The organism is Actinophytocola algeriensis, assembly GCF_014203735.1.
Taxonomy (GTDB): domain Bacteria; phylum Actinomycetota; class Actinomycetes; order Mycobacteriales; family Pseudonocardiaceae; genus Actinophytocola; species Actinophytocola algeriensis.
In genome coordinates, this window is sequence record NZ_JACHJQ010000004.1 from 113,596 (window position 1) to 168,240 (window position 54,645).

Consider the following 54,645-nt stretch of genomic DNA (forward strand, 5'->3'; position numbering starts at 1 on the left):
GGGGTGGCCCCCCGGGAACGGGTGGGGGATGCCTGCGTAACAGTCCTGGGGGCGCACGGTTCGATTTCGCCGCCTGACCGGGCGGGGCTCAGACTCCGACCGCGCCGTCGATGCGTTCTCGCAACAGGTCGGCGTGGCCGTTGTGGCGGGCGTACTCCTCGATCATGTGGATCAGCATCCACCGCAGCGACACCGTGCCGCGCCAGCTGTCCTCGCCCGTGACCGACAGGTCCGGTGCGGCGGCCGTCATCGCCTCCGCGAACGCCACCTCCTCCCGCCACGCCGCCCAGGCCTCCGCCGCCACCGCCGGGTCGGCGGTCGCGCCGTCGAAGTCGCCGTCCGGGGTCGTCGTCGACGAGTAGCGGGGTGGTGCGTCCTCGTTCGCCAGCACCTGGCGGAACCAGCGGCGTTCGATGTCGGCCAGGTGGCGGACCAGTCCCAGCAGCGACAGCGTCGACGGCGGCACCGACCGTTCCGCCAGCTCGGCGGCGAGGCCGGCGCACTTCGCCTCGAGCGTCGCGCGTTGTGCGGCCAGCACCCCGGCCAGCACGGTGCGCTCGTCGCCGGTCGTAGGATTCCGGAACCGACGGTCGTCCTCACCGCCGAACAGTTCGGCTCTTCTCGGCATGACCGGCACGCTAACGGTTGGAGCCGCCCCGTGTTCGTCGTCATGACCCTGCTGGTGCGGGACGAGGCCGACATCGTGGCCGCCGTCGTCGAGCACCACCTCGCCGCCGGTGTCGGCATGATCGTCGCGACCGACAACGGGTCCGTCGACGGCACCGCGGAAATCCTTGCCGCGTACCAGGAAGCGGGAGTGCTCGAGCTGCACCACGAACCCGCCCTCGACTACCGGCAGGCCGACTGGGTGACCCGCATGGCCCGCCGCGCGGCCGCCGTGCACGGTGCGGACTGGGTGGTCAACGCGGACGCCGACGAGTTCCTGTGGTCCCCGGAGCCACTGCCCGCCGTGTTCGCGTCGGTGCGCGGCGGTGGTGTGGTGGTGCCGAGGGACAACCTGGTCGCGGTGCCGGGGGTGACCGGTTCGTGGGTGGACCGGCTGGTGCTGCGGGACGAGCTGTCGCTGTCGCCGCGCGGGACCCGCATCGGCCCGAAGTTCTGCCACGTCGGCGACCCGGACGTGTCCGTGGCGTACGGCAACCACACGGCGGAGGGGCCGCGCATCGGCCCGCCTGCCGACGGGCACCCGCTGCGGATGCTGCACGTGCCGGACCGCGGCGCGGAGCAGTACCGCCGCAAGATCCGCAACGGAGGCTCGGCGTACGCGGCGAACACCGTGGTGAGCACCGACGTGGGCTGGCACTGGCGCGAGGACTACGACCGGCTGCGCGGCGGCACGTTCGACGACACGTACGCGAGCAGGCAGTCGGCCGTGGCCGAGCGGGCGGCGCGCGGTGAGCTGGTGCCGGACACCCGGCTGCGTGACCGGTTGCGTGCGCTCGTGCCCGCCGCCGTCCTTCCGGAGCAACTCGCGAAGGTGGTCGGCTGAGCCGGAAGGCGGTTGTCCGGGCCCGGTGGCGTACCTACGATTCGCCTGGTCTCACCGACAGGGGACGCCATGACCGACGCACTGATCGCAAGCATGCGAAGAGCCGTCGAAGCCGCGCCCGACGATGTGGTGCTGCGGCTCCACCTCGCGGAACTACTGGTGGGCGCGGGGAAGGGCGACGATGCCGTCACCCACCTCGGGGTCGTACTGGCCGCGGACCCGGGCAACGGCAAGGCGCACAGCCTGATGACCAGGGCCGTCGGCGGCGCCCCGGACCACCAGGACTTCGACTGGCAGGCAGCGGAAAACGACCTGCGCGCGTAAAACGTGCGGGCCCCAGTACGTTGCGCAGGCATCCCCCACCCGTTCCCGGGGGGCCACCCCGAGGCCAGTCTACCGCCGGGCACCGACATTCCCGGCGTTGTTGATCTTGCCTGTGGACAACTCAGCTGTTGTCGCGCCACCAGATGGCTGACGTGGGGGTGCGGCGGGTGGCGGCGGTGGACTGGGCCGCGGACATCGACTCCGCCAGGCGGGTCACCTGTGCTGTCAGTGTGGCCAGGTCGGCTGCCGGCCAGTCGGCCACCGCGGGCGTGAAGCGGGCCACCAGGTTGTCGCGGTAGGCGCGTAGTGCCTGTTCGCCGGCGGGGGAGAGGGTGATGGCGTAGCTGCGGCCGTCATCGGTGTCCGGGGCGATCGTGATCAGGGCCTTGTCCTGCAGTGCGCGGACGTGCCGGGTGATCGACGGGAACGCCACCTCCAGCACCGCCGCCGCATGGGATGGTTTCAGTGCGCCCTTTTCCGCGCCAGCCAGCGTCAGGATGCCCACGTCCACCTCGTCCAGTGGTTGGTCCGCCACCCCGCGGTGGACGTGCTTGGCGCACTCCCGCAGTGCGGCCATCAACTGCAGTACCACTGCACTGTTTACTTCCACCAAGTAAGTATATGTCGAAACGGTGCTGAACCGTTCGTCGGCTGGGAAACGAGAGGAGCACGATTGTGATCATTGCCCTGCCCACCGCCGACCGGGTCGGCGCGCACGAGTTCTACCCGAAGGCCTTCGGGTTCGAGGCGTTCGGGCCGGTCGCCGACGACGGGGTGCCCGAGCCGCTCCAGTTCCGGCTCGCGGACGACCTCGTTCTGATGCTCATCCCCACCGGCGGGTTCGGGTGGACCGTCAACCGGCCCGTCGCGGAGCGGGGGACCAGCGAGGTCGCTCTGTCGATCACCGTCGACGACGTCGACGTGGCCTTCGGGAGAGCGGTTTCCGCAGGGGCCGAGGTCGTCGCGGAGCCCGAGCAGAAGCCGTGGGCCTACACCGCGGCCGTCGCCGATCCGGACGGGCACGTCTGGTTGCTCACCAGCTAGTCGGCGATCCGGTCCAGCCACTCCGTCAGCAGCGCTCGCTCGTGCACCGTCAGTGCCCGCGTCTCGGGCAGCGCCGCGCGGAGGGCCACCGCCGCGCTCGCGACACCCGGGGCCGCTACCGGCGTGTCGGTGGTGATCGCCGCGAGTACCGCCTCGCGGGTCAGCGTGGACGCGGTCAGGTCGCGGCTGTCCGGTGGTTCGGCGATCAGCGTCAGCGTCGTGCCCACACCAGCCGCGTGCACCACGTGTGCTGCTCGTTCCTCGGTGACCCGCAGGCGGCCGGCCTCCGCCACCCGGCGGATCAGCTTCGCGAGCATCTCGGCCGCCGCCGTGGCCGCGGGAGTCGAGCGGCCGGGTCGCGGTTCGCCGTAGATCAGGGAGTACAGGGCCGGGTTGGCCAGGCCGAAGCCGATGTGCACGTCCCAGCCCGCGCGCAGGTCCGCCACCGGGTCGTCGCTGGGGGTCTGCCCGGCCTTCTGCTCCAGGTACGCCCGGAAACCGTGTGCCGCCACCGCGTCGAGCAGGCCCTGCTTGTCGCCGAAGATGCGGTAGATCGTCGGGGCCTGGACGCCCGCCGCCGCGCTCACCGCGCGCGTCGACACCGCCTCCCGGCCACCCTCGGTGAGCAGCGCCGTCGCGGCCTCGACGATGCGTTCCCGGGTGTCCATGTATTCGACGATAACAGGATTTTGTTAGCGGTCAGTCGCTCCACACCTCGCGGACCGCGGCCACCACGGACGCGGCCTGGCGCAGGCCGGCGCGGGCCGCGTCGGCCCGTTTGGCCGGGTCGAGCAGGTTGCGGCCGAACGCCCGCACCGCATCGGGATCCGGGCTCACCAGCGTCACCGCGGCATCGCCCCGCAACCGGGCCACGTGTGCCGCCGCGCCCGGCATCGGGCCGAAACCACGCGTCACCGGGGCCAGCAGCACCACCTTGTCGTACCCGGCGGCCAGGTCCGCGTTCGTGCCCGACCGGGTGCCGCCGTCCATGTACCGCCTGCCGTCGATCGTCACCGGCGGCCACACACCGGGCACGGCACAGCTCGCCGCGACCGCGTGCACCAGCGGCACGCCCGACTCGCGGTCGAACACGCGGAACTCGCCGGTCTCCGCGTCCACCGCGGTGATCCGGAGAGCGGTTTCCGACGGCCACTCCTTCACCGGCAGCCGCGAGTCGATCACCGCGACACGGGCGGACGCGTCACCGTCCACCCGCAGCGCCAGGCGGCCGAGCCGCTGCCGGACCTTGCGTGGCGCGTGCGATCCCACGAGCATCGCCAGGCCGTACCGCAGCATCGTGCCCGTGCCGAACGCCCCGGCCAGCTCGCCGTCCGGCGGCACCAGCTGCGCCTCGTACCGCACCGCCGGGTCGAGACCGTTCGCCACCTGCGCGCCCACCACCGAGCCCGCGGACGTGCCGACCACGAGATCCGCGTCGGAGAGCGCGATCCCGGCCTCCGCCAGCCCGGCGAGAATCCCCCATTCCCATGCGATTCCCGTGATCCCGCCGCCACCCAGAACAAGCGCCCGTCGCGTCATCCGCCCATCATGCCGCTCCGGCTAGCCTTTGCACCGTGACGACCGAGTTGAGCCTGCTCTCGCGAGTCGCGTACCGGGGGAAGGAGATCACCGGTCCCCGGCTGCGCGGACTGCTGGCGTTGCTCGCGACCGACCTGCGCACCGGCGCGGGCACGGCCCGCCTGGTCGACGGCCTCTGGCCGGCGGAACAACCCGAGAACCCCGCCAAAGCCCTGCAGATCCTGGTGTCCCGCCTCCGCGCCCAGCTCGGCGACGGGGTCATCGAGCGCTCTCCCACCGGTTACCGGCTCGCGCTGGCGGAGCACCAGGTCGACGCGGCCGCCGTCCTCGTGCACGCCGCCGCGGCCGCGAAGCACGCCCGCACGGGGGAGCACGGCCACGCACTCGGGGAAGCGGATGCCGGCCTCGCGTTCTGGGACGCGCCCCCGGAGAACGGCGGCGGGGAACCGCTCTCCGAGCTGCGGGCCGAGCGCGCCGTCACCTACCGCACGCTCGTCAGGTCGCGCGCGCTCTCCCTGGCCCGCGTCGGCAAGCACGCCGAGGCCGTCGGGCCGCTCACCGAACTCGTCGCCGAGTACCCGAAGGACGAGGAACTGCTCGCCGAGCTGATCCGCGCCGAGGCGGCCACCGCGGGGCCCGCCGCCGCGATGGCCCGCTACGACACCTACCGCCGCGCGCTGCGCGACGAGCTGGGCGCCGACCCGGGGAGCGCTCTCCGAGCACTGCACCAGGAGCTGCTGCGCGAGGAACAGCCCACCGTCCGGCACGGGGTCGCGCACGAACCCAACCCGCTGCTGGGCCGCGACCACGACGTCGACGAGGTGACCGCGCTCCTCACCACGGCCCGGGTCGTGTCGGTCGTCGGGCCCGGCGGGCTGGGCAAGACCCGCCTCGCGCACGTCGTCAGCCTACGCGCGCCGCAGCGGACCGTGCAGTTCGTCGGGCTCGCCGGTGTCGCACCCGACGGGGACGTCGCCGGGGAGATCGCGTCGTCAGTGAGTGCCGCGGACAGCTCAGTGGCGGGCATCGCCGAGGCGCTGGGACCGGGTGCGCTGCTCGTCCTCGACAACTGCGAACACGTCCTCCTGCCCACCGCCGACCTGGTCGCCGCACTCGTCGCCACCAGCCGCGACGTGACGGTCCTGACCACCAGTCGCGCGCCGCTCGGCCTGTCGTCGGAGAGCGTTTACCCACTGCCCGAGCTGGACGAGGCCGCGATGACCGAGCTGTTCCGCCAGCGCGCGCGGGCCGCCCGGCCCGGTGTCGACCTGCCGGAGAGCGCGGTCACCGAGCTGTGCCGCCGCCTGGACGGGCTGCCACTCGCGGTCGAGCTGGCCGCCGCGCGGGTGCGGGTGCTGGCGGTCCCGGAGATCGGCAGGCGGCTCGCCGACCGGTTCGCGCTGTTGCGGGGCGGTCGCAGGGACGCGCCGGAGCGGCACCACACGCTGCACGCGGTCGTCGACTGGAGCTGGCACCTCCTCGACGCGGACGGAAAGCGCGCTCTCCGGACGTTGTCGGTCTTCCCGGGCGGCTTCACCGCCGAGGCCGCCGACCGCGTGCTCGGCACTGACGCGTTCGACGTGCTCGAGCACCTCGTCGACCAGTCGCTGCTCAAAGCCGACACCGCCGGAACCACGGCCGGGCCGCGGTTCCGCATGCTGGAGACCGTCCGCGAGTTCGCCGCCGGGAAGCTGGCGGGCGACACCGAGCAGGTGCTCGACGCTTTCCTCGCGTGGGCAAGGGAGTTCGGTCTCAGTCACCACGACGCCGTGTTCGGGCCCGAGCCCTCGGCCGTCAGCGAGGCGATCGCCGCCGAACAGGACAACCTGCTCTTCGCGCGGCAGCAGGCCAGCGCGCGCGGGGACGCCGCGACGGTCGCCGCGGTCACCGCCCCGCTCGTGACACTGTGGACGGTCGGCGGCAACTACGGCCGCTCGACGACACCCGCGGCCGGCATCGCCCACCTGTTCACCCGCTGGACCCCGGACCCGGACGTCGTCGAGGCCGCCCGCACCACCGTCGTCGTCTGCCTGATCAGCGCACTCGGCGTCCTCGGCTCCGCCCCGCCACGCCTGCTGCACGTGCTTCGCAACCTCCCGCCCGCGCCGCCGGACACCGCGGTCCGTGCCGCCGCGAAGGTGTTGGCGCACAAGGACGTCTTCGCGCCGGACCGGTCGGCGCTCCGGAGGATGACGGACGGCGGCGAGCCGCTGACCGCCGCCATGGCCGGTCTCGTCCTCAGCTATCTCGCCGAACGCGACGGCGAGATCGAGGACGCGCTCGTCGCGGCCCGTCGGTTCCTCGACGGCTTCGGCTCCTCGGCGACGCCGTGGCTGTGGCTGATGGCGCACGAACGGGCCGGCGAGCTGACCCTGCGGCTCGAACAGGGCAGCGAGGCCCGCGACCACTTCGCGGCCGCGGTGCGGCTGCTCGACGTGATCGGTGCGCGCCGCGACGTCATCGGCGTCTACTGGGGCATGATGTACGCCTGCTACCAGCTGGGCGAGCTCGACGACGCCGAGTACTGGCTGGGCCGCGCGACCGCCGACGACGCGGGCACGCCCGCCGAGGCCGAGGACTACACCGCCTACCGCACCAGCGCGTCGATGTTCGAACTCGCCGCCCGCGCCGAACTCGCGCTCGCCAGGGAGGACGTCGACACCGGGCTGGCGTTCTGGCGCCGTGCCGTGGCGGTCGGCGGGGAGCCGGGCACCGAGATGCAGCCGTGGGTGCTGGAGACGCAGGCGGGCGCGGTCAGCGCGCACGCGCGGTTCGGCCGGGTCGAGCCGGTGGCCGACCTCGTGACGACCCTGGCGGTGAGCCTCGAACGGCTGCTGGCCAACCCGCTCGACCGGCCGCCGGTCTACTACGCCGAACTGTCGCTCGCCGGAGCGCTGCTGCTCGCGCTCGGCATGGCCGACCTCGCCACCGGCGCCGTCGCCACCGGCGTGCGGCTCGTCGCGCTGGCGCAGCGTTTCCGCTACCTGCAAGGACTTCAGCCCGCGATGTCGGCCGCGAAGGTGGGTGCGGCCGCCGAACACGCCGACAGGCCGGCGTACGCCGACGCGGTGTCGGAGTACGCCGGCCTGGACCGGTCGGAACTGCGGGGCGCCGCGCTCGCGGCGCTGGCGGCACGGCCTACCGGCTCGGGTCGCGGTTGAACAGCTTCTTCGACCACAGGTAGCCGACGATCGCGAGCGCGACGCACCACGCGACGGCCAGCCAGCCGTTGTGCCCGATCGGCCCGCCGACCAGCAACCCGCGCAGCGTCTCGATGATCGGCGTGTACGGCTGGTACTCGGCGAACCAGCGGATGCCGCCCGGCAGCGACTCCAGCGGGACGAAGGCCGTGGACAGGAAGGGGCAGGAAGAACGACAGCGGCATGGCCGCGTTGCTCGCGCCCTCCGGGGCCTTCGACGCCAGTCCGAAACCGACCGCCAGCCACGTGATCGCGAACGTCGCCAGCAGCATCAGCCCGAGCACCGCCAGCCACTCGACCGGGCCCGCGGTGGGCCGGAAACCCATCGCCAGCCCCACCCCGACGGTCAGCACGGAGCTGACCATGGTGAGGATCACGCTGCCCGCGACCTGTCCGGTGAGGACGGACGTGCGAGTGATCGGCATCGTCCGGAAGCGGGCGACGATGCCCTCCGCCATGTCACCGCAGATCTGCACGGCGGTCGTCTGGGAGCCGGAGCCCAGTGTCATCAACAGGATGCCTGGCACGAGGAAGTCGATGTAGTCGGCGCCTTCCGTCGTGCTCGCGACGCCGATGGAGATCGCGTTCCCGAACAGGTACGCGAACATCAGCAGCATGATCACCGGCACGAGCGCGACGCCGAAGGTCAGTGACGGGTAGCGGATGGCGTGCCGCAGGTTGCGGCGCAGCATGGTGGCGGAGTCGGTCAGCGTGGTCATGACAGGGTCGCTTCCTGGTCGATGGTGGTGTGGCCGGTGAGGGCGAAGAAGACGTCGTCGAGATCGGGGGTGTGGACGGTGAGCGCGTCGACCTCGATGGCCGCGTCGTCGAGGCGGTCGAGGAGGTCCTTGAGCGCGCGGCGGCTGCCGTCGCCCGGCACGGTCAGCGTCAGGGAGTCCTGGTCGGCGGTGGCGTTCGCGAGGATGCGGGCCGCGGTGTCCAGCTCGCGGACGTTGGTGAACCGCAGCCGCACGTGCCCGCCCGGGATGCGCCGCTTCAGCTCCGCGGCCGTGCCCTCGGCGACGATGCGGCCGTGGTCCAGCACCGCGATCCGGTCGGCGAGCTGGTCTGCCTCCTCGAGGTACTGGGTCGTGAGGAAGACGGTCACCCCGCCGGCCACCAGGTCCTTGATGACCTCCCACATGCCGCGGCGGGAACGCGGGTCGAGGCCGGTCGTCGGCTCGTCGAGGAAGATCACCCTCGGCTCACCGACCAGGGTCATCGCCAGGTCGAGTCGCCGCAGCATGCCGCCCGAGTAGGTCGACGCGAGCTTGCCGCCCGCGGCCACCAGGTCGAACCGCTCCAGGAGCGTCGAGGCGCGGCGGGTGATCTCCTGCTTCGGCAGCCGGTACAGCTCACCCATGAGCCGCAGGTTCTCCTCGCCCGTGAGCAGCTTGTCGACCGCGGAGAACTGACCGGTGACGCCGATCGCGGCCCGCACCCCGTCCGGGTCCGCCGCGACGTCGTGCCCGGCGACCGTGACCTGACCGCTGTCAGCCGTGATCAGGGTAGACAGGATCTGCACCGCGGTGGTCTTGCCCGCGCCGTTCGGGCCGAGCAGCGAGAAGATCGTGCCCGCCGGCACGTGCAGGTCGACACCGTCGAGGACGACGTGGTCCCCGAACTTCTTGCGGAGCCCTGTGACCCCGATGGCCGTGTTCATCGCGTTCCCCTTTGCCGTTGTGCCGGTGACAGGGAGAAGCGTGCGGCCGGGGCGGATCAGCGGGGTTTCACGGCGGTTTCAGCGGCCTGCAGCCGGTTTCACGGCCTAGCCTGTTGGCATGGATCTTGGGCTGACCGACCGCGTGTACCTGGTGACCGGCGGGAGCAAGGGGCTTGGCTACGCGACCGCGTCCGCGCTGGTCGCGGAGGGTGCGCGGGTGGTGATCACGGGCCGTTCCGAGGAGACCGTGTCGTCGGCGGCGGCGGAGCTGAACGCTGTCGGTGTCCCGTGCGACAACGCCGACCCCGGCACACCGGCCCGCGTGCTCGCGGCGGCGCGGGAGGCGTACGGGCGGGTCGACGGGCTGCTGGTGAGCGTCGGCGGGCCGCCCCCCGGCTCGGTCACGGCGGCGACCGACGACCAGTGGCTGGCCGCGTTCGAGTCGGTGTTCCTCGGCGCGGTCCGCCTGGCACGGGAGGTGGCCGCTGCCCTGGGGGAGGGCGGGTCGATCGCGTTCGTGCTGTCGTCGTCGGTGCGGGCGCCGATCGCGACGCTCGGCATCTCCAACGGCCTGCGCCCGGGCCTCGCGATGGTGGCGAAGTCGATGGCGAACGAGCTGGGGCCGGTGGGTGTGCGGGTGAACGGCCTGCTGCCCGGGCGGATCGCGACGGACCGGATGACGTCCCTCGACGAGCGGTCCACACCGGAGCAACGGGCGGCGACGATGGCGACGATCCCACTCGGCCGGGCGGGTGACCCGGCGGAGTTCGGTCGGGTGGCCGCGTTCGTCCTGTCCCCGGCCGCGTCCTACCTGACCGGCGCGATGATCCCCGTCGACGGCGGCATGCTGCCGGGGCTATAGGGCCCTCGGCACGACCAGACCCGACTCGTACGCCGCCACCACGGCCTGTGTGCGGTCGCGGAGGCCGAGTTTGCTGAGCATGCGGGACACGTGCGTCTTCACCGTCTCCTCCGTGACCACCAGGCGTGCCGCGATCTCGGTGTTCGACAGGCCCTCCGCGACCAGGCGCAGCACTTCGGTCTCCCGCGGGGTGAGGCTCGCCAGCTCCGGTGGGCGGGCCCTCGGCTTCTGCCGGGCGAACTCGCCGATCAGCCGTCGCGTCACGGTCGGGGCGAGCAGGGCCTCGCCGGACGCGATCACCCGGACCGCGTCGAAGAGCCGTTCCGCCGTGACGTCCTTCAGCAGGAAACCGCTCGCGCCCGCTCGCAGCGCCTCGTAGACGTACTCGTCCAGGTCGAACGTCGTCAGGATCAGCACCCGGGGCCCGTCCGCGAGCCTGCGGGTCGCCTCGATGCCGTCCATGACCGGCATGCGGACGTCCATCAGCACGACGTCCGGAGAGCGCTCTCCGCACAGGCGCACGGCAGCGGCTCCGTCGGCGGCGGTGCCCACCACGGTGAAGTCCGGCTGCGTGTCCAGCAGGGCCGCATACCCGGTCCGCACGACCTCGTGGTCGTCCGCCACGACCACGCTGATCACGATGTCCCCTCGCAGGCTCCGGGACATCGTTGTCCCCGCGTCTCGTGGTTCGCTCCGCAAGCTCCGCAAGCTCCGCTCATGCCTCCTCCACGGGAAGGGTCGCCTCGACGAGGAACCCGCCGACCGCCGTGGTCCCGGTGCGCAGCGTGCCACCGACCGCCGCCGCCCGCTCACGCATGCCGGCCAGCCCGTGCCCGGCGGAGTCGCCGGGGCCGGGGCCGTTGTCCCGGATCCGCACGCGCAACTCCTTGCCGTAGCGCAGTTCCACGTCCACCGCCGCGCCCGGGGCGTGCCGCCGGGCGTTGGTGAGCGCTTCCTGCACGATCCGGTACGCGGCCAGCTCCACACCCGGGTCCAGCGGCACCGGCGCGCCGGACACGATGAGCCGCGCCCCCGCCGACTGACGGGCGTCGTCCAGCAGTTCGACCAGCTGCGCGAGCCCCGGCTGCGGCTGCAGGTCCGCGGTGGCGTCGGTGTCCTCGCGGAGCACGCCGAGGAGCCTGCGCATCTCCGTCAGACCCGCGCGTGCGCGGTCGCCGATGTCGGAGAACCGTTGCGCGCCAAGGGGAGACAGCTCCGGGGTGGTGAGCCGCGCGGTCTCCGCCTGCACGGCGATCATGGAGATGTGGTGGGCCACCACGTCGTGCAGCTCCCGCGCGATCCGCGCCCGCTCACCGCGGGCCGTGTGCTCGACGAGCGTGGTCGCGACCGCCTCCCGCGCCGCCCGGTGCACGCGCGCCTCCTTGTCGGCACGCCACGCGACCCCGGCGCACACCGCGGCCGGCGCGGCCGCCGCCACCAGCACCGCCACCGGCGCCGGCCACCCGACCGCGACCACCACGAACGGCACCGTGAGCGCGAGCGTCCACACCGCACCCGCCCGCACCAGCACGACGACCAGCACCACCGCCGCGGCCCCGGTCAGCACGTCCAGCACGGTCAGCGACAGCAGGTCCGCGGCCGCCAGGATCACCACGGCCGGCCGCGCGGGCAGCAGCGCGACGAGCGTGCCCGCCAGCGCGAGCAGGAGCAGCACGAGCGCGTACTCGACGCTCACCCCCGCACCCACCGTCCGCAGCAGCACCTCGGCGACCGAAGCCACCGCGGCGAGCGCGCACCACACCACCGGCATGCCGATCATTGTCGCCGTCCGGCGCCCGCGGGGCGTCACTCTCACGAGGGACGCGGGAATGGCTCGTCACCGTGACGACTCGGGAGACCGCTCTCCCTAGCCTCGTCAAGCATGGAAGCCACCATCGAGGTCACCGGACTGCGCAAGCGCTTCGGGGGGACCACCGCGCTCGACGGGATGACGTTCACCGTCGCGGCCGGGCAGGTCACCGGGTTCGTCGGGCCCAACGGGGCCGGGAAGTCCACCACCATGCGGGTCGTGCTCGGGCTCGACGCCGCCGACGCCGGGCACGCGCTCGTCGGCGGCCGCCCCTACCGCGAGCTGCGCCGCCCGCTGCACCACGTCGGCTCGCTGCTCGACGCGGGTGCGCTGCAACCGTCCCGCTCGGCACGCAACCACCTGCTGTGGCTCGCCCACTCACAGGGCCTGCCCGCGAAGAGGGTCGACGAGGTCATCGCCGTCACCGGTCTCGGCCCCGCCGCGAAGCGCAAGGCGGGCGGTTACTCGCTCGGCATGCGGCAGCGCCTCGGGATCGCCGCCGCGCTGCTCGGTGACCCGCCGGTGCTCATGCTCGACGAACCGTTCAACGGCATGGACCCGGAAGGCATCGTGTGGATGCGCACCTTCCTGCGCGACAAGGCCCGCGAGGGCCGCGCTGTGCTCGTGTCCAGCCACCTCATGAGCGAGCTGCAGGACACCGCGGACCACCTCGTCGTCGTGGGCCGCGGCAAGGTCATCGCCGACACCAGCGTCGCCGAGCTGATCGCCGCCGCGTCCGGTGACCGGGTCACGCTCCGCACGCCGGACCGCACACAGGCCATGACCGTGCTCGGCCGCGCGGGTGGCACGGTCGCCGCGACCGGCGCCGACACCGTCACGGTCGGCGGGCTCACCTCGGGCGCGGTCGTCGCGCTGCTCACCGACAACGCCGTCCCGTTCACGGAGATCGCGGCCCACCGCGCCTCGCTCGAAGAGGCGTACATGGAGCTGACGCGGGACGCCGTCGAGTTCCAGGCAGGCCAGTCATGAGGCACCTCATCCACGCGGAGTGGACCAAGTTCCGTACCGTGCGCGGCTGGGTGATCGGCATGCTCGTGGCGATCCCGCTGACCGTCCTCGTGGGACTCCTCGGCCCCGCTGGCAGCCAGATGAGCTGCGCGGGCCCGGACGGGCAGCCGTGTGAGAACAACGTGCCGCCGACCGGGCCGGGTGGGGAAGCGGTCCACGACAGCTTCTACTTCCTGCACCGCACCCTCACCGGCGACGGCACCATCACCGCCCGCGTCGCCACGCTGACCGACGCCGAACCGTGGTCCAAGGCGGGTGTGATCGTCAAGCGGGACACCGAAGTCGGCTCCACCTACGCGGCGGTCCTGCTCACCGGTGGGCACGGCGTGCGCATGCAGCACGACTTCACCGAGGACGTGGCCGGTCCGGTGTCCACTTCGGACCACCAGTGGCTCCGGCTGACCCGCGACGGGAACACGCTCACCGGCACCACCTCGCCGGACGGCGAGCACTGGGCCACGATCGGCAGCGTGCAGCTCGGCGGGCTCGGGGACGCCGTGCAGGCCGGCATGTTCGTGTCCTCGCCGGAACACGTCGAGATCACCCGCGGCTTCGGGTCGGTGGACGCGTCCGGCGGCCCGACCATGGCCACCGCAACGTTCGACGACGTGTCGGTCGACGGTGGGTGGGCAGGCGACTGGCGCGGCACCGAGGTCGGCGGTGAGTCCGGAATGGACACCGGCCACCAGGAGTCCGGCGGCGAGTTCACGATCACCGGCCACGGCGACATCGCACCGATCGTGCCCGACCAGGGCAGCCGGGGCCGGACCGTGGAGAACGCGCTGATCGGCGTGTTCGCCGGGCTGATCGCGGTGCTGGTGGTCGCGACGCTGTTCGTGACGTCCGAGCACCGCCGCGGCCTGCTCCGCACGAGCCTCGCCGCGAGCCCGCGCCGGGGACAGCTGTTCGCCGCCAAGGCCGTCGTGATCGGCGGGGTGTCGTTCGTGACCGGGGTGGCGTCGGCCGCGCTCGCGATCCCGCTCGTCGAGCAGGTGGAGGTGGCGAAGGGGATGTTCCTGTTCCCGGCGTCGACGTGGACCGAGGTGCGCGTGGTCCTGGGCACGGGTCTGCTGTTCGCGGTCGGGGCCGTGCTCGCGCTCGCGGTCGGGATGTTGTTGCGGCGCAGCGCGGGGACGGTGACGACCGTGGTCGTCGGGGTCGTGCTGCCGTACCTGCTGGCGGTCGCGTCGGTGCTGCCATCGGGCCCCGCGGAGTGGCTGACGGCGGTCACCCCGGCGGCGGGGTTCGCGGTCCAGCAGACGGTGCCCGAGTACCCGCAGGTCAACGCGAGCTACACGCCGGCGGACGGGTACTTCCCGCTGTCGCCCGGCGGTGGGTTCGCGGTGCTGTGCGCGTACGCGGTGGCCGCGGTCGTGCTGGCGGTGGTCGCGCTGCGCAGGAGGGACGCGTGACCACGCTGCACGCGGAGTGGACGAAGGTCAGGACCGTGCCGGGCACGGTGTGGCTGCTGGTAGGGGTCGTCGCGTTGACGGTGGCGCCGGGTGCGCTGGCGGCGGGCGCGATGCCCTCGGGCGGCGACCCCGCGAAGTCCGCGCTCACCGGGATCGTGGTTGGGCAGGCGATCGTGGTCATCCTGGGGGTGGCCACGGTCAGCGGCGAGTACGGCACGGGCATGATCCGCACGACGTTCACCGCATTGCCCCACCGGCTGGAAGTGCTGGCGGCCAAGGCTTTGGTGGTCACCGGGCTCGTGCTCGCGGCGGGTGCGGTCGCCGTGGCGGGATCGGTGGCGGCCGGGGAGGCGCTGCTGCCGGGCGGGTTGCCGTTCACCGGTCCGGTGGTGCGGGCGGCGGCCGGTTCGGTGCTGTACCTGGGATTGATCGCGGTGCTCAGCGTCGGTGTGGCGGTGCTGGTGCGCGACGCGGCGGCGGCCGTCGGGCTGGTGCTCGGCCTGCTGTACCTGACCCCGATCGTCGCCACGCTCGTCGCGGACCCCACCTGGCACGACCGGCTGCGCACACTGAGCCCGATGACCGCGGGGCTCGCGATCCAGTCCACTGTGGACGTAGCGGCGGAGCCCGTCGCGCCGTGGTCCGGTCTCGGCGTGCTGGCGTTGTGGGCGGCGGCGGCCCTGGTGACAGGTGCGGCCGCGCTGCGCCTGCGCGACGCCTAGTTCAGCCGCGGTTCCCGTTTCAGCACGCAGAACTCGTTGCCTTCCGGATCGGCCAGCACGACGAACGCCTCCTCACCGGTCTGCCCGACATCGGCGTGGCGCGCCCCCAGTTCCAGGAGGCGCGCCACCTCCGTGTCCACGTCGCCATCGGCGGGCCGGAGGTCGGGGTGGTAGCGGTTCTTGCCGCGTTTGGTCCCACCGCTGTTCTGCAGCCACAACGTCGGCACGTCCGGCGGCGCGGCCGCGGGCGGGTACAGCTTGGCCGCTCCGTCGTCGCCGCGGCGCACGTCGAAGCCGAGCGCCTGCGACCAGAACGCCACCATCCGGTCCACGTCCTGGACGTCGAGCGTCCACTGTGCGAATCGTACGGTCATGGGAGAGCGGTTACCCGGTCTCGCGCCGCCGTATACCGGCGAAGCCTGCCGTAGGGCACGTGCACAGCTCCCCGGCAGCTAGCGTGGGGCGCGCAACGTCAGCAGAGTGATCTCGCTCGGCGCGAAGACCCGCATCGGCGGCCCCCAGAAACCGGCACCACGCGATGTGTACAGCTGTGTCGTCCCGTGCTGGGACAGGCCATGCACCGACGGCTGGTCCACCCGCACCAGGTAGTGGAACGGCCAGATCTGCCCGCCGTGCGTGTGGCCCGACACCTGCAGGTCCACGTGCCCCGCCGACTGCGCCACCTGCCGCGGCTGGTGCGCCACCAGCAACACCGGCGCGTCCTGGGGTGCACCGGCCAGCGCCGCGTCCAGTTGCGCGCCGTGGCCTGCCAGCCCGGACGACTTCGCGGTCACGTCGTCGATGCCCGCCAGCACCAGCCGGTCACCGCCGCGTTCGACGACCACGTGGCGGTTGTGCAGTGCCTCCCACCCGAGCGACGCCATGTGGTCGAGCCACTCCTGTGCCTCGCCGAAGTACTCGTGGTTGCCGGTCACGTACACGCGGACGTACCGCGCGGTGATCGTGCCCAGCGGGGCGGCCTGCGACAGCCGCTGCGAGACCGTGCCGTCGGCGATGTCGCCCGCGTGGCAGACGATGTCCGGCGCCAGCGCGTTCACGGCCGCCGCCGTGCCTGCCGACCAGCGGGTCCGGTTGATGGGGCCGTAGTGCGTGTCGGCCAGCACCACGACCGTCGTGCCGTCCAGGCCCTGGCCGAGGCGGGGAATCGTCACCTCGGTGCGCCGCACCCGCGGCACCCGCATCGCCTCGCGCACGCCCCACGCCACCAGCACCACGCTCACCGCGACGACCACCACGGCCACGACCCGGGACGGGACCTGCGCGAGCCGCGCCACCAGCCCCAGCACCGACCACGCGAACAGCACCCACACGACCCCGAGCAGCGTGTCGCCCGTGCGTGCCGCCCAGTCCCGGCCCCGCCCGTGCCCGAGGAACATGAGGAACGGGAACGCGACCGCGGCCACCGCGAACACGACCGTGCCTGCGGCAACGACCGGGGCGGGCCACGGCAGGACCAGCGTCGCCCACGGCACGCCGAACAACAGCAGCAACGCGACGACCACCACGGTCGCGAAGATCCCGCGTCGCGCGGCCCTCGGCCGCTGCCGGGTCTGAGTCATACCGCGAAACTACTCCGTACGGTGGATACGATGTGGCCCCGCGGGAACACGCGGGGGAGTGCGGATGGCCGTCGAGCTGAACGTGATCAGTGAGGTCACGGCCAGTGCCGACGGCCACGAGGTGAACCTCGGCCCGGCCCGCCAGCGCTGCGTGCTCGCCGTGCTCGCGGTCGAGGCGAACCGGCTCGTGCCCGCCGACCAGCTCGCGGACCGGGTGTGGGGCGAGCAGGTCCCGTACCGCGCCGCGGGCACCCTGCGCAGCTACCTGTCGCGACTGCGGACCGCGCTCGCCACTGCCGGCGGGTTCGGCATCCAGCGCCGCACCGGCGGCTACGTGCTGTCGGTCGACGAGTCCGCGGTGGACCTGCACCGGTTCCGCCTGCTCCTGTCCCGCGCACGGGACACCACCGACGACGACCACGCCGCCGCGCTGTTCGAGAACGCGTTCGCGCTGTGGCGGGGCGAGCCGTTCGCCGGCCTGGACTCGCCGTGGCTCGACGACGTGCGGAACGGGCTCGCCGCGGAGCACCTCGCCGCCCGCCTCGACTTCCACGACGTGCAGCTGCGCCGTGGCAGGCACACCGAGCTGGCGCCGGACCTGCTCGCGCTCGCCGCCGACCACCCGTGGCACGAACGCCTTGCCGCACAGGCGATGTTGGCGCTCTACCGCAGCGGGCGGCAAGCCAACGCGCCGTCCTTCTACGAGGAGCTCCGCGTGCGGCTCGGTGCGGAGCTCGGCGTCGACCCGAGCACGCCGCTGCGTGAGCTGCACCAGCGGATCCTGACCTCCGACCCGGCGATCGCGCCCACCGGGGCCGCCACCGCGTCCGTGCCGCGCCAGCTGCCCGCCGTGCCGCGCGCGTTCACCGGCCGTGCCGCCGAACTGTCCGAACTGGACAGCACGGACGCGCGGGCGAGGGTGTCGCTGCTGGCCGGGTCGGCGGGGTCGGCAAGACGTGGCTCGCACTGCGGTGGGCGCACGACGACGCGCACCGCTTCCCCGACGGCCAGCTGTACGTGAACCTGCGTGGCTTCGACCCGCGCGACGAGCCCATGACACCGGAGATCGCGCTCCGCGGGTTCCTCGCCGGGCTGGGCGTGCCGTCGGCCTCGGTGCCCGCGTCGCTCGACGAGCTGAGCGCGTTGTTCCGCAGCCTGGTCGCCGACCTGCGGGTGCTGGTGGTGCTGGACAACGCGCGGGACTCGGCGCAGGTGCTGCCGCTCCTGCCGGGCGGTGCCGGGTGCTCGGTGGTGGTGACGAGCCGCCACCGCCTGACCGGCGTCATGTCCTCGGCCGGTGCCCTGCCCGTCGCACTGGACGTGCTGTCCACCATGGACGCGCGGGACGTGCTGGCGGCGCACGTCGGCGGGCACCGGGTGGCGGCGGAACCGGGTGCCACCGGGGAACTGCTGGGGTTCTGTGCCGGGAGTCGTCCTGGCGGTCGGCGATGGCGGTTCTGGAGGAGCTGGACCCGGCCGCGGCCAAGGGCCTGCGCGCCAAGCTGGCGGCACACGCGTGATCGGCCCCGAGGACTTCGAAGCCCGGCCCGCGCCGGACGACATGCGGTTCTGGCAGCTGCGCCACCCGCGGGAGAGCGCTCTTACGGCGCGCCCGTCCCGGTGGACGTGCTGCTCCAGCACCGCGACCTGACCGACGCCGACCTCGCACACGTCACCGCCGTGGCGGCGGACGTCGACCGGTGGAGGACGTGTCCGGCTACGAGCGGATCGAGTGATCCCGCGCGCCGGAAATCGCACTACGATCAACGCCGGGACTGGAGGGCAGCGCCGCCGACGTCACCGGGAGTTCGAGCATGAAGAAGATCATCAACGATCCGTCCACTGTCGTCGCCGAGTCGCTCAAGGGGCTTGAGCTGGCCCACGGTGACCTGCTCACCGTCATCCACGATCCCGCGGTCATCGTGCGGGCCGACGCGCCCGTGCGGGGCAAGGTCGCGATCATCTCCGGTGGTGGGTCCGGGCACGAGCCCATGCACGGCGGCCTCGTCGGTCCCGGCATGCTCGACGCCGCCTGCCCAGGTGCCGTGTTCACCTCGCCGACGCCCGACCAGGTCACCACCGCGATCGAGAAGACCGACGGCGGCGCGGGCGCGCTGCTCGTCGTCAAGAACTACACCGGCGACGTCCTCAACTTCGAGACCGCCGCCGAACTGGCCGAGACCGAGGTCCGCACCATCGTCATCGACGACGACGTCGCCGTGAAGGACTCCACGTACACCGCGGGCCGTCGCGGGGTCGGCGGGACCGTGCCGCTGGAGAAGATCACCGGTGCCGCCGCGGCCAGAGGGGACGATCTCGACGCCGTGCACGCCATCGCCGAGCGGGTCGTGGCCAACGTGCGCTCCATGGGCATGGCACTGGCCGCGCCCACCGTCCCGCACGTCGGCGAGCCCAGCTTCGACCTCGCCGACGACGAGATGGAGGTCGGCATCGGCATCCACGGCGAGCCCGGCCGCGCCCGCGTGCCCGCCGAGAACGCCGACGGGATCGTCGCCCGCCTGCTCGAGCCGATCCTCGAGGACCTGCCGTTCGCCGAGGGTGACCGCGTCCTGCTGTTCACCAACTCGATGGGTGCGACGCCGCTGCTGGAGCTGTACCTGGCGCACGGCATCGCCGAGCGGCTGCTCGCCGATCGGGGCATCGTGGTGGCACGACGGCTCGTCGGGCCGTACGTCACGAGCCTGGAGATGCAGGGCATGAGCCTCACACTGCTGAAGCTGGACGACGAGTTGCTGGAGCTGTGGGACGCGCCGGTGCGCACGGCCGCGCTGCGGTGGGGGAACTGACATGGGCTGCACCGCGAACGACCTGGTCACGGCCCTGAAAGCGGCCGCGGCGACGATCGAGGAGCACCGCGTCGAGCTGATCCAGCTCGACCGCGTCATCGGCGACGGCGACCACGGCGAGAACATGGACCGCGGCTTCAAGGCGGTGCTCACCGCCCTCGACGCGAACACCCCGGACACCCCGGCCGCGGTGCTGAAACTCGTCGCGACCACCCTGATCTCCAAGGTCGGCGGCGCCGCGGGCCCGCTGTACGGCACCGCGTTCCTGCGTGCGTCGACCGCCGTGAAGGACCGCGCCGAGCTCGAACCGGCCGACCTCACCGAGGCGCTGACCGCCGCGCTCGGCGGGATCGTCGCCCGCGGCAAGGCCGAGCCGGGCGACAAGACGATGGTCGACGCGCTCGACCCGGCCGTGCGGGCCGCGAAGGGCGACACGGCCACCGAACTCCTCGCCGCCGCGGCGGCCGCCGCCGAGACCGGCGCCGACGCCACGGTCCCGCTCGTGGCGCGCAAGGGCCGAGCCTCCTACCTGGGCGAACGCAGCGCCGGGCACATGGACCCCGGTGCGCGGTCGACGGCGCTGCTGCTGCGTGCGTTCGCGGAGGTGGCCGCGCGGTGAGCAGGGTCGGACTGGTCGTCGTCTCGCACAGCGCGGGGCTCGCGGCGGGCGTGGTGGAGGTGGCGGCGCAGATGGCGCCGGACGTCATCGTCGTACCGGCCGGTGGCACGGCCGACGGCGGCATCGGCACCGACTTCGACGCCGTCGCGGCCGCACTCGACCGGGCCGAGAGCGGCGCCGGGGTCGTGCTGCTCTACGACCTGGGCAGCGCCCGCATGGTCGCCGAGATGGCCGTCGAGGTCACCGAGGGCGCGCGGCTCGTGGACGCGCCGCTGGTGGAGGGCACGGTCGCGGCCGCGGTCGCCGCGCAGGGCGGCGCGGACCTCGACGACGTGGCGCACGCGGCGCTGGAGGCGGTCGAGGTACCGGGTGGCCCGGTCGTGGCGGAGGGCGTGGCGGGCGGCGTCGACATCATCGGCAGCCAGAGCATCGCCGCGGCCCAGCCCACCGCGCCCGCCGAGGTGGTCGTCCCCCTCACCAACGAGATCGGTCTCCACGCCCGCCCCGCGGCGATGGTCGCCCGCGCCATGACCCAGCTCGACGCGCGCGTCACCGTCCGGTACGGCGATGCCACCGCCGACGGCCGCAGCGTGCTCGCGCTGATGGCGCTGGGCGCGCGTGGCGGCGACGAGGTCCACGTGTCCGCGACCGGGCCGCAGGCCGACGAGGCGCTGCAGACCTTCCAGGACCTGGCCGCCCGCGACTTCGACGAGTGACCACCCGGCCGTGGCAGGCGTGACCGAATCTGGCCGGTCCCGCGGCGCCGGATGGTGGATTCTGGAGATGTGACCACGTATTCGGCCGTCCGCACCACCGGCATCTACTGCCGCCCGGGCTGCGGCGCGAAACCGAACGCGGAGAACGTCAGGACGTTCGAACACCCGGCCGCGGCGGAGGCGGCCGGGTACCGCGCGTGCCTGCGCTGCAGGCCCTACCGCGTGGCGGGCACGGTCGCGGACGAGGCCCCGGAGATCGTGTGCCGGGCGGTCCGGTTGATCATCGACGGCGTACTGGACGAAGGCACGGAGGCGGCGCTGGGTGCGCGGCTGGGTGTGTCGGCGCGGCACCTGCGCCGGATGTTCCACGACCACCTGGGCGTCACCCCGGACGGCTTCGCCCGCTCCCGCCGAGCCCACTTCGCCCGCCGCATGCTGGACGACACGGAACTGCCGGTGGCGGACGTGGCGTTCGCGTCGGGTTTCGGCAGCCTCCGCCAGTTCAACCGCACGATGCGGGAGGTCTTCCGTGCCACGCCGAAGGAGTTGCGCGCCCGCCGCAGGCGCGCGGACCGCCTGACCGCGGACGGCGGCCTGCTGCTCCGCCTGCCGTTCACCCAGCCGTACGACTGGCCGGCGGTGGCTGCTTTCCTTGCGCTGCGGGCGATCCCGGGCATCGAGTCGGTGGTGGACGGGGTGTACCGGCGGACCGTTGTGGTGGACGGTGAGCCGGGCATGCTGGAACTGGGCCCTGGCGGTGCGGACCACCTGTTGCTGCGGGCGCATCTCCCGTACTGGGAGGGCGTGATCCACGTGGTGGCACGCGCCGCCCGACTGTCCGGTGTGGACTTCGACCCGCTGACCGCCCGTACTGAGCTGTCGCGTGATCCCGTGCTGGGCCCGCTGGTGGCGGCACGGCCGGGAGTGCGGGTGCCGGGCGTGTGGACCCCCTTCGAGGTGGCGGTCCGCGCGGCCGTGGGCGCTGCGGGTGCGGCGGACCTGGCGGTGCGGTACGGCGTCGAGATACCGGGCCTTGGTCACGGACTGACGCACGTGTTCCCGTCGCCGTCGACGCTCGCGGAGACCGCGGAACCAGTGGCGGACCTGGCGAAGGCGATGGCGGCGGGGGAGGACCCGCAAGGGATGGATCCCGATGCGGCGGCGCACTTCGCACTGCGCACCGGCGCCCGTGACGCGTTCCCGGCGGGCGATCCCGCCATACGATCGGCGGTCCGCGACCTGTCCGCGGCTCCCGGCCGCTGGCAACCGTGGCGATCACTCGCCACGGTTCACCTCATGCTCAGGAACTGAGGCGAGGAAAGGATCACGTGCGCGCCGGGCCGGTCTCATCCGGTCAGGTACGTGCCCATCTGCTGGATCTGCGCCGTCCGCGACTTGACGATGCGGCCTGCCAGCGCCCGCGCGTCCGGGTGCCTGCCCTCCTTCTCCTCCATCCGCGCCAGTTCGACGGCGCCGTGCTGGTGTCCGGTGAGCAGGTTCAGGAACCGCGCGTCGAAGTCCGGGCCCGGCGGGGTGTCGCGCAGCACCTCGAGTACCGCGGGGTCGGAGCCGTGCATGCCGCCGTGGCCCTTGTGCGCGTTCGGGTCGGGGTCGTAGGCGACGGGCTGGTTCCACTTCACCAGCCAGTCCTTCATCTCGGCGAGCTCGTCGGACTGCGTGGCCTCGATCGCGGCGGCCAGGTTCCGGACGTCCGCGCGGGAAGCGCGTTCGGTGGCGAGCCGCGCCATCTCGATGCCCTGTTCGTGCTGCGGCACGGCCATCTGCAGGAACATCACGTCGGTGTCGTTGTACGAGCCGTCCGGCGGCGGGGCGGAGAGCGACACCCCGGTCGTCTCCGTGACCCCGGTCCCGCACCCGGTGAGCGCGAGCAGGAGGACGGCGAAGAGCCAGCGTTGCATCGTGGATGCCTCCAGGAGCACCGGCCGGCCCGGGCGGTGGGCCGGCCGGCTCGGCTACCGGGTCACTCTGCCTGCCAGAGCGCAGGGGTACTCGCAGGCTCCCAGCCCGGCAGTGCCGTGTGGCTCTGCGTGGACCGGTACGTGGTGCCGTTGTAGGTCACCTCCGAACCGGCAGGGTAGGACGTGCCACTGGCCCAGGTGCCGCTCGCGGGCTGCTCCGCGGGCAGCGCCGGTGCGGGCGCCTCGGGGGCTGCCCGGCCACCGACCTGCAGGTCGACGCACGCGTAGAACGCGTTCGGGGTGTCCGCGATGTTCCACACCGCCAGCAGCTTCTGCCTGCCGGACGCGCCACCGAGGTTCACGGTGTGCGACAGGGTGGGCGGCGGCTGCTGGTTGTTGCCCGAGAACTCCGCGACCTTCGTGTTGCCGAGGTAGTACTGGAAGTTGCTCGTCGAGTGCCGGGCGGTGAACGTCCACGTGAACGTGACCGTCTGCCCGACCGACGTCGCCCGCCAGCCCTTGCCGTCATCGCTCAGCTCGGCGAACCGGCCGACGTTGCCGTGGCAGTTCCGCAGGCCCTTCGGCCCTTCGACGGACTGCGGCTCCCACTTGATGTCACCGCAGGACACGGTGCCCTGAGCGCACTGCGCCTGCCTGGACGGGGGCGTCGAGATGTAACCGTGCGCGTTCGCGGTAGCCGCCGGCAATACCACGAGCCCCAACGGCGCGATGGTGGCGGCGGACGCGAACATGACCAGTTTTCGTTTCAGGCTCATACCAATCTCCCGGGAAGCAGGGGTGTTCCGGAGATGTGGTCTAGACCACATATCTGGTTTAGACCATATTTGTTCCGCAGTCAAGTAGTCGCGGTGAGTGATGGGCCGGGGTGGACCGGTCAAGCTGTGAGTGGCAGTAGGCTCCGCGCATGGGGGAGACCGCCGAGAAACACCTCGTCTACTGCCGTGTCGTGCGGGACGGTGCCGTGTTGTTCCTGCACCGCTCTCCAGGGGTTTTCCGGGCCGGGCAGTGGGAGTTGCCCGGCGGCACGGTCGAGCCCGGCGAGCCGCACGAGACCGCCGCCGTCCGCGAGGTGGCCGAGGAGACCGGCCTCACCGTCCGGATCGCCGGCGAACGTGGCCGCCACACGTGGATGGACATCGGCGGCAAGGACCTCCGCATCCACGCCCGCGTCTTCGACGTCCAGGAAGACGCCACGCACGACGTGGTCCTCAACGACGGCGAGCACGACGACTTCACCTGGGCCGACCCGGCCACCCTCGACCTGGCGGACCACTTCCGGGCCTAGTCTCCAGCGCTCCTCGATCGCCGCGTGATCCCGTGGTCGGATGGTGCTCGCGGTCTTCCTCGGCACGTTCATGTCGCTGCTCGACGTGAGCGTCGTCAACGTCGCCCTGCCCGCGATGCAGCACGACCTGTCGGCCGGGTTCAGCACCGTCCAATGGGTCGTCGACAGCTACACCCTGTGCCTGTCCGCACTGATCCTCACCGGCGGCTCCCTCGCCGACCGCTACGGCAGGAAACGCCTGTACCTCGGCGGTTTGGGCGTCTTCGTGCTCGGCTCGCTCCTGTGCGCGGTCGCGCCGACCACCACGGTTCTCATCCTCGGCAGGCTCGTGCAGGGCGTCGGCGCGGCGGCCGTCGCGCCCGGTGCGCTTTCCCTGCTGGTGCAAGGGTTTCCCGACAAGCGGCAGCAGGCGCGGATGATCGGCCTGTGGGGTGCGTGCGTCGCGCTCGCCGTGGTCGTCGGACCGCTCGTCGGCGGCGTGCTGACCGACGTGTTCGGCTGGCCGGCGATCTTCCTCGTGAACCTGCCGCTCGGCGCGATCGCGATCGTCGCCGGGCTGCGGGGCATCAGGGAGAGCAGCGACCCCGCGCACGCGGGCGCCGACCCAGCGGGACAGGTCCTCGCGATCGGCTGGCTCGCGGCGCTGACGTACGCGGTGCTGGAGGCCGGGCACCGCGGCTGGGGCTCACCGCTGATCCTGTCGCTGCTCGCCGTCGCCGCCGCGCTCTTCGCCGCGTTCGTCGTGGTGGAACGGCGGGTCGCCCGGCCGATCCTCCCCGCCGGCCTGTTCGCGCGGCCGCGGTTCGCGGTCGTCACGTTCTCCTCGTTCGCGCTCGGGTTCGGCGCGTACGGCAGCTTCTACCTCCTTTCCCTGTTCTTGCAACAGGTCCAGGGCGCGTCGGCGGCGGAGACGGGCGTGCGGTTCCTGCCGTACTCCCTCGGCATCGCAGTGGGCTCGGTACTCGGCGGCCGCATCGGCGGCAACCGCGTGATGCTCACCGGCTACACGCTGATCGGCGGCGGACTGCTGTCACTGCTGGTGGTCCAGCCGGACACGGCGTACCCGCTCATCGGCGTCCTGTTCGCGATCCTGGGCGTGGGCATGGGTTTCGCGATCACGACGACCAACTCGGCTGGCGTGTCGGCCGTGGGCCGCGAACGATCCGGCACCGCGGCGGCGACCGTCAACGCCGCGCGCCAGACCGGCACCGCGCTCGGCATCGCCGCCCTCGGCGCGATCGTCAACGCCAACCTCGACGCCGGTTTCACCACCGGACTGCACTGGGCGCTCGTCGTCGCGGGCGGGCTGACGCTGGTGGCCGCGTTCCTGATCGCGGCCGTCCGCGAGCGGACGGCCGTCCCCGCGCAGCGGCGGTCAGAACCCGAGTTGCCGGTCGTGCACACGACGGAGCAGTAGCTGCGCCAGCAACGCACCGCACAGCGCCAGGAACATGTCCCACTGCGTGTCCCACACATCCCCCTGTGTGGCGAGGAAGGCGTCCGCGCCCGCGCCGAGGAGCAGCGCCGACGCCCACTCGACGAACTCGAAGCACGTGGAGATCGACAGGCACACGGCGGCCGTGAGCGTGAACGTCCACCCGCCGCGACGCAGGGGAGTGAGGCGCAGCAACAGCTCCCGCACCAGGATCGCGGGGACGAAGCCCTGCACGAAGTGGGCGAAGCGGTCGTAGTGGTTGCGGTCCAGGTCGAACCGGTCGCGGAACCAGTCGCCGAGCGGGGTTTCCGCGTACGTGTAGTGGCCGCCGTAACAGAGCACGATCGCGTGGAAGACCAGGAGCCGGCACACGAGCGGGGTCAGCGGGAAGCGCCGCCGGAACACCAGCACCAGCGGCGCGCCGAGGAAGATCCAGACCACTTCGAGGGCCCACGTGCCGAGGCTCTTCGCGCCGATCGCCGACCAGACCAGCGCCGCGACGACGACGCCGACGAGCAGCACCCCTTCCCGTCGCGAGACCGTGGTCACCCCGTGATCATATGGTGGCGTCGCGAACGCGGCCCGGCGAGCGATACTCCCGGCATGAAGATCCGCCTCGTCATCGGCGTGCTGGCCGCGGCAGGCGCGTGGTTCGTGCTGCGGCACTGGGCCTACGTGTCCGACGACATCGAGTGGAACTGCTACGGCAACGGCGAATGCGGCACGAACGACGCGCGGGCGATGCTCGTGGTCGCGGGCGTCGCGCTCGCGGTCGTGGCCCTGGTCCTGCTCGCGACGGTGCTGCGGGTCGCCGGGATCGGGCTGGTGCTCGCGGTCGCGGCCCTGGCCATGGTCGCGGGCTGGGAGGCGGCGTTCGCGGATCACCAGGTCGAGGTGCTGTCCGATCAGGTCGGCTTCTGGCGGACCTTCGCCATCGTGGGCGGGCTCATCGCGGTCCTCGGGCTGGTGATCGAGTGGCGCCTGCCCGGACCCACGTGGCGGCTCCTGGGCTGGGAGCGCGTGCCGGCGGAGCTGGACGACTTCCGCGACGGGACGGCGACGCTGGCGTTCACCGACCACGACGGTCGCAAGCACGCGGTCCGCGTGCGGGCGCCCGAGCAGCTGCGTGGGCAGCCGGTCCGCGCGTACTACCTGGTGCGCGACCCGTCCCGGGCCCGGCCCGCGCCGGGGAAGCAGCCGGTGCTGACCACGAACAGCAAGACCGGCACGGTTGGCACAGGCAGCACGGCCAGCGCCGACAGCGGAGACTCGCTGTCCACCGAGCTGACACGCCTCGCCGCCCTGCACGCCGAAGGCCACCTGACGGACGCGGAGTTCGAACAGGCCAAACGCCGCGTCCTGGACAGGTGACTACATCCGCGACTCGCCCTTCTTGATCGCGGTCCGGATCCGCTGGTAGGTGCCGCAGCGGCAGATGTTGCGCAGCCCGTCGAGATCGTCGTCGGTGATCGCGCGGCCCTCCTCGCGGACCTTGCGCACCAGCGCCACCGCCGCCATGATCTGGCCCGGCTGGCAGTAGCCGCACTGCGAGACGTCCTCCTCCAGCCACGCCTCCTGCATCGGGTGCAGCTCGCGGCCCACCGTCGCGGGCAGGCCCTCGATGGTGGTGATCTCGTCCGACTCCTTGATCTGCGACACCGGCACCGCGCACGGGTTGAACGCCTTGCCGTTGATGTGCGAGGTGCACGACTTGCAGACGTTCAGCCCGCAGCCGTACTTCGGGCCCATCACGCCGAGGATGTCGCGCAGCACCCACAGCAGCCGCACGTCGTCGGCGACCTCGACGGTGACCTGGGTGCCGTTCAGCGTGAACGTGTGTTGTGGCACGGGAAGTCTCCTTGTCAGAACGTGTGGTCGAGGCCGTCGGTCGGCGACTGCGGGGTGGAGGGCTGCAGCGGGAACGGCTCGAAGCCCAGCGTTCCGTGGTTGATCGGGAAGCTCGTCGGCATCGTGCCGGTGGCGCGGGCGTACGCGCAGGCCGTCGCCGCGAACGCGGGCGCGACACCCAGCTCACCGGCGCCGCTCGGGGTGTCGCTGGTCGGCGGCAGCACGACCACCTCCACCTCGGGTGGCGTGTTCCACTGCCGGGTGTAGAAGTAGTCGTCCCAACTGCCTTCCAGCGGGATGCCGTCCTTGATGTGCAGGCTCGACGTCAGTGCGAGCGCGATGCCGTCGTTGAGGCAGCCGATCATCTGCGCTTCCAGACCACGCGGGTTGAGCGGCAACCCCGCGTCCACCACGATCGTCGCCTTCGTGACCCTCGGGCCGGTGACGCCGTGCTCGATGGGCCGGTTCACGATCTCCGGCCGGCAGTCGATCTCCAGCAGCATCGCCACCGCGCCGCGGTACTCGGCGTGCAGCGCGATCCCCTGCGCCGTGCCCTTCGGCATCGTCCTGCCCCACTGGCCGACCTCGACGGCCTTGTCCAGCACCGCGCGCAGCCGCTTGTCCTTGAGGAACTCGCGGCGGAACGCGACCGGGTCCTTGCGCATCTTCGCCGCCAGCCGGTCGACCACCAGCTCCATCGCGGTGACCACGTTGGGGGAGTAGATGTTGCGCATGCTGCCGGTGTTGAACTTGAGCGGGATCTCGTTCAGCAGCTGGGTGACGACGCCGAAGTTGTACGGCACCGACTGGCTCAGCAGGAAGACGGTCTGCGCGAACGAGTAGTTGCCCGCGATCGGCAGCTCCGCCGCGGTCGACGTGATCATCTCGCCGAGGCCGTGGCTGAAGTCGGTCTCGGTGCTGGCGTGCCGCTGCTCGTAGGTCAGCACGTTGCCCAGCAGGTAGGTGGCGCGGACCTTCGACACGCTCATCGGGTGCGTGCGGCCCTGCCGGAAGTCGTCGGTGCGGGACCAGGACAGCTTGACCGGCTTGCCCATCTTCTGCGAGATCTCCGCGGCCTCGGCGGCCACGTCGTGGAACAGGTGCCGCCCGAACGAGCCGCCGCCCGGCACCACGTGCACGACCACCTTGTCCTGCGGCAGGCCCAGCTGCCGCGCGATGTCCTGCTGCGCGTCGATCGGCACCTTCAGCGTCGACCAGATCTCCGCGCGGTCGGACCGCACGTCGGCGATCGCGTTGTCCGGCTCGAGCGGCGCGTTGGAGGCGAACGCGAACGTGAACTCGGCGTCGACCGAGATCGACCCCAGCGGCGGCACTGCCATCGGGAGCTGCGCCTTCTTGAGCTTCGCGAGCACCGTCGCGTCCGACTCACCCGCCACGGTGCCCGGCCGCCAGTCCACTTCGAGGGCCCGCAACGCGTCGATGCACTGGCCGAACGTCTCGCCCCGCACGGCGACGCCGTAGGTGACGACCGCGACGTCGGTGATGCCCGGCATGGCCTTCACCTCGGCCATGTTGTGCACGGTCCTGACCGTGCCGTTGATCGTCGGCGGCCTGCGCACCATGCACGGCTTCGCGTCCGGCACCCGCAGGTCCATGCCGAACTGCTTGCGGCCGGTCACGATGTCGCGCGCGTCGATCCGGTTGTGCGGCTTGCCCAGCACCCGGAAGTCGGCCGCCGCCTTGAGGTCCACGGTCACCTGGATGGTCCGGTCGCTCGCGGCGGCGGTCGCCAGCGACCCGTACGTCGCGGTCCTGCCGCTCTTGTGGGACAGCACGCCGTCGCGGGTCGCGACCTCGTTCTCCGGCACGCCCCACCGCGCGGCCGCGGTCCTGACCAGCTGCTGCCGCGCGATCGCGGACGCGGTGCGGACCGGGGTGTAGATGCTGCGCACCGAGTTGGAACCGCCGGTGAGCTGGTTCATCAGCAGCTCGGGCCGCGCGTCGGACAGCGTGACGTTGATCTTCTCGACGGGGAGGTCCAGCTCCTCGGCGATCAACATGGCGACAGTCGTGGTGATGCCCTGGCCGACCTCGCAGCGGTGCAGCGCGAACGAGGCGGTGCCGTCCTCGTTCACCTGCACGGCGATCAGGCCCGACGTCGGCAGCGCGGCCAGGTTCTGCAGGTCACCGAGGTCGAAGAGGTCCTCTGGCTGCGGCGGTGACGGGATCGCGGCCTCGGCGGCGTCCTCACCGAGACCGCCCGCGGCCCAGGTCACGCCGACCGCGAGCGTCGGGGCGGCGATGAGGTAGCCGAGGAAGCGCCGGCGAGTGGGGTTCTCGGGCGAACGACTCTGTTCTGCCATGGGGTCCTCGCAAGGAAAGCGGCACGCTGAGTGGCGGTTCAGCGACTGGGTGCAGCGGAGTGTGTCACGTCACACGCGGCAGGAGAAGGAACGCCGTGCCTACGTTTGGACCTATCCGTTGTGCACCGTGCACAGTGTTGTATTTGGTCGCTGCGCTCCCCGGCTCAGGCGAGTGGTCCCGGCGGCAACAGCCACGACGCCCGCAGCGCCAGCGACAGTTCGAGGTGCGCGGACGTGTTCGCCAGGTCGAGGCCGGTGATGGACTCGATGCGCCGCAGCCGGTTGATCACCGTGTTCCGGTGGCAGTGCACGGCGTTCGCGGTCTGGTTGATCGACCCGCCCGTCCGCAGCCACGAGTTGAGCGTGTCGAGCAGGAGCCGCCGCTCGGCCAGCGGCACCTTCAGCAACGGGCCCAGCCGCCGCTCGATCAGTGCCTCGGCCAGCGCGGGGGAGCTGAGCAGCAGCGCCTCCGGCAACCGGTCGGCCAGCGCGGCCACCTCCACCCGCCCGGGCGGCACCGTGTTGCGGGCCAGCACGGCCTGCTCGTAGGCGGTGCTGACCTGCGCCAGCGTCGGGACCGTCATCGACAGGCCGGCAGGTGACGGCGCGTTCTCCCGCAGCACCCGCAACGCGACGGTGGTGTCGCCGATCGCGAGCAGCCCGACCAGCGTGTTCGACCGCGCCTGCCAGACCGACACGATCCCGGCGTCCGCGAGCTTGCACTCCAGCGCTGCGCCGGTCCGGTCGTCACCCGTGCCGGTGATGTCGCCGCGGTCGAGCACGACCACCGCGTACGGCCCGTCGACCGGCACGCCGATGCTCTGCGCCGCCTGCAGCGCGAACGCCGGGTCCTTCGCACGGCCGTGCAGCAGGCCCTCCCACAGCGTGGCCCGCCGCTGCTCGTCGACGCGCACCAGCTCGCGCTCCGTCGCGTGGTAGGCGATCGCGACCTGCGCGGACGTGTCGTCGACGACCGTCCACACCCACGACGCGAGGTCCAGCAGCTCGTCCGGGTCGGCGAGCTCACCGGCGCGGGCCCGGTGGATCAGCGCCTCCCACACGAGCCGCCCGCCGAGCCGGAACGAGCGCAGCACGTCGTCGAGCGGCATCCGCTGCTGTGCGCGCTGCCGTCCGGTCGCGCGGGCCGCGTCGTAGAGGTCCGGGTCGCGGGGTTCGTCCTCGGCGCTGTCACCGGCCGCGCGTGAGACCAGCTGCAGGACGCGGGTGAGGTTGTCGTGGCAGGAGCGCCAGAGGTCCTCCCTCGGGACCACGTTCACCCTGCGGTAGCCCGGGTTCTGCTCGGCGATCAGCGCGACGAGGGCGTCGGTCAGCTCCGGAACGCGTGACAGCACGTCCGCCACCAGGGACGTCGCGGTCCGGGTACCGACGCGGTGGGGCAGTTCGGTCATCCCGGATAGAGCATCGCACAGCGGCTCAAGCGGGCCGAGCAGCCCGGATCACCGCCGCCATGTCGTCGTCCTGGTCCCCGGCCGCCGCGAACAGCTTCTCCATGGCCGCGACCAGGCCGGTCGCCACACCTGCCTCGGCCGCGGCGGCCCGGATCAGGCCCGCGTCCTTGGTGGCGCCGCTCAGCGCGAACGCGGGGGTGAAGTCGCCGGACAGCATGGCCTTGCCCTTGAGCTGCGCGTACCCGGAGTCGAGCGGCCCGCCCTCGATCAGCCCGAGGAACTGGGCCGGGTCGAGCCCGAGCCCTTCGGCGAGCGCGACGCTCTGCGCGGTCGCGGCCACGATCGACAGCACCCACGCGTTGGCGACCAGCTTCAGCCGGTGCCCGCCGCCCGGTTCGTCACCGACCCACACGACCTTCGCGCTGATGGCGTCCAGCACCGGCGCGATGCGGTCCCGCGCCGCGGCCGGGCCCGCCGCGAGGACGGTGAGCTGCCCGTTCTCGGCGGGCTGGCGGGTGCCGAGGACGGGGGCGTCCACGTAGGCGATCCCGTGCTTCGCGGCGAGGCCGGCCAGCTCCGCGGTGGCCTCGAGCCCGACGGTGCTGGTCTGCACCCACACGGCGTCGGCCCGCATCCCGGGCAGCGCGTCCCGCATGACGGCGGCGACCGACTCGGCGTCGAACAGCATCGTGACCACGACGTCCTTGTCGCGCACGGCGTCCGCCGCGGTCTCGGCGATCGGCAGCTCCAGCGCGCGGGCCTTGTCGGCGGACCGGTTCCACACGGTGACGTCGAGCCCCGCGCGGGCGAGGCTGCGCCCCATTCCCGCGCCCATGATCCCGGTGCCCAGCAGTGCGACAGTGGTCATGCGTGTCAACCTAGTCGCGGCGGCCGTCGTCTACCCGTCCGTGCACCGAGAACCGAACGCCGACTTCGACCGGTTCGTACTGGACCGGTCGACCGCCCTGCTGCGGACCGCCGTGCTGCTGGTGGGGGATCGCGGGCACGCGGAGGACCTGCTGCAGACCGCGTTGCTGCGGCTCGCGGTGCGCTGGCGTTCGGTCCAGTCCCACCCGGAGGCCTACGTCCGCCGCGTCCTGCTCAACCTGGCCCGCGACCGGTGGCGGAGATCGATTAGACGGGTGACCGAGCAGGAGCTCACGGACGCGACCCACGCGGCCGCCGGCCGGGACCCCGCGGACACGGTCGTCGACAGGGACGCCCTGCGCAGCGCTCTCGCGGACCTGCCGAGACGGCAACGCGAGGTGATGGTCCTGCGGTTCTTCGCGGACCTGTCGGTCGCGGAGACCGCGGAGGCGCTGCGGATGTCCGAGGGCACGGTCAAGGCACACACGAGCAGGGCCGTCACCCGCCTGCGTCAGGCACTGAAGATCACGGAGCACGTTCATGGTCGCTGACGAGCAGTTGCTGAACGAGGTACGTGCGGTGCTGCACGACGAGGTGGCGGACGTGACAGCGCCTGCCGCGTTGCTGTCCACGGTCCGCGCCCGGGTCCGCAGGAGGCGCACCCGCCGCTGGCTGGTCGCCGTCCCGGTGGCGGCGGCAGTGGTGGCAGTGCTGGCAGTGGTTGTCCTGACCCCACCGGAGGAGACCCCGCCGACGGCGCAACATTCCCCGACGCCGACGGCGCAACACCCCCCGACGACGACCGTGGAGCACCACCCGGTCAACCTGGCGCACGCGGCGGAACGAACGGCGTCGGCACTGGACGCGGTGCTGGACAACGTGATCTACGAAAGCGCGACGGTGACGAAGGGCGACAAGTACAGCGAGCCGGGCCAGGCCGCGCTGTACGAACGCTGGCTGGCGGCCGACGGCACCACTTTCCGCCTGAGGGTCACCATCGACGGCGATCCGGTGGTGGACCTGAGCCGGGACACGGTGGCGGACGTGTTCGTCGACTACAGCACCGGCACCTACAGGGCCTTCCCCGGCGTGGAACCGAACGCCCCCGAGTACGACGACGTGTGGACCCCGGCGGAGATCCAGGAGTCGCTGAAGAACGGCACCCTGACGGTGGTGGGCCCCGGTGACCCGGTCAACGGCAAGCCGACCATCCTGCTGCACCGGGACACGCGAAAAGCCGAGGTTCCCCTGAACCTGTGGGTCGACGCGGAGACGTACCTCCCGGTTCGCTGGGAGTGGGAACAGGCCAACTCGACCCCGTTCGACGTGACGTACCTGCCCCCGACCCCGGAGAACGTCGCAAACCTGACAGCGGTCATCCCACCCGGCTTCACGGAGGCGAAGTAGCGTCACCGAGGTGGAACGCGAGATCTGAGAGGAACCGGCCTGGCAAGCCCCCTGGGCCGCCTGTGTCACTTGATGGTCTACGGATCCAGGCCACGACCTTGCAGGCCATTCCTTGCGCCACGTCCACCACAAGAACCCACCCGGCACACCCGGTTGGGCACGACGCCGACAAGCCAGCTCGGCACTTTCGATCCGTGCCAAGGCAAGACATCAACAATGAGGCTGTCAACGCTCGAGATCCGAGCCGTGGCCTCCGGCCCCCTCGAACCACGCTACCGGAGCCCACCGACACAAACCCGCCCACGAAACCGGGCTGTGGACAACCGATCCACCTGTGGACAACCACCCGCTGCCGCTCCGGAATTGTCGGTGCGGTGCCGTAGCGTGGATTCCGGGGGCCGGCGGCCACGCCCGGTGACCGAACCCGTCACTCGGACAGCGGTTGTCGCCGCGCTGGCCAGGAAGTCACCGTGATCGTCATGAGGCGGTTACTGGTTCTCGGAGCCACGGTGCTCACGGCAGCGCTCGTCACGTCCAGCGCGGCCACGTCCAGCCCCACCCAGGGGCACGCGCCCGGCGGCTGGGTCGGCACCTGGGCCGCGTCCCCCGGTGCGGGGGTCGCCGGCACGGAGAACGGCTACCCGAACTTCTCCATCCGCAACGTGATCCACACCAGTGCCGGCGGCAACAAGGCGCGGGTGCGGCTCTCCAACACCTTCGGCAGGGCGCCGCTGACGCTCGGCCACGTCACCATCGCCGTCGCCCAGTCCGGTACCTCGCCCGCCGCGAAACCCGGCACCATGCGCACGGTCACCTTCGGCGGCCAGCGCGAGGTCGTCGTGCCCGCGGCCGCCGAGGTCCTCAGCGACCCCGTCGACCTCGTCGTGCCCCGCGACGGTGACCTGCTCGTCACCACCTACACGCCCACCCCGTCCGGCCCCGTCACCTACCACTCGTTCGCCGCGCAGACGTCGTTCTTCACCCGCGACGGCGACTTCGCCGACCAGGAGTCCGGCGCCGCGTTCACCGAGCAGACCGGTGTCTGGCACTACGTCAGCGGCGTGGACGTGCAGTCGACCGCACGCGGCTCCGTCGCGATCCTCGGCGACTCGATCACCGACGGCTCCGGCTCCACCACGAACGCCAACAACCGCTGGCCCGACCTGCTCTCCGACCGCCTGCGCGGCAGGCTCGGAGTGCTCAACGCCGGCATCGGTGGCAACCGGCTGCTGCTCGACAACCCCGGCCACCCCTTCGGCCGCAACGCGCTCGCCCGCCTCGCCGACGACGTGCTCAGCCAGGGTGACGTCCGCACGCTGATCGTGCTCGAGGGCATCAACGACATCCAGCAGGACCCGCACCAGACCGATCCCGCGAAGATCATCTCCGCGTACCGGCAGGTGATCGCGCAGGCGAAAGCCCACGGCATCCGCGTCATCGGTGGCACGCTCGTGCCGTTCAAGGGCTGGCGCGTCTGGGACGAGACACTCGAGGCGACTCGGCAGGCCGTCAACGACTTCATCCGCGACAGCCACGAGTTCGACGCGGTCGTCGACTTCGACAAGGCCCTCCAGGACCCGGCCGACCCGCTGCGCATGCTGCCCGCCTACGACAGTGGCGACCACCTGCACCCGAACGACGCAGGCTACCGCGCGATGGCCGCGGCGGTGGACCTGTCCAAGCTGTAAGTTTGCGTGGCTCTCCGCAGTGGTAACCGACGAGGACAGTACCGAACACGAGTCCTGAGTGGACGGATGGGAGGACTGATCATGGGGAAGCTGCGGAGGAATCTCGCGATGGCTGCGGGCTCGGCAGCGTTGGGGACGGCGGCGGTGCTCGCACTGCCCGCCACCGCACAAGCCGCGCCCGCGGCACCGTGTAGCGCACAGGCAGCCGCGTGCATCGACCTGAGCGCCAACACGTCGTGGTTGATGGACAACGGCGTCGTGACCTACGGCGGCGTGCCGATCACCTCGGGCAAGCCGGGTTATGAGACACCGCCGGGTACGTTCCAGGTGACCTACAAGGACATCGACCACTGGAGCAGGGCGTACGACGCGCCGATGCCGTACTCGGTGTTCTTCACCACGAGCGGTATCGCGTTCCACGAGGGCAGTCTTGGCGACCAGTCGCACGGCTGCATCCACCTCTCGAACGCGGCGGCGCAGACGTACTTCAGCGACCTCCAGCCGGGTGATGTCGTAGAGGTCGTGCCCTGACCTGCATGATCGGGGCATGGAGATCACGACGTGGTACCTCGAGCAGCGCAGCCCGGACGAGCTGCGTCCTGCTCGCCCCGCACCGGTGACGGTCACGCGGGCCGAGGTGGTGAGTCCGGAACTCAACCGGTTCCTCTACACCTCGGTCGGCGGTGACTGGCACTGGATCGACCGTCTCGGGTGGACGTGGCAGCAGTGGCACGACTGGCTGTCCCGGCCCGGGGTGGAGACATGGGTGGCGTACCAGCGAGGAACACCCGCCGGGTATGTCGAACTGGACGCCGCCACGCATGCCGGTGAGGTCGAGATCGCCTACTTCGGACTGCTCCCGGCCTTCGTGGGGCAGGGCATCGGCGGTCACCTGCTGACCACGGGCCTGCGCCGGGCGTGGGAACTGACCAGCGAACGGGTGTGGGTGCACACCTGCTCGCTCGACGGTCCCGCCGCGCTGGCGAACTACCAGGCGCGGGGCCTGACGCTGTACTGGACGGAGACCACTGACGAGTCGGTGCCTTCGGCAGCGCCCGGTCCGTGGCCGGGTGCCCGGCGTCAGTAACGCGCGCCGGTGAAGGTCACCTTCAGGCTGTACAGGGATCCGCCCGCGGTGATGAACAGGTCGTTGCGCCTCGGCCCGCCGAACGCGAGGTTCGACACCGACTCGGGGAGCAGGAGCTTGCCGAGCAGCGTGCCGTCCGGGTGGAAGCAGTGCACGCCGTCCCACGCCGCCGCCCACACGCGGCCCATGTCGTCGAGGCGGATGCCGTCGAAGCGGCCGAAGTCGCACTCCGCGAAGATCTCGCCACCCTTCAACGTGTTGTCCGCGAGCACGTCGAACACCCTGATGTGACTGGGCTCCTGACGGGTGTCCACGATGTACAGACGCTGCTCGTCGGGGGAGAACGCGAGACCGTTGGGGCGGCTGAAGTCCGTGGCCACGGCGGTGACCGTGCCGTCGGGGTCGAGCCGGTACACGTGGCACGCGCCGATCTCGCTCTCCGCGCGGTGACCCTCGTAGTCGTCGTCGATGCCGTACGCCGGGTCGGTGAACCAGATCGTGCCGTCCGCGCGGGCGACCACGTCATTGGGGCTGTTGAGCCGTTTCCCCTCCCAGTGGGTGGCGAGGACCGTGACGCTGCCGTCGTGTTCGGTGCGGGTCACGCGCCGGGCGCCCTGCTCGCAGGTGATCAACCGGCCCTGTCCGTCGATCGTGTTCCCGTTGGCGTGGCCGGTGTTCTCGCGGAACACGCCGACGGTGCCGGACGTCTCGTCCCACCGCAGCAGCCGCTCGTTCGGGATGTCGCTCCACACCAGGTAACGGCCGGCGGGGAAGTACACCGGGCCTTCGGACTTGCGGGCGCCGGTATGCAGCCGCCGGACCACGAAGTCGCCGTCGAGGCGGGCGAACCGCTGGTCCATGAGCGTGAACTCGGACGGAATGGTGTTCAGCATAGTCGCCATCGTACCGAATGAGATATGGTGAACAAGTGGATGAGCTAGATCTGATTCTGTTGGCGGCCCTCCGGGAGGACGCCACCCAGCCGTACGCGGCGCTCGGCAAGCTGGCTGGCCTGTCGGCGGGGGCGGCGCATGAGCGGGTGCGCAAGCTGCGAGAACGCGGGGTCATCCGCCGCACGACCATCGATGTCGACCCGGTCGCGGTCGGCAGGCCGGTGCTGGCGTTCGTGCTCGTCGAGTCGAACGCGTGGATGGGGGAGGAGCCGGTGCACGCGGCCCTGCGGGCGATCCCGGAGCTGGAGGAGGCGCACGTCGTCGCGGGCTCCGCGTCGCTGCTGGTGAAGATCCGCACGGGCACCACGGAACAGCTCCAGGACGTGCTGCGCAGGCTCTTCACGATCGACGGGGTGAGCGGCACGCAGACGATCGTCGTGCTGGAGACGGTTTTCGAGGGGGCCGGCGGACCGCAGGCCCCCTCGGGCGACCAGATCGACTAGATGCTGTCGCAGGTGGCCATCGCGAACGCGCCGGACGCGGTCGCGCTCTTGACCTCCTTGCCGTCGACGGTCAGCTTGCAGGTCACGCTGCCGCCGTCGGCGCCGGTCGTGACGATCAGCTGACCGTCCTTGACGATGCCGGTGGTCGTGACTTCCTTGCGCCACGGCAGTTCCGCCACGGTCTCCTGGTTGGTGGTCATCGAGTCGCCGAAGGTCGTGTACGTCACGTCGGCGCTCGGCGCGTCACCGGTGATCTCGTACACGATCACCACTTCGCGGTTCGCCTCTTCGTTGATGTCGTCGACGGCGTTGTTCCACACGGCCACCCAGAGGATGCAGACCACGAGCCCGACGACGGACACGACGAGACCGGCGATCGCGAGGCCCTTGTTGGTGGCGCGGCCCTTGGTGGCCTTGCTGATGCCGATGGCGGAGAAGATGATCCCGAGGATCACCAGCGGCCACGCCACGACACCGATCAGCGGGATGAACGAGAACAGGAGCCCGATGAGGCCGAGGACGAAACCGGCGGTGCCCAGGCCATTGCTTGGCTTCGCGGGTGCCTGCTGCGGCGGGTTCGGGGCGTACTGGGTCACGAGAAGTCCTTTCGGGAAGGTGTTGCTGCGAATGCAAGCAATGAAGGCCCGGTGACCGCGTCGTTCGTGCGCTGTCAGCCGTTACGACTTTTGTCGTAATCCACCTCATAGGATCGGTCGATGAAGGCGCGTCCGTGTGGTCCGTAGGCTCTGCGCATGGGACGGCGCGTGCTCGGCGTGGTGATCACCGTGATCGCGGTGGCGGTCAGCGTGGTGAGCAGCTTCTACGTGTTCGGCGCCGACGGGTACGACCCCGACACCCGCGCACTGCACCCGACCGTCCTGACGGGCCTGAGCTTCGCCGCGGCGATCGGCGCCGCCGTCATGTTGTGCTGGCGGCACCAGAAACCGGAGCTGGTACTCGGAATCGCGCTCGTGCCGCCGCTGCTCGCCTCGGACTCCATGGCCGCGTTGATCGCGCTGGCCGCCTTCGCCGCCGCGCGGCGCGACCTCCTGCTGTGGCCGGCGGCCGGGCTCACCTACGCGGTGACGGCCCTCGCCGTGTGGCGCGACGCGGGCTGGCACCCGAAGGTCACCACCGCGGGCGTGTTCCTCTCGGCCGAGCCGCCGGGCAAACTCATCGGCGTCCTCGTGACGGCGGCCGTCGTGACAGCGATCCCGCTCACGGTCGGCATCCTCCGCGGCACCCGCGCCGACCTGCGTCAACGCGAACTCAGCGAAGCCGCGCTGCGCGACGAGATGACCCGCCAGGAGGAACGGTCCCGCATCGCCCACGAGATGCACGATGTGCTCGGCCACCGCCTGTCGCTCCTGTCGCTGCAGGCAGGTGCCCTGGAGGTCACCACCCCCGCCAAGGCAGGTGACGCGGCCCGCACCGTGCGCACGACGGCCAAGCAGTCACTGGACGACCTGCGCCAGGTGATCGGCGTACTCCGCGACGGCAGGGACTTCCAGCTGTCGTCCGGCCCCGCGCCCGCGCTGACCGACCTGCCGACCCTGGTCACGGAGACCAGGCAGGCAGGCGCGCCGGTCAACCTGACCGTCCTGCTCGACCAGGCCGGTTCCGCACCCGCCCCACTGGGCATGGCCGTGTACCGGATAGTGCAGGAGTCACTCACCAATGTCCTGCGCCACGCTCCCGGCACCGCCGCGGACGTGACCATCCGCGGCGGCCCCGGCGCCGGCGTGACGCTGGAGGTGGTGAACCCGCTGATCACGGCACCCCCGAACTCCGGAGCGGGCACGGGTCTCACCGGCATCTCGGAACGCGTGACCGCGTTGGGCGGCAACGCATCCGTGGGCCCGACCCCGGAGGGCACGTTCGCCGTGCGCGCCTGGCTCCCGTGGCCTCCGGCGTGACCCTACGATGTCCCGGTGACTCAGCTGCGCGTGCTGCTCGTCGACGACGACCCGCTCGTGCGCACCGGTTTGTCGATGATCCTCGCCAGCGCCGCGGACATCGAGGTGGCCGGTGAGGCGAGCGACGGCGACGAAGCCGTGGCCCGGGTACGGGCAACGTCTCCGGACGTGGTGATCATGGACATCCGCATGCGCCGCATGGACGGCCTGGCCGCGACCAGAGCCGTGACCGCCATGGCCGACCCACCCAAGGTGCTGGTGCTGACCACCTACGACCTCGACGAGTACGTCTTCGACGCCCTCGCCGCCGGCGCGAGCGGCTTCCTCCTCAAGGAAGGCTCGCCCCAGGAGATCATCGCCGCCGTTCGCACAGTCGCCAAGGGCGACGTCATGCTGTCGCCCGGCACCACCCGCAAGCTGGTCGGCCACTTCGTCGCCGCCCGCGCGAACCCCCGCAGACAGCGCGCCCTGACCAAGCTGGGCGCACTGTCCGAACGGGAACGCGAGGTTGTCACGGCCGTCGCCCAGGGCAAGTCCAATGCCGACATCGCAGGCGAACTCTTCCTCAGCGAGGCGACCGTGAAGACCCACATCACGCGGACCTTCGCGAAGCTCGACGTGACCAACCGCGTCCAGCTGACGATCTTCGCCTACGAGTCAGGCATGGTCACGCCCTAGGTGTACCCGGCCAGGACGTTCAGGCAGGCTGTTGGTGCCGTGGCTGGCCGCCCTCGAAACGGCAAGGTCGAACGCCGTAACCGCACCCTGCGAACCGAGTGGGCCTACCGGCAGGTCTTCAGCAGCGAACCTGATGGCCGGATGCACCTAGGTACAGCCACGCCCGGTCACCGGCCGCGCCCGGTGACGCCATGCCCCGGACACGTTGTCGCTCGGTCATGTCGTCGCCCGGTCACAGTCGTGGGTCCACCGGCTCCGACTCCAGCGCCAGCACCGCGAACACCGGCTCATGCACTCGCCACAACGGCTCCTCCTCCACCAACCTCGTCAACGACTCGATTCCCAGCGCGTACTCCCGCAACGCCAGCGACCGCTTGCGGCCCAGGCTCCGCTGCCGCAACCGCCGCAGGTGCTCCGGCTCCGTGTAGTCCGGGCCGTAGATGATCCGTAAGTACTCCCTTCCCCGGCACTTCACACCAGGCTGCACCAGCTTTCCCGCCGCAGACGGGTCGGCGGGCTTCACCACCATGCCCTCGCCGCCCGCACCGGTCAGTGACGTCCACCAGTCGACACCGGCCGTGATCGACGCCTCGTCCGCCAGATCCACGAACAGTCGCCGCGTCGGGCGTAACAGTCCGGGGTCGGCCGCCACCAGATCGTCGAGCACGTCGATGTGCCACGCCCTCGGCTTCGTCGCGTGCACGTGCCCCTCCGCGGCCAGCACGGTGAACGGCGCCAGCGACACCCCGTCTAGCCCGTCGACCGGCCAGCAGTACCGGCCGTAGGCCTCGACATAATTACGCGCGTTCGACAGCCGTGCCTGCTGCCGGGCCAGCAGCCCCGCCACGTCCGCACCCCGCGCCGCCGCCTGCTCCAGCGCCGTCACCACCGCGGGTAACGCCGCCGTCGCCGCCGCGCCGACGGGTGCGTACTGCCGCCGCAGCAACTGGCCGGCCTTCGCCGACCACGGCAGCAGCTCCGCGTCGAGGATCACCCAGTCGCTGTCCAACGTGGTCCACAGGTCGGCCGCGGTCGCGGCCCCGCGTAACCCGTCCAGGAACGCCGTCGGATCCGGGAAGAACGACCGGCCCGTCCGCGTGTAGACCGCACCGGCCGCACCGTCGGGCGCCCCGAACCGCCGCTCACCCACCGAGGCGTCCCGGCACAGCACCACGACCGCCCGCGAACCCATGTGCTTCTCCTCGCACACGACCTCCGGCACTCCGTCGGCCCGGTACGCGTCGAACGCCTCGAGCGGGTGCTCCAGCACGCCGTCCACAGTGGACGTCGCGCATGGTGCCATCGTCGGCGGCAGGTACGGCAGCCACTGCGGCGCGATCGCGAACCGGCTCATCACCTCGAGCGCGCCCGCCGCGTTCTCCTCGCGCACCTTGAGCCTGCCCATCAGCCGCGCGTCGACGTGCCGGGTGCCGAGCACGTCGTCGATCCGCAGCAGGTCCGGCGCACGCGTCGGCGCGTTGAGCGGCTTGGCGGGCTCGTAGTGCACCCGCTCGGCGGACACCGACACCAGCTCCTTCGACGGCCACCGCAACGCGGTCAGCGCACCGCCGAACACACAGCCGGTGTCGAGGCAGATGGTGTTGTTGACCCACTCCGCCTTGGGTACCGGCGTGTGCCCGTACACGACCGTCGCCGCACCCCGGTAGTCGTTCGCCCACGGGTACCGCACCGGCAGCCCGTACTCGTCGGTCTCGCCCGTCGTCTCGCCGTACAGGCAGAACGACCGCACCCGCCCGGAGGACCGGCCCTGGTACTCCTCCTTGAGCCCGGCGTGCGCGACCACCAGCCGGCCGTCGTCCAGCCGGTAGTGGCTGACGAGCCCGTACATGAACTCGCGTGCGCGCTTGCGGAACTCCTCCGGCTCAGCGGAGAGCTGCGCGAGCGACTCCGCGAGCCCGTGGGAGACACGGACATCCCGCCCGTCCAGGGCGCGCACGAGCTTGCTCTCGTGGTTGCCGGACACGCACAGCGCGGTGCCGGCCGCCACCATGCCCATGACGAGCCGCAGCACTCCCGGCGTGTCCGGGCCGCGGTCGACGAGGTCGCCCACGAACACGGCGGTGCGGCCCTCCGGGTGGAACGCACCGTCCGCGCTGACCACGTATCCCAGGCGGGTCAACAACGTCACGAGCTCGGCGTGGCAGCCGTGCACGTCACCGATGATGTCGAACGGCCCGGTCAGCTCCCGCTTGTCGTTGTACGCCTTCTCGTACTCGATCGACACGCTGTCGTCCGGGGACAGCACGTGGACCTTGCGGAACCCCTCCTTCGCGAGATGCCGCACCGACCGGCGCAGCGCGTCGTGCTGGCGGCGGATCACGTGGTCCGCCAGGTCGCGGTGACCCTTGTTGCGCTCCCGCAGCACCGCCAGCGGCATGTCGAACACGATCGCGACCGGCAGCACGTCGTGCTCACGGGCGAGAGCGACGAGCTTCGCGCGGTCGTCGCGCTGCACGTGGGTCGCGTCGACGACCGTGAGCCTGCCTGCCCGCAATCGCTTGCCCGCCACGTAATGCAGTGCGTCGAACGCGTCGTGCGTCGCCGACTGGTCGTTCTCGTCGTCGGCGACCAGCGCGCGGAACGCGTCGGACGACAGCACCTGCGTCCCCGCGAAGTGCTCCCGCGCGAAGGTCGACTTGCCGGAGCCGGTGACACCGACGAGCGCCACGAGGCTCAGGTCGGGCACGGCGATGGTGCGTGTCATGCCGACCTCCTCGTGAACACCGCGAGCTGCGTCGGTGCGCCGACCTCCGGGTCGACCGCGCCGACCGGTACGTGCCGGACCTCGTAGCCGTGCGCGGCGCACACGTCGTCCGCCCACCCGGCCATCTCGGCACGTGTCCATTCGAAACGGTGGTCCGGATGCCGGAAGTTCCCTGCGGGCAACGTCTCCCACCGCACGTTGTACTCGGCGTTGGGAGTCGTCACGAGCACGTGCCGGGGCTTGGCGGCCCCGAACACGGTCGCCGCCAGCGCGGGCAGCCGTGGCGGGTCGACGTGCTCGACCACCTCGGACAGCACCATCGCGTCGAACCCCGCGACACGCGGATCGGCGTAGGTGACCGAACCCTGGTGCAATGTGACGCGCTCGCGCTGCCGCTCCGCGAACCGGTCGACCCGGCGGGCCGCCGTGCGCAGCGCCCGCGCGGCGACCTCGACGCCGAGGATCTCGGTGAACGTCGGCTCCGTCACCAGCTCACGAAGCAGCCTGCCCTCGCCGCAGCCCATGTCGACGATGCGCCGCACGCCAAGGGAACGCAGCTCACCCACGATGGCCTCGCGCCGCAGCTGCGCCAGCGACGGCTCCCGCTCCGGCTGCTCCGGCTCGTCGGCGTCCTCGGCAGGCCGGTCGTCCAGCTCGGTCAGCCGCTCGAGCGCCTCGACGGTGAACCGACGCTTGTGTGCGAGGTAGCGGGCCGTGATCAGCTCGCGGTCGGGATGTGTCGCGAGCCAGTTCTTGCCCACCCGCAGCAACTTGTCGACCTCGTCCGCCGCGACCCAGTAGTGCTTGGCGTCGTCGAGCACCGGCAACAGCACGTACAGCTGTGTCAGCGCATCGGCGAGACGTAGCGTGCCCGTCAGCCGCAGGTCCGCGTACGGGCTGTCGCCCCAGTCGGGGAACGCGGGGTCGAGCGGCACACGGGTGGCGGCCACGGTCCAGCCGAGCGGTGTGAACAGCCGCTCCGCGAGCGCGCCTGGGCAAGCCGGAAGGCGGATCTCCAACGGGATCGCGGTTTCGGCGAGCTCGGGACGCGCGTCGCAGCGGCCGCGCATCGCGGTGCCGAACACCTTGCCCATGGCGACCGCCAGTAAGGACGACGCCGCGTACGGCCGGTCGTTGACGTACTGGCCGAGGGTGTCGCCGCCCTTGCGGACGAGGCCGATCGGGTCGATCTCCAGTAACAGCGATGCGGTGGTGCGCTCCGGCGTCACTTCCGGGTAGAAGACGTGGGCGGTGCCGGTGGACACGTCGAACCGCTGTGTGCGGTCCGGGTGCTTGTGCAGCAGGTACCCGAGGTCCGTCGCCGGGGTGTGTGTGGTCGTGACGCTGAGGAACATGGCGCCGAGTAAACACGAGCGGTCCGACAGCGTCCGCCGGTTTTGTGATCTGATGATGCCGATGAACGACCGCCTGACAGCCTTCGGTAACCAGCTGATCGAATCGCACATACGTTTGAGGGAACTGCTGGCTCGACTCCGTGACGGGACGTACACGGGAGTCGACCTGGCGACTCATTGCCTGACGTTCTGCGCGGTCCTCACGGCCCACCACTCGGCGGAGGACGACGAGGGGTTTCCGGTGCTGGCACAGCATTTCCCGGAACTGCGGGCGGTGCTGACCGAGCTGAAACATGATCATCGCCAGGTCGCCGAGGTGCTCGATCGGCTGAAAGACGTGCCCACGATGGATGTCGTCACGGCAGAACGCGAACTGGACACACTGGCCGCGCTACTGGAAACCCACCTCGTCTACGAGGAGAAGAAGCTGGTGGCGGCCCTCAACCAGTTGGCCCCCACACACGAGGAAGCGCGAGCGCTCGCCAACGCGGTCACGCTGTCGCAGCCTTAGTCCTCACGGGGCCACGGGGTGCCCTGCAGCTTTTCGATGCGTTCGTTCAGCGCGCGCAGCAGGCGGTACAGGTCGGCGCATTCCGTGTCCGGCCAGCCGTCGATCACCTTGCCCAGCCCGGAGCGGTAGCGCTTGCGGTCGGCGGCCAGCCGGGCGGCGCCGGTCGGGGTGATGCGGAGGCGACGTGCCGCACCGCCGCCGGGGTCGGGGATGCGGTCCACGAGCCGCTCGCGGAGCATCGCGCCCACCTGACGGGTCACGGTGGAGATCTCGAGTTGCAGCGCGGTCGCCAGTTCGCGGGCGGTCATCGGACCGGTGACGTCGATGCGGCTCAGCATCAGGTAGGCGGACCGCTCGAGCACGCCTTTGGCGGTGGTGGCGAGCTGGTGTCTGCTGACCAGCGTCAGCTCGCGTTCGATCGCGTCGAGCAGGTGTTCTCTACCACGCATCAGCTGGTCCTCGATGGTCGGATGTGTACCGTACACATGTGCGTCCTGGGATCGTCGTCTCCGTGCTGGCGAGCTGCGGTCTCGTCGCGTCGTTCATGCAGACCCTCGTCATCCCGCTCATCCCGAGCCTGCCCGCGATCCTCGGCACCGACGCGGCGGACGCGTCCTGGGTCATCACCGTCACGCTGCTCGCGGCCGCGGTGATCACGCCGGTCAGCGGGCGCCTCGGCGACCTCTACGGGAAGCGCCGCGTGCTGCTCGTGAGCGTCGCGGTCCTCGTCACCGGGTCCGTCGTCTCCGCACTCGCGAGCTCGCTCGTGCCGATGGTCGTCGGCCGAGGGCTCCAGGGGTGCGCCATGGGTGTCATCCCGCTGGGCATCAGCATCATGCGCGACATTCTCCCCGCTGACCGCGTCGGGACGGCCATCGCGATGATGAGCGCGACGCTCGGTGTCGGCGGTGCGATCGGCCTGCCGCTGTCCGCGGTCATCGCGGAGTCCTCGTCGTGGCGCGTGCTGTTCTGGCTCTCGGCCGGACTCGGCGCCGTGTGCCTGGTCCTGCTGTGGACCGTCGTGCCGGACTCGCCGGTGCGCGCGCCCGGCCGGTTCGACGTGTTCGGCATGCTGGGCCTGGCGGCCGGGCTCGTCTGCCTGCTGCTCGCGATCACCAAGGGCGCCACGTGGGGCTGGGCGTCGCCGACCACGCTGAGCCTGTTCGCCGCGGCGGTCGTCGTGCTCGTCCTGTGGGGCGTCTACCAGCTGCGCATCCGCTATCCGCTGGTCGACCTGCGCGTCTCTGCGCGGCGGCCGGTCCTGTTCACGAACCTCGCGTCGGTGCTGGTCGGGTTCTCGCTGTACAGCATGTCGCTGGTGCTGCCGCAGCTCCTGCAGGCGCCCGCGCTCACCGGTTACGGCCTCGGCCAGTCGATGCTCGCCACGGGCCTGTGGATGGCGCCGGGTGGGCTGATGATGATGGCCCTGTCGCCGGTGTCGGCACGCATCACCCGCAAGCGCGGCCCGCGCACGTCGCTCCTGATCGGCGCGTCGATCATCTCCGTCGGGTACGTGGTCTCGACCGTGTTGCTGCACAACGCTTTCGAGGTCATGGTCGCCGGCATCATCGTGAGTGCGGGCGTCGGCATCGCCTACGCCGCGATGCCCGGGCTGATCATGGGCTCGGTACCGCTGCACGAGACCGCGTCGGCGAACGGGCTGAACTCGCTGGCCCGCTCGGTCGGCACGTCCGTGTCGAGCGCGGTCATCGCGACCCTGCTGGCACAGATGACGGTCACCGTCGGCCCGCTGACCGTGCCGTCGCTGACCGGGTTCCGCGTCGCGTTCGTGATCGCGGCGGGGGCGGCGGCGCTCGCGGTGCTAGTCACCCTGCTGGTCCCGCGTGTCCGCGACCGCCTTGGCGACCGCGTCGACGACGACGTCGCGGTGGATCCGGAGGAGCGGCGCGAGCTCCAGGTGTAGGAACGGCCTGCGTTCGGCCGCCGCGGCGATGCCCTGAACGTTCGTGCGACCCGCGAGCCGCTCGTGATGACCGACCCGGAAACCGTGTTGGCGCAGCGCCTTCTCGACCCGGCGGTGTAGTTCCCCCTGCTCACCCGCACCGGGCGACACGACCGCGTCGGTGTCCGGCGCGGTGTCCGCGGCGAAGCCGTGGAGCTGGATCTCGGGTAGCGCAAGCGTTTGCGCGTACGCGTGGAACAGGGAGTCGGTCCGGTGTGCCACGTCGGCGGCGCTGTCGCCCGCCCTGCGATGTGCACCGGCGACCAGCAGTGCTGCCGACGGGATGGTGTGGAACAGCTCAAGGCCGAGGCGGGCCGTGAAGCGGTCGGAGCCGGGGTGCGGTACCTCGATCACCACATCGGACACCGGGCGCAGGATGACGGTGCCCCAGCCGTGTTCGGTGGCCTCGAGCATGGTGAACGGGCCGCCGGCGTCGTCGACTCCGGAGGTTGCCCTCGGGTCGTTCGACTCGCCTGCCAGCACGGCACGCAGGGCGGCGATCGCTTCGGTCCGTTCCCCGGGAGTCGGCGGGCGGTAGGGCGTGTCCGCGACCATGGTCCGCACGTGGTCGACGAGCCATCGCTGCAGCATGCCACCAGTACGTCAAATCTTGGCGATGCTGTCCAGGTGAGCATTCAGGACGGTGCGCATGAGATCGGGTGTCATCCGGTCGGGCTGGATGACGCCGTTCGTCATCAGGCCGTCGATCAGGGCCGTCAGGCGTTCGGTCTCGACCGCGATGTCCACGTGCTCGGCCAGGCCGCCCAGTTCCCGGGACCTCGTGAGCACCTTGCCGACGAGTGTGCGTGTGCCGTCGTACATCTCGCGGACGTGCGGGCGCAGCGTCGGTGACGTGCGGGCCTGCGTCGCGAAGGCCAGCCAGACCGCGCTTTCCGGGTACCTGGTCTCGTCGAGAGTGAGGAGTTCGCCGAGTAGTTCGGTGGTGAGCGCGCGGCGCTTCTCGCGGTCCGTCTCGGCGATGGCCAGTTCGGCATGGGCGAGGATCCGCGCGCCGATGCGGTCGACCAGCGCGCGCAGGGCGAACCGTTGAACCTGCGAGACCTGTTCGGTGCGCCCGTCGTGCTGCTTGCCGTCGGCGGCTACGGCCTGAGCAGGGTCCCGGGCGTCACCGGGGTCGACATCGCCTGGCTGGCTGGCACGTCGTCCGCCGGATTGGCGCTGCGCTGGCCACGGGAGTGCCGTTCTCGGTGTAAAGCCGGGACGACCAGCGTGGACTGCGGATCGGGCGGGCTTCCGGCGGCTCGATCGGCAGCCGGCGCTCAAGGACGGTGTGGCCTGGTTGTCCCGGGGTCGCTGACCATCGGTGAGCGGCGTGATACTCTCGGTTTAGAACACGAGTTCGAAGGGGAGTTCGGTGAGGATGTGGGGGAGGGTGCTGGTCGCCGTGATGGCGCTGGCCTGCCTGCTGGGTGCGGTCTCGTCGACCGCGAGTGCCGACGAGACGGGTGGGGTCTCCGGCCGGGCGTGGTTCGACCGCGATGAGAACCGGGGTTTCGGCGCGGACTTCATCGGCGAAGTCGAGCCGGTGATGGAGCTGTTCGAGTTATCCGCGACCGGGTGGGTGGCCGGCATCGCCACGGGGTCGGACGGGTTCGTCGCGATCTGAGGTCAGTGTGGTGCGGCGAGAATGCCGTCGAGCAGGCCGGGATAGAGCGCGTCGAGGTCGTCGCGGCGCAGGGTCGTGATCCGTGAGGTGCCGACCGGGCGCACCTGGATCACGCCGGCTTCGCGCAAGGTCCGCAGGTGGTGGGTGCGGGTCGACTTGGTGACCGGCAGGTCGATCGCGCCGCAGGCGATGCCGTCGCAGCCGATGCGCGCGAGTTCGCGCACGATCCGCAGCCGGACCGGGTCGGCGAGCGCGTGCAGCACCGACTCGATCTGGATGTCCGATCGCGGCGGGTGCGTGAGCGTCTCCGTCATGGCGCCCATAGTACGAGATCCATCGTAGTTCGACAGTCGTCGTAGTACGGTGTTCATCGAACTAAGGGAACCACGGGGAGAAGCATGTCGCCACGTACCTACCTGCTCGCACTCGGCGCCTTCGCCGTCGGCACCAGCGGGTACATCGTCTCGGGGGTATTACCGGAGGTCAGTCGTGAACTTGATGTGTCGGTGGCGACCGCGGGCCAGCTGGGCACCGCGTTCGCGATCGCCTACGCCATAGCGTCGCCGCTGCTGGCCGCGTTCACCGGCCGGTGGGAGCGGCGGCGGCTGCTCGTGATCGCGCTGGTGGTCAGCGCGGTGGGCAACGCGCTCGCGGTGATCGCGCCGACGTACGAGCTGCTGCTCGGCACGCGCGTCATCGCGGCACTCGGTGCGGCGGTGTACACGCCGGCGGCGACCGTGGTCGCCACGGTGCTCAACCCGCCGGAGCGGCGGGGCCGTGCGGTCGCGATGGTGTTCGGCGGGCTCACGTTCGCGCTGATCGTCGGGGTGCCCGCGGGCAACCTGCTGAGCGGGCCGCTCGGCTACCACGGGGTGTTCGCGCTCGTCGCCGCCGTGTCGGTGGTGGGGGCTGTCGTGGTCTGGTTCGGGGTGCCTGCCGTGGCGGCGCCACCCGCAGTCGGGCTGCGCGAGCGGTTCGCGGTGGCGCGTGACCACCGGGTGCGGCGGATGCTCGGGGTGACCGTGCTCGGTGTGCTGTCGGCGATGGCGGCGTTCACCTACGTGGCGCCGTTCCTGTCGGAGACCGCGGGTGCGCACGGCAGCGAGGTGAGTTTCCTGCTGCTGGGGTACGGCCTCGGCGCGAGTGTCGGCAACTCGCTCGGCGGGCGGGCAGCGGACCGGTTCGGCAGCATGGCGCCGCTGTTCGTCTCGCTCGGGGCGGCGATCGTGCTGTTGGGGACGCTGCCGTTCACCGCGACGAGCGTGCCGTCGGCCGCGGTCGTGATGTTCGTGTGGGGCATGTTCACGTGGGCGTACAACCCGCCCGCGCAGAACTTCCTCATCGGGCTCGCGCCGGCGAACAGCGGGCTGCTGCTGTCGTTGAACGCGTCGGCGATCTACCTCGGCGTGGGGTTGTCCGGGGTGTTCGGCGGCTTGGTGATCAACACGGTCGGCATCCGTGCGCTGCCACCGACGGCGGGTGTCGTCGCTCTGCTCGCCGCCGGGCTGCTGGTGCTGGTGTCACGTCCGGTGCGTGAGCCGGCCGTCGAGGACGGTGGCCAGGATCGGGAGGTCCCTGAGCTCGCTCGGGGGTAGGGAGGTGAGGTCCCGGCCGACGAGCACCAGGTCGGCCGGGGCACCAGTAGTGACCGTGGTGCCGCGGCCGCCGGTGCTCGCCGCGACCGCGACGTCCAGCGGCAGGCACTGCTCGGGGTGCCAGCCAGGTCGGTCGTCGTCGGTGCGGGTGACGGCCGAGGCGATGGCGTCCCACGGGTCGAGCGCCGAGACCGGGGCGTCGGAGCCGAACTCGAGGGTCGCACCCGCGCGGTGGAGGGAGCCGAAGGCATAGGCGTGGTCGGTGCGGCCGGCCCAGTGGTGGTCCGCGGCGTCGCGATCGTCGGGCTGGTGTCCCGGCTGGACACCGGCGACCACGCCGAGCGCGGCGAACCTCGGCACGTCGGCCGGGTCGACGAGCTGGGCGTGCTCGATGCGGCCACCGACGCCGATGCGGTCGAACGCGTCGAGCGCGAGGGTGTTGGCGCGGTCGCCGATCGCGTGCAGGGCGAGGCCGATGCCGTTGTCGTTGGCCTTGCGGAGAACGGGAAGGAGTTGGTCGAGGGGCTCGAGCAGTTCGCCGTGGTACGTGCCGTCCGGGTAGTGGTCGTGGCAGTAGGCGGTGCGGGTGTTGAGCGAACCGTCCATGAAGATCTTCAACGGGCCGACGGTGAGGAGGTCACCGACCGGGTCGCCGGTCTTCAGGCCGCGTTCGATGGTCTCGTCGAGCAGGAACTTGGCGATGACGCAACGAATCCGCGTCGCCGGGGTGTCCCGGCGCCGCCAGTCGGCGACGGTGTCGGTGTACTCGTAGTCGGCGATGGTGGTGACGCCACGTGCGGCGGCCGCCGCGGTGGCGGCGACCACCCAGCGGTCGGTGACGTCCGTCGAGGGCGCGGGCAGCGCGGCGGTGAGCGCCATGCACTCGTCCTCGATGAACACACCGGTCGGGTGGTCGACGTTCACCATGCGCATGGCGGCGGAGCTGAGCCACAGCGTGTGGAGGTCGTTGCTGAACAGTGCGACCGCCTGGTCCGGGAGCACGCGGTCCAGCAGCGTCTTGTGTGGACGATCGGACCAGAGCGCGGCGTGGAAACCGCCGCCCTGCAGCAACTCGCCGGGGGTCGCGCCCGCGGTCGCGATCAGGTCCGCCGCGTGCGCTGCCGAGGTGGCGCCGGCGAGCGACACCCGCTGCCGGGAGCTGGCCCACTGCAACAGGTGTGCGTGCGCGTCGACCAGGCCGGGCAGCAGGGTGCCGCCCTGGCCGTCGATCACGTCGGCGCCGTCGGCGGGCGACCCGACGGGTTCGACGGCCACCACACTGCGCCCCGCCACGCGCACGTCGGCGCGCCGCCCGGTGAACCCGATCGTCACATCACGCAGAAGCAGAGCCATTGCCCCATCAAAGAACACCTGTGGGCCGGTTGGTCCATGTGTGGTGGAACGCACACGGGCCGGCTGACACCCAGGTGCCGGACGAGCTGCGGGGGACGGTTCGGGCGGTAGGCGCGCGAACGTGGGCCGACGGGCTGGAGAAGGTGTGTCGCCTCGGTCGACTGAGCCGTGCCGATGGGCGACGCGACCGCCGCCGGGGGTGCCCCGGCGACGGCCGCGTTCGGATCGAGTCGGCGTTGACCCGTCAGAAGTCCTCGTCGAAGTTGACGGTGCCGGTCACCGCCACCTGGTAGGCGGACACACGGCGTTCGAAGAAGTTCGACAGTTCCTGGACGTCCTGTAGCTCCATGAACGCGAACGGGTTCTTCGACCCGTACTCGGGTTCGAGGCCGAGTGCCGCGAGCCTGCGGTCGGCGACGTGCTGCAGGTACTCACGCATGTCGGACAGGGTGAGTCCGGCGACGCCACCGGTGAGGAGGTCCTCGGCGAACTGGACCTCGGCGTCGACGGCCTCGCGGAGCATCTGCCGGACCTGTGCGTGGAGTTCGTCGTCGAACAGGTCCGGCTCCTCGCGGCGGACGGTGTCCACCACGTCGAACGCGAACGTCATGTGCATGGACTCGTCGCGGAACACCCAGTTGGTGCCCGAGGCGAGACCGTTGAGCAGCCCACGGGAACGGAGGAAGTACACGTAGGCGAAGGCACCGTAGAAGAACAGGCCCTCGATGCACGCCGCGAAGCAGATCAGGTTGAGCAGGAACGCGCGCCGGTCGTCCTTGGTCTCGAGCCGGTTCAGGTGCTCGATCGAGTCGATCCACCTGAAGCAGAACTCGGCCTTGTCCCGGATGGACGGGATGTTGTCGACGGCGGCGAACGCGGCCGCGCGCTCCTTGTCGTCGGGCAGATAGGTGTCGAGCAGCGTCAGGTAGAACTGGACGTGCACGGCCTCCTCGAACAGCTGCCGCGACAGGTACAGCCTGGCCTCGGGCGCGTTGACGTGCTCGTACAGGTTCAGCACCAGGTTGTTCGCGACGATCGTGTCGCCGGTGGCGAAGAATGCGACGAGCCGGTTGATCAGGTGCCGTTCGGCGTCGGTGAGCTTGTTCAGGTCGGCGAGGTCGGTGTGCAGGTCGACCTCCTCGACCGTCCACGTGTTCTTGATCGCGTCCCGGAAGCGTTCGTAGAACAGCGGGTAGCGCATGGGCCGGAGTGTCAGGTCCATGCCCGGGTCGAGCAGGGCCTTCTTGCGGGCGGTGTTCTCCAGGCCGGTGTTCTGGGTGGTGGTCACTGGCAGGCCTCACATGACTCGGGGTTCTCCAGGGAGCACGCGACCGCGGCGTCGTCCGTGCCGGCGGGGATCGCGGTGCTGACGGTCGCCTGCTGGATGCGTGTCGCGGGCCGGGATCGCAGGTAGTAGGTGGTCTTCAGCCCGCTCGCCCACGCGTAGCGGTACATCGAGGACAGCTTCCCGATCGTGGGGGAGGCCACGAACAGGTTCAGCGACTGGCTCTGGTCGATGTACGGGCCTCGGGCGGCGGCGAGGTCGATCAGCGCACGCTGGGGGAGTTCCCACGCGGTGCGGAACAGTTCGCGTGATTCAGCAGGGAGGGCCGTCAGACCTTGCACGGAGCCGTCCGCACGCTTGATCCGGTCGCGGGTGGTGGCGTCCCACAGTCCGTGCTTCTTCAACTCGGTCACCAGGTAGCCGTTGAGCTGCAGGAACTCGCCGGACAACGTCTCACGCTTGAACACGTTGGACACCTGCGGCTCGATGCACTCGAAACAGCCCGCGATCGACGCGATCGTGGCGGTCGGCGCGATGGCGATGAGCAGCGAGTTGCGCAGGCCGTGCTCGGCGACCCGGGTCCGCAGCGCCGCCCACCGGTCGGACTGCTCCGGCGTGACACCCCAGAGGTCGGGCTGCAGGTCACCGCGGGCGGCGCGGGTCTGCGCGTACGCCGGGTGCGCACCGGCGGACGCGGCCAGGTCGGCGGACGTCTCCAGCGCCGTGAGGTAGACCTCCTCGGCGATCCGCGTCGACAGCTCGCGTGCCGCATCGCCGTCGAAAGGCAGGCGCAGCTTGAAGAACACGTCCTGCAGGCCCATCACCCCGAGTCCGACGGGTCGCCAGCGCGGGTTGCTGCGGCCGGCCTCCTCGGTGGGGCAGTAGTTGATGTCGATCACGCGGTCGAGGAACGTGACCGCCGTGCGCACGGTCTCCCGCAGCCGCACCCAGTCGATGTCGTCACCGGCGACGTGCGCGCCGAGGTTGACCGAGCCGAGGTTGCAGACGGCCGTCTCCTCGTCGGAGGTGACCTCGAGGATCTCCGTGCACAGGTTGGACAGGTGCACGACGTTGCCGGGCTCCGCGGTCTGGTTGCAGGTGCGGTTCGCGGTGTCCTTGAACGTCATCCAGCCGTTGCCGGTCTGCGCGAGCGTGCGCACCATCTTCGCGTAGAGGTCGCGCGCCCTGACCGTGCGCACGGCGCGGCCTGCCTGTTCGGCGGCCCGGTACGCCTGGTCGAACGCCTTACCCCACAGGTCCGGCAGCTCCGGGAGCTCGTCCGGGTCGAACAGTGACCAGTCTGCGTCGGCCTCGACGCGGCGCATGAACTCGTCGGGGATCCAGTTGGCGATGTTGAGGTTGTGCGTGCGCCGCGCGTCCTCTCCGGTGTTGTCCCGCAGCTCGAGGAACTCCTCGATGTCCGGGTGCCACGTCTCGAGGTAGACGCAGGCCGCGCCCTTGCGCCTGCCGCCCTGGTTGACGGCGGCGACCGACGAGTCGAGGGTGCGCAGCCACGGGACGATGCCGTTGGAGTGGCCGTTGGTGCCGCGGATCAGCGCGCCGCGGGAACGGATGCGGGACCACTGGATGCCGATTCCGCCCGCGAACTTCGACAGGCGCGCGACCTGGCCGTACCGCTCGTAGATCGACTCGAGCTCGTCGCGCGGCGAGTCCAGCAGGTAGCAGGAGGACATCTGCGTGTGCCGGGTGCCGGAGTTGAACAGGGTCGGCGAGCTGGGCAGATACGCCAGCGACGACATCAGCCGGTAGAACCGGATCGCCTCGGCCGGCGTGTGGGACAGTCCACAAGCGACGCGCAGGAGCCAGTACTGCGGGCGTTCGAGCGCCGTGCGGCTGTTGGGGTGGCGCAGCAGGTAGCGGTCGTGGACGGTGCGCAGCGCGAAGTACTCGAACCGCCGGTCGGCGTCGTGGTCGATGGCGTCGTCGAGCTTGCGTGCGTGCGTGGCGACGAACGTGGCGGTGTCGTCGCCGATCAGGCCGAGTTCGTGCGCGGTGCTGATCGACTGGCTGAAGGAGTGGACGCCGTGACCGCGGACCTCCTTGTCGATGAAGGCCGCCAGCAGGCGGGCCGCGAGCTTGGAGTACTCCGGCTC

56 protein-coding genes and 1 pseudogene (1 of these 57 only partly in view) are annotated in these 54,645 nt (G+C 71.3%); 29 read left to right on the plus strand and 28 right to left on the minus strand.

The window, feature by feature from the left end; genetic code table 11:
* Window positions 1–88: 88 nt before the first annotated feature.
* Window positions 89–628, minus strand: a complete 540-nt coding sequence (locus tag FHR82_RS18365; protein WP_184811693.1) for a DinB family protein — start codon at window positions 626–628, stop codon at window positions 89–91.
* 30 nt (window positions 629–658) lie between these two features.
* Here FHR82_RS18365 and FHR82_RS18370 point away from each other — a divergent pair, with 30 nt between their 5' ends.
* Entirely contained in the window at window positions 659–1,510 is an 852-nt protein-coding gene (locus tag FHR82_RS18370) for a glycosyltransferase family 2 protein (RefSeq protein ID WP_184811694.1), read from the plus strand.
* 69 nt (window positions 1,511–1,579) lie between these two features.
* Window positions 1,580–1,834, plus strand: coding sequence for a tetratricopeptide repeat protein (locus FHR82_RS18375; RefSeq protein WP_184811695.1), 255 nt, complete (start codon window positions 1,580–1,582; stop codon window positions 1,832–1,834).
* A gap of 121 nt (window positions 1,835–1,955) precedes the next feature.
* Here the strand turns inward: FHR82_RS18375 and FHR82_RS18380 are convergent, their stop codons facing one another.
* Complete coding sequence (locus FHR82_RS18380; protein WP_184811696.1) at window positions 1,956–2,444, minus strand: MarR family winged helix-turn-helix transcriptional regulator; 489 nt, start codon at window positions 2,442–2,444, stop codon at window positions 1,956–1,958.
* A gap of 65 nt (window positions 2,445–2,509) precedes the next feature.
* Between FHR82_RS18380 and FHR82_RS18385 the strand changes: the two genes are divergently transcribed.
* Window positions 2,510–2,878, plus strand: a complete 369-nt coding sequence (locus FHR82_RS18385) for a VOC family protein (RefSeq protein ID WP_221463992.1) — start codon at window positions 2,510–2,512, stop codon at window positions 2,876–2,878.
* Here FHR82_RS18385 and FHR82_RS18390 read toward each other — a convergent pair.
* Entirely contained in the window at window positions 2,875–3,546 is a 672-nt protein-coding gene (locus FHR82_RS18390; RefSeq protein WP_184811697.1) for a TetR/AcrR family transcriptional regulator, read from the minus strand. The genes FHR82_RS18385 and FHR82_RS18390 overlap by 4 nt on opposite strands.
* 31 nt (window positions 3,547–3,577) lie before the next feature.
* Window positions 3,578–4,417: a patatin-like phospholipase family protein gene (locus FHR82_RS18395; protein ID WP_184811698.1), complete on the minus strand. Its 840-nt coding sequence runs from the start codon at window positions 4,415–4,417 to the stop codon at window positions 3,578–3,580.
* 35 nt (window positions 4,418–4,452) lie between these two features.
* Here FHR82_RS18395 and FHR82_RS18400 point away from each other — a divergent pair, with 35 nt between their 5' ends.
* Window positions 4,453–7,578 carry an ATP-binding protein gene (locus FHR82_RS18400; protein WP_184811699.1) on the plus strand — a complete coding sequence of 1,042 codons (3,126 nt, stop codon included), beginning with the start codon at window positions 4,453–4,455 and terminating at the stop codon, window positions 7,576–7,578.
* Between the two features lie 266 nt (window positions 7,579–7,844).
* Here FHR82_RS18400 and FHR82_RS47485 read toward each other — a convergent pair.
* Both FHR82_RS47485 and FHR82_RS18410 read right to left on the minus strand, forming a co-directional pair.
* A pseudogene (locus FHR82_RS47485) lies at window positions 7,845–8,336 on the minus strand (ABC transporter permease); the annotation flags it as partial.
* Window positions 8,333–9,280: an ATP-binding cassette domain-containing protein gene (locus FHR82_RS18410; protein WP_184811700.1), complete on the minus strand. Its 948-nt coding sequence runs from the start codon at window positions 9,278–9,280 to the stop codon at window positions 8,333–8,335. The pseudogene FHR82_RS47485 and the gene FHR82_RS18410, both read right to left, overlap by 4 nt.
* Before the next feature lie 118 nt (window positions 9,281–9,398).
* Between FHR82_RS18410 and FHR82_RS18415 the strand changes: the two genes are divergently transcribed.
* A complete protein-coding gene (locus FHR82_RS18415; RefSeq protein WP_184811701.1) occupies window positions 9,399–10,142 on the plus strand; it encodes an SDR family oxidoreductase in 744 nt (247 codons plus the stop codon).
* Here FHR82_RS18415 and FHR82_RS18420 read toward each other — a convergent pair.
* Both FHR82_RS18420 and FHR82_RS18425 read right to left on the minus strand, forming a co-directional pair.
* Window positions 10,137–10,781, minus strand: coding sequence for a response regulator (locus tag FHR82_RS18420; RefSeq protein ID WP_311771153.1), 645 nt, complete (start codon window positions 10,779–10,781; stop codon window positions 10,137–10,139). The genes FHR82_RS18415 and FHR82_RS18420 overlap by 6 nt on opposite strands.
* Window positions 10,782–10,857: 76 nt before the next feature.
* On the minus strand, window positions 10,858–11,913 hold the full coding sequence (locus FHR82_RS18425) for a sensor histidine kinase (RefSeq protein WP_221463993.1): 1,056 nt from the start codon (window positions 11,911–11,913) through the stop codon (window positions 10,858–10,860).
* Window positions 11,914–12,024: 111 nt separating this feature from the next.
* On the opposite strand from FHR82_RS18425, the gene FHR82_RS18430 reads away from it, so the two are divergent.
* The 3 genes from FHR82_RS18430 to FHR82_RS18440 are packed head-to-tail and all read left to right on the plus strand — an operon-like array spanning window position 12,025 to window position 15,115.
* Entirely contained in the window at window positions 12,025–12,942 is a 918-nt protein-coding gene (locus FHR82_RS18430; RefSeq protein WP_184811704.1) for an ABC transporter ATP-binding protein, read from the plus strand.
* Window positions 12,939–14,393 carry an ABC transporter permease subunit gene (locus FHR82_RS18435; RefSeq protein WP_184811705.1) on the plus strand — a complete coding sequence of 485 codons (1,455 nt, stop codon included), beginning with the start codon at window positions 12,939–12,941 and terminating at the stop codon, window positions 14,391–14,393. The genes FHR82_RS18430 and FHR82_RS18435 overlap by 4 nt, the downstream gene beginning before the upstream one ends.
* Entirely contained in the window at window positions 14,390–15,115 is a 726-nt protein-coding gene (locus tag FHR82_RS18440; protein ID WP_184811706.1) for an ABC transporter permease subunit, read from the plus strand. Before FHR82_RS18435 ends, FHR82_RS18440 begins: the two co-directional genes overlap by 4 nt.
* Here the strand turns inward: FHR82_RS18440 and FHR82_RS18445 are convergent.
* Complete coding sequence (locus tag FHR82_RS18445) at window positions 15,112–15,489, minus strand: VOC family protein (RefSeq protein WP_184811707.1); 378 nt, start codon at window positions 15,487–15,489, stop codon at window positions 15,112–15,114. The two genes, FHR82_RS18440 and FHR82_RS18445, sit on opposite strands and share 4 nt — an antisense overlap.
* Window positions 15,490–15,567: 78 nt before the next feature.
* The gene (locus FHR82_RS18450; protein ID WP_184811708.1) at window positions 15,568–16,695 is read right to left on the minus strand and encodes a metallophosphoesterase; all 1,128 of its coding nucleotides are present in this window, start codon (window positions 16,693–16,695) and stop codon (window positions 15,568–15,570) included.
* Window positions 16,696–16,759: 64 nt separating this feature from the next.
* Here FHR82_RS18450 and FHR82_RS18455 point away from each other — a divergent pair, with 64 nt between their 5' ends.
* The 6 genes from FHR82_RS18455 (at window position 16,760) to FHR82_RS18480 (ending at window position 22,148) form a co-directional block, all read left to right on the plus strand.
* Window positions 16,760–17,716 carry an AfsR/SARP family transcriptional regulator gene (locus tag FHR82_RS18455; protein WP_184811709.1) on the plus strand — a complete coding sequence of 319 codons (957 nt, stop codon included), beginning with the start codon at window positions 16,760–16,762 and terminating at the stop codon, window positions 17,714–17,716.
* Complete coding sequence (locus FHR82_RS18460) at window positions 17,713–18,513, plus strand: hypothetical protein (RefSeq protein ID WP_184811710.1); 801 nt, start codon at window positions 17,713–17,715, stop codon at window positions 18,511–18,513. The genes FHR82_RS18455 and FHR82_RS18460 overlap by 4 nt, the downstream gene beginning before the upstream one ends.
* The gene (gene dhaK, locus FHR82_RS18465) at window positions 18,510–19,502 is read left to right on the plus strand and encodes a dihydroxyacetone kinase subunit DhaK (RefSeq protein ID WP_184811711.1); all 993 of its coding nucleotides are present in this window, start codon (window positions 18,510–18,512) and stop codon (window positions 19,500–19,502) included. Before FHR82_RS18460 ends, dhaK begins: the two co-directional genes overlap by 4 nt.
* 1 nt (window position 19,503) lies before the next feature.
* A complete protein-coding gene (gene dhaL, locus FHR82_RS18470; protein ID WP_184811712.1) occupies window positions 19,504–20,121 on the plus strand; it encodes a dihydroxyacetone kinase subunit DhaL in 618 nt (205 codons plus the stop codon).
* Window positions 20,118–20,837 (plus strand): dihydroxyacetone kinase phosphoryl donor subunit DhaM, encoded by a 720-nt coding sequence (gene dhaM, locus FHR82_RS18475; RefSeq protein WP_311771154.1) that lies wholly within the window; start codon window positions 20,118–20,120, stop codon window positions 20,835–20,837. The genes dhaL and dhaM overlap by 4 nt, the downstream gene beginning before the upstream one ends.
* Before the next feature lie 69 nt (window positions 20,838–20,906).
* Window positions 20,907–22,148, plus strand: coding sequence for an AlkA N-terminal domain-containing protein (locus FHR82_RS18480; protein WP_311771155.1), 1,242 nt, complete (start codon window positions 20,907–20,909; stop codon window positions 22,146–22,148).
* Window positions 22,149–22,183: 35 nt separating this feature from the next.
* On the opposite strand, the gene FHR82_RS18485 is transcribed toward FHR82_RS18480, so the two are convergent.
* Both FHR82_RS18485 and FHR82_RS18490 read right to left on the minus strand, forming a co-directional pair.
* Entirely contained in the window at window positions 22,184–22,756 is a 573-nt protein-coding gene (locus FHR82_RS18485; protein ID WP_184811714.1) for a DUF305 domain-containing protein, read from the minus strand.
* A gap of 62 nt (window positions 22,757–22,818) precedes the next feature.
* On the minus strand, window positions 22,819–23,532 hold the full coding sequence (locus FHR82_RS18490) for a lytic polysaccharide monooxygenase (RefSeq protein ID WP_184811715.1): 714 nt from the start codon (window positions 23,530–23,532) through the stop codon (window positions 22,819–22,821).
* A 149-nt stretch (window positions 23,533–23,681) separates the two neighbouring features.
* On the opposite strand from FHR82_RS18490, the gene FHR82_RS18495 reads away from it, so the two are divergent.
* Both FHR82_RS18495 and FHR82_RS18500 read left to right on the plus strand, forming a co-directional pair.
* Complete coding sequence (locus FHR82_RS18495) at window positions 23,682–24,062, plus strand: NUDIX hydrolase (RefSeq protein WP_184811716.1); 381 nt, start codon at window positions 23,682–23,684, stop codon at window positions 24,060–24,062.
* Window positions 24,063–24,102: 40 nt separating this feature from the next.
* Window positions 24,103–25,479 (plus strand): MFS transporter, encoded by a 1,377-nt coding sequence (locus tag FHR82_RS18500; protein WP_184811717.1) that lies wholly within the window; start codon window positions 24,103–24,105, stop codon window positions 25,477–25,479.
* On the opposite strand, the gene FHR82_RS18505 is transcribed toward FHR82_RS18500, so the two are convergent.
* Window positions 25,438–26,046: a DUF2238 domain-containing protein gene (locus FHR82_RS18505; RefSeq protein ID WP_184811718.1), complete on the minus strand. Its 609-nt coding sequence runs from the start codon at window positions 26,044–26,046 to the stop codon at window positions 25,438–25,440. The genes FHR82_RS18500 and FHR82_RS18505 overlap by 42 nt on opposite strands.
* 54 nt (window positions 26,047–26,100) lie before the next feature.
* On the opposite strand from FHR82_RS18505, the gene FHR82_RS18510 reads away from it, so the two are divergent.
* The gene (locus FHR82_RS18510) at window positions 26,101–26,868 is read left to right on the plus strand and encodes an SHOCT domain-containing protein (RefSeq protein ID WP_221463994.1); all 768 of its coding nucleotides are present in this window, start codon (window positions 26,101–26,103) and stop codon (window positions 26,866–26,868) included.
* Here the strand turns inward: FHR82_RS18510 and FHR82_RS18515 are convergent, their stop codons facing one another.
* The 4 genes from FHR82_RS18515 to FHR82_RS18530 all read right to left on the minus strand — a co-directional run bounded on the left by FHR82_RS18515 (window position 26,869) and on the right by FHR82_RS18530 (window position 31,946).
* Window positions 26,869–27,345, minus strand: coding sequence for a (2Fe-2S)-binding protein (locus FHR82_RS18515; protein WP_184811719.1), 477 nt, complete (start codon window positions 27,343–27,345; stop codon window positions 26,869–26,871).
* 14 nt (window positions 27,346–27,359) lie between these two features.
* A complete protein-coding gene (locus FHR82_RS18520; RefSeq protein WP_184811720.1) occupies window positions 27,360–29,669 on the minus strand; it encodes a molybdopterin cofactor-binding domain-containing protein in 2,310 nt (769 codons plus the stop codon).
* A gap of 164 nt (window positions 29,670–29,833) precedes the next feature.
* Window positions 29,834–31,078: a PucR family transcriptional regulator gene (locus FHR82_RS18525; protein ID WP_184811721.1), complete on the minus strand. Its 1,245-nt coding sequence runs from the start codon at window positions 31,076–31,078 to the stop codon at window positions 29,834–29,836.
* Between the two features lie 25 nt (window positions 31,079–31,103).
* Window positions 31,104–31,946: an NAD(P)-dependent oxidoreductase gene (locus FHR82_RS18530; RefSeq protein ID WP_184811722.1), complete on the minus strand. Its 843-nt coding sequence runs from the start codon at window positions 31,944–31,946 to the stop codon at window positions 31,104–31,106.
* On the opposite strand from FHR82_RS18530, the gene FHR82_RS18535 reads away from it, so the two are divergent.
* The 5 genes from FHR82_RS18535 to FHR82_RS18555 all read left to right on the plus strand — a co-directional run bounded on the left by FHR82_RS18535 (window position 31,945) and on the right by FHR82_RS18555 (window position 36,127).
* Window positions 31,945–32,496 (plus strand): SigE family RNA polymerase sigma factor, encoded by a 552-nt coding sequence (locus FHR82_RS18535; protein ID WP_184811723.1) that lies wholly within the window; start codon window positions 31,945–31,947, stop codon window positions 32,494–32,496. The genes FHR82_RS18530 and FHR82_RS18535 overlap by 2 nt on opposite strands.
* Complete coding sequence (locus tag FHR82_RS18540) at window positions 32,486–33,352, plus strand: hypothetical protein (protein WP_184811724.1); 867 nt, start codon at window positions 32,486–32,488, stop codon at window positions 33,350–33,352. Before FHR82_RS18535 ends, FHR82_RS18540 begins: the two co-directional genes overlap by 11 nt.
* Before the next feature lie 479 nt (window positions 33,353–33,831).
* Window positions 33,832–35,040, plus strand: coding sequence for an SGNH/GDSL hydrolase family protein (locus FHR82_RS18545; RefSeq protein ID WP_184811725.1), 1,209 nt, complete (start codon window positions 33,832–33,834; stop codon window positions 35,038–35,040).
* 81 nt (window positions 35,041–35,121) lie between these two features.
* Entirely contained in the window at window positions 35,122–35,571 is a 450-nt protein-coding gene (locus tag FHR82_RS18550; RefSeq protein ID WP_184811726.1) for a L,D-transpeptidase, read from the plus strand.
* Between the two features lie 16 nt (window positions 35,572–35,587).
* Window positions 35,588–36,127 carry a GNAT family N-acetyltransferase gene (locus FHR82_RS18555; RefSeq protein ID WP_184811727.1) on the plus strand — a complete coding sequence of 180 codons (540 nt, stop codon included), beginning with the start codon at window positions 35,588–35,590 and terminating at the stop codon, window positions 36,125–36,127.
* Here the strand turns inward: FHR82_RS18555 and FHR82_RS18560 are convergent.
* The gene (locus FHR82_RS18560) at window positions 36,121–37,020 is read right to left on the minus strand and encodes an SMP-30/gluconolactonase/LRE family protein (RefSeq protein ID WP_184811728.1); all 900 of its coding nucleotides are present in this window, start codon (window positions 37,018–37,020) and stop codon (window positions 36,121–36,123) included. The genes FHR82_RS18555 and FHR82_RS18560 overlap by 7 nt on opposite strands.
* A 35-nt stretch (window positions 37,021–37,055) precedes the next feature.
* Here FHR82_RS18560 and FHR82_RS18565 point away from each other — a divergent pair, with 35 nt between their 5' ends.
* On the plus strand, window positions 37,056–37,523 hold the full coding sequence (locus tag FHR82_RS18565) for an Lrp/AsnC family transcriptional regulator (RefSeq protein ID WP_311771156.1): 468 nt from the start codon (window positions 37,056–37,058) through the stop codon (window positions 37,521–37,523).
* Here the strand turns inward: FHR82_RS18565 and FHR82_RS18570 are convergent.
* Window positions 37,520–38,119, minus strand: a complete 600-nt coding sequence (locus FHR82_RS18570) for an MmpS family transport accessory protein (RefSeq protein ID WP_184811730.1) — start codon at window positions 38,117–38,119, stop codon at window positions 37,520–37,522. The two genes, FHR82_RS18565 and FHR82_RS18570, sit on opposite strands and share 4 nt — an antisense overlap.
* Window positions 38,120–38,275: 156 nt before the next feature.
* Here FHR82_RS18570 and FHR82_RS18575 point away from each other — a divergent pair, with 156 nt between their 5' ends.
* Both FHR82_RS18575 and FHR82_RS18580 read left to right on the plus strand, forming a co-directional pair.
* Window positions 38,276–39,439: a sensor histidine kinase gene (locus tag FHR82_RS18575; RefSeq protein WP_184811731.1), complete on the plus strand. Its 1,164-nt coding sequence runs from the start codon at window positions 38,276–38,278 to the stop codon at window positions 39,437–39,439.
* A 30-nt stretch (window positions 39,440–39,469) separates the two neighbouring features.
* Window positions 39,470–40,117 carry a response regulator transcription factor gene (locus FHR82_RS18580; RefSeq protein WP_184812439.1) on the plus strand — a complete coding sequence of 216 codons (648 nt, stop codon included), beginning with the start codon at window positions 39,470–39,472 and terminating at the stop codon, window positions 40,115–40,117.
* A gap of 232 nt (window positions 40,118–40,349) precedes the next feature.
* Here FHR82_RS18580 and FHR82_RS18585 read toward each other — a convergent pair whose 3' ends face one another.
* The gene (locus FHR82_RS18585) at window positions 40,350–42,842 is read right to left on the minus strand and encodes a polynucleotide kinase-phosphatase (RefSeq protein ID WP_184811732.1); all 2,493 of its coding nucleotides are present in this window, start codon (window positions 42,840–42,842) and stop codon (window positions 40,350–40,352) included.
* Window positions 42,839–44,197: a 3' terminal RNA ribose 2'-O-methyltransferase Hen1 gene (locus FHR82_RS18590; RefSeq protein ID WP_184811733.1), complete on the minus strand. Its 1,359-nt coding sequence runs from the start codon at window positions 44,195–44,197 to the stop codon at window positions 42,839–42,841. Before FHR82_RS18590 ends, FHR82_RS18585 begins: the two co-directional genes overlap by 4 nt.
* A gap of 61 nt (window positions 44,198–44,258) precedes the next feature.
* On the opposite strand from FHR82_RS18590, the gene FHR82_RS18595 reads away from it, so the two are divergent.
* Entirely contained in the window at window positions 44,259–44,708 is a 450-nt protein-coding gene (locus FHR82_RS18595) for a hemerythrin domain-containing protein (RefSeq protein ID WP_184811734.1), read from the plus strand.
* On the opposite strand, the gene FHR82_RS18600 is transcribed toward FHR82_RS18595, so the two are convergent.
* Window positions 44,705–45,157, minus strand: a complete 453-nt coding sequence (locus FHR82_RS18600) for a MarR family winged helix-turn-helix transcriptional regulator (RefSeq protein WP_184811735.1) — start codon at window positions 45,155–45,157, stop codon at window positions 44,705–44,707. The genes FHR82_RS18595 and FHR82_RS18600 overlap by 4 nt on opposite strands.
* 38 nt (window positions 45,158–45,195) lie before the next feature.
* Here FHR82_RS18600 and FHR82_RS18605 point away from each other — a divergent pair, with 38 nt between their 5' ends.
* Window positions 45,196–46,632, plus strand: a complete 1,437-nt coding sequence (locus FHR82_RS18605; RefSeq protein ID WP_311771157.1) for an MFS transporter — start codon at window positions 45,196–45,198, stop codon at window positions 46,630–46,632.
* On the opposite strand, the gene FHR82_RS18610 is transcribed toward FHR82_RS18605, so the two are convergent.
* Both FHR82_RS18610 and FHR82_RS18615 read right to left on the minus strand, forming a co-directional pair.
* A complete protein-coding gene (locus FHR82_RS18610; RefSeq protein ID WP_184811736.1) occupies window positions 46,531–47,262 on the minus strand; it encodes a hypothetical protein in 732 nt (243 codons plus the stop codon). The genes FHR82_RS18605 and FHR82_RS18610 overlap by 102 nt on opposite strands.
* A gap of 12 nt (window positions 47,263–47,274) precedes the next feature.
* A complete protein-coding gene (locus FHR82_RS18615) occupies window positions 47,275–47,955 on the minus strand; it encodes a TetR family transcriptional regulator C-terminal domain-containing protein (RefSeq protein ID WP_184811737.1) in 681 nt (226 codons plus the stop codon).
* A gap of 91 nt (window positions 47,956–48,046) precedes the next feature.
* On the opposite strand from FHR82_RS18615, the gene FHR82_RS18620 reads away from it, so the two are divergent.
* Window positions 48,047–48,298 carry a hypothetical protein gene (locus tag FHR82_RS18620; protein ID WP_184811738.1) on the plus strand — a complete coding sequence of 84 codons (252 nt, stop codon included), beginning with the start codon at window positions 48,047–48,049 and terminating at the stop codon, window positions 48,296–48,298.
* A 2-nt stretch (window positions 48,299–48,300) separates the two neighbouring features.
* Here the strand turns inward: FHR82_RS18620 and FHR82_RS18625 are convergent, their stop codons facing one another.
* The gene (locus FHR82_RS18625) at window positions 48,301–48,621 is read right to left on the minus strand and encodes an ArsR/SmtB family transcription factor (protein WP_225945126.1); all 321 of its coding nucleotides are present in this window, start codon (window positions 48,619–48,621) and stop codon (window positions 48,301–48,303) included.
* Window positions 48,622–48,696: 75 nt separating this feature from the next.
* Here FHR82_RS18625 and FHR82_RS18630 point away from each other — a divergent pair, with 75 nt between their 5' ends.
* Window positions 48,697–49,893 (plus strand): MFS transporter, encoded by a 1,197-nt coding sequence (locus tag FHR82_RS18630; RefSeq protein WP_184811740.1) that lies wholly within the window; start codon window positions 48,697–48,699, stop codon window positions 49,891–49,893.
* Here FHR82_RS18630 and FHR82_RS18635 read toward each other — a convergent pair.
* The 3 genes from FHR82_RS18635 to FHR82_RS18645 all read right to left on the minus strand — a co-directional run.
* On the minus strand, window positions 49,819–51,246 hold the full coding sequence (locus FHR82_RS18635; protein WP_184811741.1) for an amidohydrolase: 1,428 nt from the start codon (window positions 51,244–51,246) through the stop codon (window positions 49,819–49,821). The two genes, FHR82_RS18630 and FHR82_RS18635, sit on opposite strands and share 75 nt — an antisense overlap.
* Window positions 51,247–51,490: 244 nt before the next feature.
* A complete protein-coding gene (locus FHR82_RS18640; RefSeq protein WP_311771158.1) occupies window positions 51,491–52,534 on the minus strand; it encodes a ribonucleotide-diphosphate reductase subunit beta in 1,044 nt (347 codons plus the stop codon).
* A protein-coding gene (locus FHR82_RS18645) for a ribonucleoside-diphosphate reductase subunit alpha (RefSeq protein WP_225944074.1) crosses the window boundary here: on the minus strand, window positions 52,531–54,645 show its 3' portion. It continues 225 nt past the right edge of the window; only the last 2,115 of its 2,340 coding nucleotides appear in the window; its start codon lies beyond the right edge, outside the window; it ends in the stop codon at window positions 52,531–52,533. The genes FHR82_RS18640 and FHR82_RS18645 overlap by 4 nt, the downstream gene beginning before the upstream one ends.

What these genes read in the sequence shown, in the direction of transcription:
- FHR82_RS18365 (WP_184811693.1), bottom strand. Translation starts at nt 628, where the DNA reads ATGCCGAGAAGAGCCGAACTGTTCGGCGGTGAGGACGACCGTCGGTTC.
- FHR82_RS18375 (WP_184811695.1), top strand. Translation starts at nt 1,580, where the DNA reads ATGACCGACGCACTGATCGCAAGCATGCGAAGAGCCGTCGAAGCCGCG.
- FHR82_RS18390 (WP_184811697.1), bottom strand. Translation starts at nt 3,546, where the DNA reads ATGGACACCCGGGAACGCATCGTCGAGGCCGCGACGGCGCTGCTCACC.
- FHR82_RS18395 (WP_184811698.1), bottom strand. Translation starts at nt 4,417, where the DNA reads ATGACGCGACGGGCGCTTGTTCTGGGTGGCGGCGGGATCACGGGAATC.
- FHR82_RS18410 (WP_184811700.1), bottom strand. Translation starts at nt 9,280, where the DNA reads ATGAACACGGCCATCGGGGTCACAGGGCTCCGCAAGAAGTTCGGGGAC.
- FHR82_RS18415 (WP_184811701.1), top strand. Translation starts at nt 9,399, where the DNA reads ATGGATCTTGGGCTGACCGACCGCGTGTACCTGGTGACCGGCGGGAGC.
- FHR82_RS18425 (WP_221463993.1), bottom strand. Translation starts at nt 11,913, where the DNA reads ATGCCGGTGGTGTGGTGCGCGCTCGCCGCGGTGGCTTCGGTCGCCGAG.
- FHR82_RS18430 (WP_184811704.1), top strand. Translation starts at nt 12,025, where the DNA reads ATGGAAGCCACCATCGAGGTCACCGGACTGCGCAAGCGCTTCGGGGGG.
- FHR82_RS18435 (WP_184811705.1), top strand. Translation starts at nt 12,939, where the DNA reads ATGAGGCACCTCATCCACGCGGAGTGGACCAAGTTCCGTACCGTGCGC.
- FHR82_RS18445 (WP_184811707.1), bottom strand. Translation starts at nt 15,489, where the DNA reads ATGACCGTACGATTCGCACAGTGGACGCTCGACGTCCAGGACGTGGAC.
- FHR82_RS18450 (WP_184811708.1), bottom strand. Translation starts at nt 16,695, where the DNA reads ATGACTCAGACCCGGCAGCGGCCGAGGGCCGCGCGACGCGGGATCTTC.
- FHR82_RS18455 (WP_184811709.1), top strand. Translation starts at nt 16,760, where the DNA reads ATGGCCGTCGAGCTGAACGTGATCAGTGAGGTCACGGCCAGTGCCGAC.
- dhaK (WP_184811711.1), top strand. Translation starts at nt 18,510, where the DNA reads ATGAAGAAGATCATCAACGATCCGTCCACTGTCGTCGCCGAGTCGCTC.
- dhaL (WP_184811712.1), top strand. Translation starts at nt 19,504, where the DNA reads ATGGGCTGCACCGCGAACGACCTGGTCACGGCCCTGAAAGCGGCCGCG.
- FHR82_RS18485 (WP_184811714.1), bottom strand. Translation starts at nt 22,756, where the DNA reads ATGCAACGCTGGCTCTTCGCCGTCCTCCTGCTCGCGCTCACCGGGTGC.
- FHR82_RS18490 (WP_184811715.1), bottom strand. Translation starts at nt 23,532, where the DNA reads ATGAGCCTGAAACGAAAACTGGTCATGTTCGCGTCCGCCGCCACCATC.
- FHR82_RS18495 (WP_184811716.1), top strand. Translation starts at nt 23,682, where the DNA reads ATGGGGGAGACCGCCGAGAAACACCTCGTCTACTGCCGTGTCGTGCGG.
- FHR82_RS18500 (WP_184811717.1), top strand. Translation starts at nt 24,103, where the DNA reads ATGGTGCTCGCGGTCTTCCTCGGCACGTTCATGTCGCTGCTCGACGTG.
- FHR82_RS18510 (WP_221463994.1), top strand. Translation starts at nt 26,101, where the DNA reads ATGAAGATCCGCCTCGTCATCGGCGTGCTGGCCGCGGCAGGCGCGTGG.
- FHR82_RS18520 (WP_184811720.1), bottom strand. Translation starts at nt 29,669, where the DNA reads ATGGCAGAACAGAGTCGTTCGCCCGAGAACCCCACTCGCCGGCGCTTC.
- FHR82_RS18525 (WP_184811721.1), bottom strand. Translation starts at nt 31,078, where the DNA reads ATGACCGAACTGCCCCACCGCGTCGGTACCCGGACCGCGACGTCCCTG.
- FHR82_RS18535 (WP_184811723.1), top strand. Translation starts at nt 31,945, where the DNA reads ATGCGTGTCAACCTAGTCGCGGCGGCCGTCGTCTACCCGTCCGTGCAC.
- FHR82_RS18530 (WP_184811722.1), bottom strand. Translation starts at nt 31,946, where the DNA reads ATGACCACTGTCGCACTGCTGGGCACCGGGATCATGGGCGCGGGAATG.
- FHR82_RS18540 (WP_184811724.1), top strand. Translation starts at nt 32,486, where the DNA reads ATGGTCGCTGACGAGCAGTTGCTGAACGAGGTACGTGCGGTGCTGCAC.
- FHR82_RS18545 (WP_184811725.1), top strand. Translation starts at nt 33,832, where the DNA reads ATGAGGCGGTTACTGGTTCTCGGAGCCACGGTGCTCACGGCAGCGCTC.
- FHR82_RS18550 (WP_184811726.1), top strand. Translation starts at nt 35,122, where the DNA reads ATGGGGAAGCTGCGGAGGAATCTCGCGATGGCTGCGGGCTCGGCAGCG.
- FHR82_RS18555 (WP_184811727.1), top strand. Translation starts at nt 35,588, where the DNA reads ATGGAGATCACGACGTGGTACCTCGAGCAGCGCAGCCCGGACGAGCTG.
- FHR82_RS18560 (WP_184811728.1), bottom strand. Translation starts at nt 37,020, where the DNA reads ATGCTGAACACCATTCCGTCCGAGTTCACGCTCATGGACCAGCGGTTC.
- FHR82_RS18575 (WP_184811731.1), top strand. Translation starts at nt 38,276, where the DNA reads ATGGGACGGCGCGTGCTCGGCGTGGTGATCACCGTGATCGCGGTGGCG.
- FHR82_RS18585 (WP_184811732.1), bottom strand. Translation starts at nt 42,842, where the DNA reads ATGACACGCACCATCGCCGTGCCCGACCTGAGCCTCGTGGCGCTCGTC.
- FHR82_RS18590 (WP_184811733.1), bottom strand. Translation starts at nt 44,197, where the DNA reads ATGTTCCTCAGCGTCACGACCACACACACCCCGGCGACGGACCTCGGG.
- FHR82_RS18595 (WP_184811734.1), top strand. Translation starts at nt 44,259, where the DNA reads ATGAACGACCGCCTGACAGCCTTCGGTAACCAGCTGATCGAATCGCAC.
- FHR82_RS18600 (WP_184811735.1), bottom strand. Translation starts at nt 45,157, where the DNA reads ATGCGTGGTAGAGAACACCTGCTCGACGCGATCGAACGCGAGCTGACG.
- FHR82_RS18610 (WP_184811736.1), bottom strand. Translation starts at nt 47,262, where the DNA reads ATGCTGCAGCGATGGCTCGTCGACCACGTGCGGACCATGGTCGCGGAC.
- FHR82_RS18625 (WP_225945126.1), bottom strand. Translation starts at nt 48,621, where the DNA reads ATGGGCGCCATGACGGAGACGCTCACGCACCCGCCGCGATCGGACATC.
- FHR82_RS18630 (WP_184811740.1), top strand. Translation starts at nt 48,697, where the DNA reads ATGTCGCCACGTACCTACCTGCTCGCACTCGGCGCCTTCGCCGTCGGC.
- FHR82_RS18635 (WP_184811741.1), bottom strand. Translation starts at nt 51,246, where the DNA reads ATGGCTCTGCTTCTGCGTGATGTGACGATCGGGTTCACCGGGCGGCGC.